The sequence below is a fragment of the Symplocastrum torsivum genome (assembly GCF_059505465.1).
On record NZ_JCACKQ010000042.1, the window covers coordinates 1 to 56,095 of the forward strand.

Annotated in this window: 40 protein-coding genes and 2 pseudogenes; 19 read left to right on the forward strand and 23 right to left on the reverse strand. The window is 45.9% G+C overall.

Annotated features, from left to right (window positions below; translation table 11 throughout):
- Positions 1-47: 47 nt before the first annotated feature.
- Positions 48-276 (reverse strand): annotated as a pseudogene (locus AC5JL3_RS13070) (2-C-methyl-D-erythritol 2,4-cyclodiphosphate synthase); the annotation flags it as partial.
- Positions 262-635 (reverse strand): annotated as a pseudogene (locus tag AC5JL3_RS13075) (SAM hydrolase/SAM-dependent halogenase family protein); the annotation flags it as partial. The pseudogenes AC5JL3_RS13075 and AC5JL3_RS13070, both read right to left, overlap by 15 nt.
- A gap of 540 nt (positions 636-1,175) precedes the next feature.
- Between AC5JL3_RS13075 and AC5JL3_RS13080 the strand changes: the two are divergent.
- Together AC5JL3_RS13080 and AC5JL3_RS13085 are read left to right on the forward strand one after the other, a co-directional pair.
- Positions 1,176-4,238, forward strand: coding sequence for a two-partner secretion domain-containing protein (locus AC5JL3_RS13080; RefSeq protein ID WP_496074908.1), 3,063 nt, complete (start codon positions 1,176-1,178; stop codon positions 4,236-4,238).
- Positions 4,239-4,281: 43 nt separating this feature from the next.
- Positions 4,282-7,005: a CHAT domain-containing protein gene (locus AC5JL3_RS13085; RefSeq protein WP_496074909.1), complete on the forward strand. Its 2,724-nt coding sequence runs from the start codon at positions 4,282-4,284 to the stop codon at positions 7,003-7,005.
- Between the two features lie 289 nt (positions 7,006-7,294).
- Here AC5JL3_RS13085 and AC5JL3_RS13090 read toward each other — a convergent pair whose 3' ends face one another.
- From AC5JL3_RS13090 to AC5JL3_RS13105, 4 genes are all read right to left on the reverse strand, one after another.
- Positions 7,295-8,059, reverse strand: a complete 765-nt coding sequence (locus tag AC5JL3_RS13090) for a DUF928 domain-containing protein (protein WP_496074910.1) — start codon at positions 8,057-8,059, stop codon at positions 7,295-7,297.
- Positions 8,060-8,063: 4 nt separating this feature from the next.
- Entirely contained in the window at positions 8,064-10,424 is a 2,361-nt protein-coding gene (locus AC5JL3_RS13095) for a CHASE2 domain-containing protein (protein ID WP_496074911.1), read from the reverse strand.
- 31 nt (positions 10,425-10,455) lie between these two features.
- Positions 10,456-11,355: a DUF1822 family protein gene (locus tag AC5JL3_RS13100; protein ID WP_496074912.1), complete on the reverse strand. Its 900-nt coding sequence runs from the start codon at positions 11,353-11,355 to the stop codon at positions 10,456-10,458.
- 228 nt (positions 11,356-11,583) lie between these two features.
- Positions 11,584-12,492 carry a hypothetical protein gene (locus tag AC5JL3_RS13105; RefSeq protein ID WP_496074913.1) on the reverse strand — a complete coding sequence of 303 codons (909 nt, stop codon included), beginning with the start codon at positions 12,490-12,492 and terminating at the stop codon, positions 11,584-11,586.
- Between the two features lie 363 nt (positions 12,493-12,855).
- Between AC5JL3_RS13105 and AC5JL3_RS13110 the strand changes: the two genes are divergently transcribed.
- The gene (locus tag AC5JL3_RS13110; protein ID WP_496074914.1) at positions 12,856-13,713 is read left to right on the forward strand and encodes a calcium-binding protein; all 858 of its coding nucleotides are present in this window, start codon (positions 12,856-12,858) and stop codon (positions 13,711-13,713) included.
- Between the two features lie 106 nt (positions 13,714-13,819).
- Here the strand turns inward: AC5JL3_RS13110 and ispF are convergent, their stop codons facing one another.
- From ispF to AC5JL3_RS13130, 4 genes are all read right to left on the reverse strand, one after another.
- On the reverse strand, positions 13,820-14,299 hold the full coding sequence (gene ispF / locus AC5JL3_RS13115; protein WP_496074915.1) for a 2-C-methyl-D-erythritol 2,4-cyclodiphosphate synthase: 480 nt from the start codon (positions 14,297-14,299) through the stop codon (positions 13,820-13,822).
- Between the two features lie 101 nt (positions 14,300-14,400).
- The gene (locus AC5JL3_RS13120) at positions 14,401-14,523 is read right to left on the reverse strand and encodes a hypothetical protein (RefSeq protein ID WP_496074916.1); all 123 of its coding nucleotides are present in this window, start codon (positions 14,521-14,523) and stop codon (positions 14,401-14,403) included.
- 73 nt (positions 14,524-14,596) lie between these two features.
- The gene (locus tag AC5JL3_RS13125) at positions 14,597-16,933 is read right to left on the reverse strand and encodes a GumC family protein (RefSeq protein WP_496074917.1); all 2,337 of its coding nucleotides are present in this window, start codon (positions 16,931-16,933) and stop codon (positions 14,597-14,599) included.
- Positions 16,934-17,224: 291 nt separating this feature from the next.
- On the reverse strand, positions 17,225-18,775 hold the full coding sequence (locus tag AC5JL3_RS13130; protein WP_496074918.1) for a polysaccharide biosynthesis/export family protein: 1,551 nt from the start codon (positions 18,773-18,775) through the stop codon (positions 17,225-17,227).
- A 154-nt stretch (positions 18,776-18,929) separates the two neighbouring features.
- On the opposite strand from AC5JL3_RS13130, the gene AC5JL3_RS13135 reads away from it, so the two are divergent.
- From AC5JL3_RS13135 to AC5JL3_RS13150, 4 genes are all read left to right on the forward strand, one after another.
- Positions 18,930-20,591 (forward strand): S-layer homology domain-containing protein, encoded by a 1,662-nt coding sequence (locus tag AC5JL3_RS13135; RefSeq protein WP_496074919.1) that lies wholly within the window; start codon positions 18,930-18,932, stop codon positions 20,589-20,591.
- Between the two features lie 23 nt (positions 20,592-20,614).
- A complete protein-coding gene (locus AC5JL3_RS13140; protein ID WP_496074920.1) occupies positions 20,615-21,235 on the forward strand; it encodes a hypothetical protein in 621 nt (206 codons plus the stop codon).
- Positions 21,236-21,701: 466 nt separating this feature from the next.
- Positions 21,702-22,337 carry a hypothetical protein gene (locus tag AC5JL3_RS13145; protein ID WP_192220963.1) on the forward strand — a complete coding sequence of 212 codons (636 nt, stop codon included), beginning with the start codon at positions 21,702-21,704 and terminating at the stop codon, positions 22,335-22,337.
- A 344-nt stretch (positions 22,338-22,681) separates the two neighbouring features.
- A complete protein-coding gene (locus tag AC5JL3_RS13150) occupies positions 22,682-22,876 on the forward strand; it encodes a hypothetical protein (protein WP_192220975.1) in 195 nt (64 codons plus the stop codon).
- A 215-nt stretch (positions 22,877-23,091) separates the two neighbouring features.
- Here the strand turns inward: AC5JL3_RS13150 and AC5JL3_RS13155 are convergent, their stop codons facing one another.
- The 4 genes from AC5JL3_RS13155 to AC5JL3_RS13170 all read right to left on the reverse strand — a co-directional run bounded on the left by AC5JL3_RS13155 (position 23,092) and on the right by AC5JL3_RS13170 (position 29,177).
- Positions 23,092-25,734 carry a chloride channel protein gene (locus AC5JL3_RS13155; RefSeq protein WP_496074921.1) on the reverse strand — a complete coding sequence of 881 codons (2,643 nt, stop codon included), beginning with the start codon at positions 25,732-25,734 and terminating at the stop codon, positions 23,092-23,094.
- A 174-nt stretch (positions 25,735-25,908) separates the two neighbouring features.
- A complete protein-coding gene (locus tag AC5JL3_RS13160) occupies positions 25,909-26,610 on the reverse strand; it encodes a haloacid dehalogenase type II (RefSeq protein WP_496074922.1) in 702 nt (233 codons plus the stop codon).
- 230 nt (positions 26,611-26,840) lie between these two features.
- Positions 26,841-28,190, reverse strand: a complete 1,350-nt coding sequence (locus AC5JL3_RS13165; protein ID WP_496074923.1) for a TldD/PmbA family protein — start codon at positions 28,188-28,190, stop codon at positions 26,841-26,843.
- 123 nt (positions 28,191-28,313) lie between these two features.
- Positions 28,314-29,177, reverse strand: a complete 864-nt coding sequence (locus AC5JL3_RS13170) for a Tab2/Atab2 family RNA-binding protein (protein ID WP_496074924.1) — start codon at positions 29,175-29,177, stop codon at positions 28,314-28,316.
- 152 nt (positions 29,178-29,329) lie between these two features.
- On the opposite strand from AC5JL3_RS13170, the gene AC5JL3_RS13175 reads away from it, so the two are divergent.
- Entirely contained in the window at positions 29,330-29,719 is a 390-nt protein-coding gene (locus tag AC5JL3_RS13175) for a nuclear transport factor 2 family protein (protein WP_496074925.1), read from the forward strand.
- Positions 29,720-29,870: 151 nt separating this feature from the next.
- On the opposite strand, the gene AC5JL3_RS13180 is transcribed toward AC5JL3_RS13175, so the two are convergent.
- Together AC5JL3_RS13180 and AC5JL3_RS13185 are read right to left on the reverse strand one after the other, a co-directional pair.
- The gene (locus tag AC5JL3_RS13180) at positions 29,871-30,836 is read right to left on the reverse strand and encodes a YegS/Rv2252/BmrU family lipid kinase (RefSeq protein WP_496074926.1); all 966 of its coding nucleotides are present in this window, start codon (positions 30,834-30,836) and stop codon (positions 29,871-29,873) included.
- A gap of 237 nt (positions 30,837-31,073) precedes the next feature.
- Positions 31,074-33,317, reverse strand: coding sequence for a RelA/SpoT family protein (locus tag AC5JL3_RS13185; protein ID WP_496074927.1), 2,244 nt, complete (start codon positions 33,315-33,317; stop codon positions 31,074-31,076).
- A gap of 392 nt (positions 33,318-33,709) precedes the next feature.
- Between AC5JL3_RS13185 and patD the strand changes: the two genes are divergently transcribed.
- From patD to AC5JL3_RS13200, 3 genes are all read left to right on the forward strand, one after another.
- The gene (patD, locus tag AC5JL3_RS13190; protein WP_496074928.1) at positions 33,710-34,069 is read left to right on the forward strand and encodes a heterocyst frequency control protein PatD; all 360 of its coding nucleotides are present in this window, start codon (positions 33,710-33,712) and stop codon (positions 34,067-34,069) included.
- 151 nt (positions 34,070-34,220) lie between these two features.
- The gene (locus AC5JL3_RS13195) at positions 34,221-34,814 is read left to right on the forward strand and encodes a TFIIB-type zinc ribbon-containing protein (RefSeq protein WP_496074929.1); all 594 of its coding nucleotides are present in this window, start codon (positions 34,221-34,223) and stop codon (positions 34,812-34,814) included.
- A 95-nt stretch (positions 34,815-34,909) separates the two neighbouring features.
- Positions 34,910-36,574 (forward strand): dipeptide ABC transporter ATP-binding protein, encoded by a 1,665-nt coding sequence (locus AC5JL3_RS13200; protein WP_496074930.1) that lies wholly within the window; start codon positions 34,910-34,912, stop codon positions 36,572-36,574.
- 57 nt (positions 36,575-36,631) lie between these two features.
- Here the strand turns inward: AC5JL3_RS13200 and AC5JL3_RS13205 are convergent, their stop codons facing one another.
- The 5 genes from AC5JL3_RS13205 to AC5JL3_RS13225 form a co-directional block, all read right to left on the reverse strand.
- Positions 36,632-37,651 carry a hypothetical protein gene (locus tag AC5JL3_RS13205; RefSeq protein ID WP_496074931.1) on the reverse strand — a complete coding sequence of 340 codons (1,020 nt, stop codon included), beginning with the start codon at positions 37,649-37,651 and terminating at the stop codon, positions 36,632-36,634.
- Between the two features lie 2 nt (positions 37,652-37,653).
- A complete protein-coding gene (locus AC5JL3_RS13210; RefSeq protein ID WP_496074932.1) occupies positions 37,654-39,234 on the reverse strand; it encodes an MBOAT family O-acyltransferase in 1,581 nt (526 codons plus the stop codon).
- Positions 39,235-39,600: 366 nt separating this feature from the next.
- Positions 39,601-39,726, reverse strand: coding sequence for a hypothetical protein (locus AC5JL3_RS13215; RefSeq protein WP_277927607.1), 126 nt, complete (start codon positions 39,724-39,726; stop codon positions 39,601-39,603).
- 100 nt (positions 39,727-39,826) lie between these two features.
- The gene (locus tag AC5JL3_RS13220) at positions 39,827-40,744 is read right to left on the reverse strand and encodes a response regulator (RefSeq protein WP_496074933.1); all 918 of its coding nucleotides are present in this window, start codon (positions 40,742-40,744) and stop codon (positions 39,827-39,829) included.
- Positions 40,745-40,764: 20 nt separating this feature from the next.
- Positions 40,765-42,381 carry a sensor histidine kinase gene (locus AC5JL3_RS13225; RefSeq protein ID WP_496074934.1) on the reverse strand — a complete coding sequence of 539 codons (1,617 nt, stop codon included), beginning with the start codon at positions 42,379-42,381 and terminating at the stop codon, positions 40,765-40,767.
- Between the two features lie 266 nt (positions 42,382-42,647).
- Between AC5JL3_RS13225 and AC5JL3_RS13230 the strand changes: the two genes are divergently transcribed.
- From AC5JL3_RS13230 to rpsN, 5 genes are all read left to right on the forward strand, one after another.
- Entirely contained in the window at positions 42,648-44,822 is a 2,175-nt protein-coding gene (locus AC5JL3_RS13230; protein ID WP_496074935.1) for an FdhF/YdeP family oxidoreductase, read from the forward strand.
- Positions 44,823-45,065: 243 nt separating this feature from the next.
- On the forward strand, positions 45,066-46,349 hold the full coding sequence (serS, locus tag AC5JL3_RS13235) for a serine--tRNA ligase (RefSeq protein ID WP_496074936.1): 1,284 nt from the start codon (positions 45,066-45,068) through the stop codon (positions 46,347-46,349).
- A gap of 134 nt (positions 46,350-46,483) precedes the next feature.
- A complete protein-coding gene (gene rseP, locus AC5JL3_RS13240; protein ID WP_496074937.1) occupies positions 46,484-47,581 on the forward strand; it encodes an RIP metalloprotease RseP in 1,098 nt (365 codons plus the stop codon).
- A 27-nt stretch (positions 47,582-47,608) separates the two neighbouring features.
- The gene (gene nth / locus AC5JL3_RS13245; RefSeq protein WP_496074938.1) at positions 47,609-48,325 is read left to right on the forward strand and encodes an endonuclease III; all 717 of its coding nucleotides are present in this window, start codon (positions 47,609-47,611) and stop codon (positions 48,323-48,325) included.
- Between the two features lie 51 nt (positions 48,326-48,376).
- Positions 48,377-48,679 carry a 30S ribosomal protein S14 gene (gene rpsN / locus AC5JL3_RS13250; protein ID WP_192220945.1) on the forward strand — a complete coding sequence of 101 codons (303 nt, stop codon included), beginning with the start codon at positions 48,377-48,379 and terminating at the stop codon, positions 48,677-48,679.
- A gap of 45 nt (positions 48,680-48,724) precedes the next feature.
- On the opposite strand, the gene AC5JL3_RS13255 is transcribed toward rpsN, so the two are convergent.
- Complete coding sequence (locus tag AC5JL3_RS13255; RefSeq protein WP_496074939.1) at positions 48,725-49,054, reverse strand: DUF8822 family protein; 330 nt, start codon at positions 49,052-49,054, stop codon at positions 48,725-48,727.
- Positions 49,055-49,188: 134 nt separating this feature from the next.
- Between AC5JL3_RS13255 and aat the strand changes: the two genes are divergently transcribed.
- On the forward strand, positions 49,189-49,764 hold the full coding sequence (gene aat / locus AC5JL3_RS13260; RefSeq protein ID WP_496074940.1) for a leucyl/phenylalanyl-tRNA--protein transferase: 576 nt from the start codon (positions 49,189-49,191) through the stop codon (positions 49,762-49,764).
- A 28-nt stretch (positions 49,765-49,792) separates the two neighbouring features.
- Here aat and AC5JL3_RS13265 read toward each other — a convergent pair whose 3' ends face one another.
- Positions 49,793-50,902: an alpha/beta fold hydrolase gene (locus AC5JL3_RS13265; RefSeq protein WP_496074941.1), complete on the reverse strand. Its 1,110-nt coding sequence runs from the start codon at positions 50,900-50,902 to the stop codon at positions 49,793-49,795.
- Between the two features lie 125 nt (positions 50,903-51,027).
- Here AC5JL3_RS13265 and AC5JL3_RS13270 point away from each other — a divergent pair, with 125 nt between their 5' ends.
- A complete protein-coding gene (locus AC5JL3_RS13270; RefSeq protein WP_496074942.1) occupies positions 51,028-55,881 on the forward strand; it encodes a non-ribosomal peptide synthetase in 4,854 nt (1,617 codons plus the stop codon).
- 14 nt (positions 55,882-55,895) lie between these two features.
- Positions 55,896-56,095, forward strand: a 200-nt coding sequence (locus tag AC5JL3_RS13275) for a DUF4926 domain-containing protein (protein WP_496074943.1), incomplete at its 3' end; no start/stop codon positions are given.

A 56,095-nucleotide genomic window follows, 5' to 3' on the forward strand; every position in this document is an offset into this window, starting at 1 on the left:
TACGTTAGATTGGCTCTATTAATAGTAGCCTAACTTCCGCCGAAGTCTACTAGTTGATTAACTTGACTCAATAAAACCAGACTATCTGCTCCTGCCCACTGCGGGTCTGTGGGGGGAAAGTAATGACCAATATCCCCCAAACTCAAAGCACCCAGCATTGCATCCATAATCGCGTGAGTTAGGACATCGGCATCACTGTGACCTAGTAGCCCCAACTTGTGAGGAATCTCCACACCACCAATAATTAAAGCCCGCCGCCTCTCCCAAGAGTTCTATCTGAACACCATTGGCAAGATGCGCTCCTACAGCAGCAAAGATATCTCGTCCGTGAAAGGTCGTGCTGGGGGATGGTGTCCGCCAGTAGTAAGGATTTGTGAGTTCAACTGCTGCAACTACCGGATTTTCGCTCAAAACACCACTGAATAACCCGTTGTCTAGCCCGACTAAGAGAAGCCAGCATCAAGTTGGATAGCTACTCCTCTGCGGCAACTGCCTACCCCCGGATCGACTACAGCAATATGTACTGTTCCACCTGGAAAGTAGGGGTAAGCATTCATTAAGCTAAACCGACCAGCCGCAATGTTTTGGGGTGGAATCTCGTGCGTTAAATCCACAACCGTCAAAGCCGGATTGATCTACACTATAGACTATATGTTGCTTCATGAAGCTGGTTTAAACCTGTACCTCGAAATATGTTGTTTTAATGAAGCTGATTTAAACCTGCGCCTCAGAATATGTTGTTTTCATGAAAGAACTGGAGAAAAAACATAATCTCTACTGTTTTTGTTTTAATTAAGTGCAGCAAAAATTGTTGAGGCTGGTTAGCCTTACCAGCCAGAAATAACTCATCCGTGAGGAAAGGATAAAAGCCTTTCTGAAGGAATAAGAAACTCCTGCTTGTTGTATCAGTGCAGTTTCAATAAAGCGAAATGCTGATCTGTAAGGGAATTTTACAGATTTTAAGGTAATAGCTGTGAGGGAACCACACTTCACTATATAAGTCAGGCATAAAGCCGATCACTTATACTTATCTGCTCAATAGGCTTAACTTCTATCCAGTACAGGATTTTAAGGTCGTTGTCACCAACTTATTTGTCTGTAAATCTTTGATTTCAAAGCAAGGCTTTAACAGATAGGTGCAAATATGACAATCCCCAAAAGAAGCCGACTAGTTTATGAATATTTTAAGTAAATTACAGAGATACTGGAAGCTTAGTGTACTTAGTTCCTTCGTGTTAGGTGAGGCGATAACCCTAACACTACACTTCGATAGCAATTTCGCTTGGGGTCAAGTCACCAGTGATAATTCTTTAGGAAGTGAAAGTTCTTTAATCACATCCCCTACACCAGGAACATTTCAAATTGAGGGTGGAGCAACTAGAGGTACAAATCTCTTCCACAGTTTTAGCGAGTTTTCTGTACCTACTTTAGGTATTGCCTACTTTAACAATACAAGCGAGATTCAGAACATCTTTAGCCGTGTAACAGGTGGTTCTGTCTCTAACATTAATGGTTTGATAAGAGCCAACGGCGTTAACCTGTTTTTACTCAATCCTAACGGCATTATTTTTGGCTCTAATGCCTCGCTAGACATTGGGGGTTCCTTCATGGGGAGTACGGCTAGTAGCTTAAGCTTTGCTGATGGTAGTCAATTTAGTGCTACGGCTCCCAAAACTACACCCTTGCTGAGTGTCAACGTTCCCTTTGGTTTGCAATACGGAGGTAATGCCGGAAGTATTCAGGTGCAAAGTTCTACGCTCCAAGTACCTGATGGTGAAACATTAGCCCTTGTGGGTGGCGATGTGCTGCTCAATGGCACTTCTTTGCAAGCGGCAGGAGGTCGAGTTGAGTTAGGTGGAGTAGCAGGAACGGGAGTAGTTGGGCTTTCTATCAGTGCTAATGACCTGCGTCTGAGTTTTCCTGATGCATTAGTACTTTCTAATGTATCCCTGAGCAATGAGGCTGGTGTGTTTGTACTCGCTGGCGGAGGCGGCAGTATTGCCATCAATGCCCAGAACTTAAATATGGCGGAAGGAAGCGAACTCCTGGCAGGTATAGCTGCTGGGTTGGGTTCTAGTGACTCAATAGCAGGCGATATTGAAATTAATACGACAGGGGCAATCAACCTTACAGATGAGAGCTATATCTACAATTTGGTGTTAGTAGGAGCCGTTGGCAAGGGTGGCGACATCAACATCACAACGGGGCAGTTGCTTATCTCTGATGGGACACAGGTCGCAGTTGGAACATCGGGTTCAGGAGATGGGGGGAATTTAATTGTCAACGCCTCCGATTCCGTGCAAGTGATTGGTACCACCCTTGATGGTCAGTTTCCCAGTGCCTTAGGTGCTTTAACTCTTGGCACAGGTAGGGCAGGAAACGCAGAGATTAGGACGAGGCAGTTGCTCATCTCTGGTGGGGCACAGGTAGGAGCTGGTACCTTTGGTTCAGGGAACGGGGGAAATTTAATTGTTAATGCCTCCGACTCCGTGCAGGTGATTGGCACCTCTACTGATGGTCGGGCTTCCAGCGGCTTGTATACTCAAACTGAACCTGGAAGTACGGGCATGGCAGGAAACCTAGAGATTACGACAGGGCAGTTGCTGCTCTTGGATGGAGCACAGGTCTCAGCTAGTACCCTTGGTTCAGGGAACGGAGGAAATTTGATTGTCAATGCGTCCGATTCTGTGCAGGTGATTGGTACCTCCGCTAATGGAATTCCCAGCGGTTTGTTTAATGATACTCCAGGTAAAGGTAATGCGGGGAACGTGGAGATTACAACAAGGCAGTTGCTCGTCTTTGATGGGGCATATGTCGATACTAAAACCTTGCGTTCAGGCAACGGAGGGGATTTAATTATCAATGCCTCGGATTCCGTGCAAGTGATTGGCACCTCTGCCAATGGGTTTCCTAGCCTCTTGATTACTTCAACTTATGGCACAGGGGCGGCAGGAAACCTAGTGATTACAACAGGGAGATTGCTCGTCTTGGAGGGAACACAAATTTCAGCTAGCACCTTTGGCTCAGGCGATGGGGGGAGTTTAATTGTCAATGCCTGGGATTTAGTAAAACTGGCTGGCATCTCCTCCGATGGTCAGGCTTCAAGCAGCTTGAATGCTGGCACTACAGGCACAGGTACAGGGGGGAACCTAGAGATTATAACGGGACAGTTGCTTGTTTTGGATGGCTCACAGGTCGATGTTAGTACCTTAGGCAAGGGGAACGGAGGGAACTTAATTATCAATGCCTCTGAAGGAGTGCAAGTGATTGGTACTACCCCCGATGGTCAGTTTCCCAGTGGCTTATTTGCTTTAACTACCCCTAGATCAACAGGCAATGGCGGCAATATCAACATTAGTACAAACAACCTGGACTTAAGCAATGGTGCTGTAATTTCTTCCCAGAGTGAGGGCAGTGGCAAGGCAGGCGGTATTACCATTCATGCTCTTCATGCATTGAATCTCAATAACGGGGAGATTTCAGCCACTGCAAACCTTTCAGATGCAGGCAACATCAATGTTGAAGCTCCCTCCATCCGTCTGGACAACGGGGCATCCATCAACGCTAATACTTTTGGAGGGCAGGGGAATATTAACCTGAATTCTGCTGATTTGGTGTTGCGTCATGGCAGCAACATCACCACCAACGCACAGGGCAGCTCTGTTATCGGTGGTAACATCACCATCGATACTGGTGTATTAGCTGCCCTGGAAAATAGTGACATTAGTGCGAATTCAGCTAACTTCCGTGGCGGAAATGTCACCGTTACAGCTCAAGGTATCTTTGGCACAGAGTTTCGGGAGCAACTGACACCATTGAGTGACATCACTGCCACTGGGGCAAATTCTTCGTTAAATGGCACCGTGACAATCAACACGCCTGATGTTGACCCTAGCCAGGGATTGGTAAACTTGCCAGACGAGCCAGCTAATGTGGAAGTTGCTGAGGGTTGCCAGTCGGCGGAAGAGCAAGTAGCTATTGAGTTTTTCAATACGGGTAGGGGTGGCTTAGCACCCAGTCCTTACGAACCACTTAGCAGTACTGAGATCTGGGAAGATGTGCCACGCTCAACGCAGGAAGCTGAGAACTTGGCGGCTCCTACTAGTGCCTCGGTACCAGCAACCCGGACTGACAAAATTGTGGAAGCTCAAGGCTGGCTGATAAACGAAACAGGGAAAGTTGTTCTCGTGGCTGAAGTACCTGCTACCCGATCGCAACATCGTTGTCGCCTACATTAGCTACCTGTGACTGTTTCATTTCACAGCGTTCGAGAACGAGCCTATGAGCAGAAAAGCATCTGGATTTTGGTATCACATCCGGCTTCTGGTGAAGTCCGTGCCACTCAAGGCTTACCACCGGATACTTGGACTAATCCTTTTAGCCTTGTTGACACTAATTACAACCTTATGTATTCCAACGTTGGCAACTCAAAGAGTTGAAGGAAGTTCTGAGGCACTAACTCAAACTTCCAATGCTCACTCGCTACTGCAACAGGGCATAGAACTGTATGAGGCTGAACAGTTTTCAGAAGCAATAGAGGTTTGGCAGCAGGCGACTTCTGCATTTTTAAGCCAGGGAGATACCCTGAACCAAGCACTGGTGCTGCGCTATCTTTCCTTGGCTCATCAGCATTTAGGACAGTGGGAGGAAGCCCAAAGAGCGATCGCATCCAGTCTTGAATTACTAGATAATCAGAGGAACACAGCGAATACCCAGAATTACTTAGACGTTTTTGCCAAAGCCTTGAACACTCAAGGTCGTCTACAAGCGACAAAGGGACAGTGGTCAGACGCTCTCTCAACCTGGAAGAAAGCAGCCGTTACTTATAAAAAAGCTGGCAATGAGACAGGTGTTATTGGTAGCTTAATTAACCAAGCCCAAGCCCTTCAAGCATTAGGGCTGAGCAGTCAGGCTGAAGCCGAATTACTTCATGTTGAGCAAATCCTACTACAGCAACCAGACCCTGAGCTGGCAACTATTGGGTTGCAAAACCTTGGTGAGGCTTTGAGACGAGTTGGCAATCTTAGTAAGTCTCAAGAAGTCTTGCAGAAAAGTTTGGCAGTGGCTAAAGAATTTCAACTCTCTAGAGCACAGAGTTCTGCTTTGCTTGAGTTAGGTAATACTGAACGTGCTTTAGCGAATAGAGCGATCGCAATTGGCAAGCAAGACGACGAAAAGCAGCATATTCAAGCAGCGATCGCATCTTATCAACAAGCCGCCGACTCTCCGACTCTCCGAGTCCAAGCTCAGCTCAATCTCCTGAGTCTCCTGGTAGAGTCGGGGAAACCATCAGAGGCAGAAAAATTAGTATCGGTAATCCAGCCTTCACTGCTTAACCTGCCTCCAAGTCGAACTAATATTTATGCCCAACTTAACTTTGCCCAGAGCCTAACGAAATTAGGGATTGGGAAAAAGTTAGAGGTTGAACAGTCTTCTCTAACACGCCAGTATCCAGCCTCCTCTATTGCTCAGATTTTAGCCACGGCTGTCCAGCAGGCTCGAAGCTTGAAAGATCGGGTAGCCGAATCCTACGCCATTGGACAATTAGGTGGGCTGTATGAGCTAACTGAGCAATTGAGTGCAGCCTATGACTTGACTCAGCAAGCTCTTCTCCTCGCTGAAGAAATGCAAGCTCCCGAAATTCGCTATCGTTGGGAATGGCAAATGGGACATTTATGGGAAAAACAGGGAGATATAAAAAAAGCGATCGCTGCCTATGAGGAAGCCGTTGCAACTCTCAAGTCCGTTCGCAGTGATTTGCTCACTATCATTTCAGAGGTACAGTTCTCTTTCCGGGACAATGTGGAGCCTGTTCACCGCAAGCTAGTTGATTTGCTATTAAGAACTGAAACCGATACTGAACCTAATCAAGAAAATCTTAGGCGAGCCATTGAGGTCATTGACTCTCTTCAGTTGGCTGAACTAGAAAATTTTCTGAGTTGTAACCTTTCTCAGACCGTACAACTGAACCAGGAAATTGACAAGATAGACCCAGAATCCGCATTAATTTATCCAATTATTCTGGAAGACCGATTAGAAGTTATTTTCAAATTTCCAGGGCAACCCTTAAAGCACTATGTCACTTTGGTAAAACAAACCGAAGTCGAAAAAACGGCGATAGAACTGCGAAGGAACATATTAAAACGCAACTACCCAGAAGTTGTTATAGAAAAAGCTACACAACTCTATGACTGGCTGATTAAGCCCCTAGAGAAAGACTTAGAAAAAAGCTACGAAGTCAAAACTTTAGTGTTTGTACTCGATGGGGTTCTGCGAAATATTCCCATGTCAGTTCTCTATGACTACAAAAGTCAAGAGTATCTGATGCAGAAGCCCTACGCACTTGCCTTGGTTCCCGGTTTGCAGCTTTTTGACCTCCGACCTAGAGAGCAAGAACGGTTAGAAGTATTGACAGCGGGAGTAAGTGAGCAGCGAGAAGTTGAACAGCGAAGGTTTGACGAACTTCCCAACGTGGTCGAGGAATTGCAGCAAATTGGAAGTGTCGTACCTTCAGAGTCCCTACTGAATCCAGAATTTACTGAAGCTAATCTTCAAGAGCAAATTAATTCAGGAGCGTTTTCTACCGTTCACATTGCAACGCATGGCAAGTTTAGTTCCGACCCTGAAGAAACATTTATTCTGGCTTACGATCAGCTCCTCAATAGCAACGACTTGAATAACTTACTTCGGAGTAACAACCAAAAGTCCTCTAGCATCGTTGAATTACTTGTCCTTAGTGCTTGTGAAACAGCTCAGGGAGATAACCGAGCAACATTGGGGCTAGCCGGAATTGCTGTACGGGCAGGAGCACGCAGTACGCTAGCAACGCTTTGGCAAGTAAGCGATCGCTCAACGGCTGAACTAATGGAGCAGTTCTATAAAAAGTTAACTAACCCTGAATTAACAAAATCTCAAGCACTTCATCAGGCTCAATTAGAACTCTTTAAACAATACAAAGCTCCCTACTATTGGGCACCTTTCGTTCTAGTTGGAAATTGGCTTTAGTCTTTCCTAAAGTGCTGAGTATTTTCGTTTAGCAATTCCGAAAATCACCCCTCTTTTGTTATTTCCATGCAAGAATCACGAGTTTTGTATGGGCTTAGCGTAGCGGTAGCGACGTAAGGATCGTCAGCATTCTTGCGTCAAACTTACTGTGAAGTGTAGAAACCTTATTCAAGAATACTTCGTCCAGACTCTTAGCCCTAAAGTAACAAACAAAAGAGGGATTATTTACTGCCGCCAGCCAAGGCACTCTGTGTGACAGTTGAGGGTGTGGAATGTATGTTCAAAGATACTAATTTTCGGTTTTGGGGGAAAGATGAACTGAACCAACCAGAGGTGCTTGAGCAAGTTCTTCCAAATCAACAGATTGCAATAGTTCTGCCCAAGCATTCTTCATTTCAATATTTTGTGGCTCTAAGAGGTAGCGTTTAGCTCGATTTGTCAGTTCATCATACCAAATGACACCAACAAGCTCAGGGCTAGGCTGAACTCGTGTTACCCAACCATCCAGAACAATCTCCTTTTCCGGCTGTTCTTGAGGGTCACAATTAATCTTCAAGTACCAATGGTAGCTCCCATTTAGTTTTAGAGCATACTCTGGAGTTGAAGGTAAGGAGATACCAATTACTCCTGGTGTTTTAGTGAGTTGGAGGGAAGTTCGGTAGAAGGTCGCTGTATCCTCTTTTTCCCGCTCGTGTATCGAAAACTCGATAAAGTGTATAGCCTCAGGAGCATAGGGAATGTAAAACCACAAAACCGGATGCTCAGCAGTAGTTAAACCCTGATTACCTTTTTCTGGTACTAAGGCAGTAAGCCCTTTATTCGTCTGCTTGCAGGCTCCAACTTGCTCAGGACTGCGGGTTCCTCCTGGTGTTTGCCCAGAATCAGGTGTGCCAGTACCGGGTGCTGGTGGCAGAGTAGCAATGTTTGGCGAACTCGGTTGTGTCCATCCCGGTGCCTGGTTGCTAGTGAAACTAAGGGTTGCCTCTAACACTGTCCAAAAAGCGATCGCCACAACAGTCACAAAAGCAAGTTTCATTTTCGGTCGGTAAACCATCGCTTTAATCCACCATCAAATGATGAGTATTGAGGAGTTCCTGCTGCCTCTGCTGTATTGGCAATGGAATGTAAGCAATCACACCACCTGTGACAACTAATGCTAATGCGGTTGGAACAAGCGGCAGCCAGCCGCCTTGTAGTAAGACAACCCAGCACAGTCCATACAAAACAATGACACAGATGCTAAGCGTCAGAACTAGGTAGAGTGACGATTGTGCCTTGTATGTGCTTTGCGATCGCACCTGCCAAACAAGCATTCCTCCTATCAGCGACCAAGCCCACACCCAGAGAGCATCGCCCCACTGAGGCAGCCACCAGAGTTGAGGGCGTCCATCCATAACGGAACTAAGGAGCTGGCTGACTAAGTGTGCATGAACTTCTAGCCCTCGTCTTCTGCCGTAAGGGGTATCATGATAGTCTTGAATACTTGGAGCGGTGACCCCGATCAAAACAACCCGATTCCTCACCCAACTAGGATCGAATTGCCCAGTTAAGACCTCCTCAAACGTAACTGACTGAGCAATCTGAGGGGTAGCACGGTAATTAATCAACACTTGATTTCCCCGCGCATCTAGGTTTTGGTAGCCTCCGCTACGAAGCTCTAAACGTTTAAATACGACGCTACCAAACTGCCAGTTTTTCAGTGATGTCGTTTTGACTGGGATGCCTTGAGCTTGCAGATATCGGTAGGCTAATTGCAGGCTGAAGGAATAAGGTGTCTTACATGGTGAAAGAGGAGATATTGGATTTGGGGTACGGGATTGGAGATGGCGACGAACGATATAGTCGTTGTCATTTTCTAAGTCGTTAAAGCCTAGTTGGTTGGCTGGGCTATTCGGTGGAGGGGCAACAGCATTTCCTTGGTTGCTGCCGAAGCATACGGTAACGAGACGTTGATTCTCCTGTAGCTGGGTGACTAATAACTCGTGACCTGGTGATACAGGCTGGTCGCGAAAGATATCAAGACCGATCGCGACAGGTTGAGACTGCTCCAATTTCTCAATCAGTTGAGCAAGAATGGCATCGGGTAGAGGATGCTTGTATGTATGGAGATCTTCTTCATCCGCGCCAACAAGCAAAATACGAGAATCAGGTAGTTCAGCAGGGCGTTGGCGAAGGAGCTGATCGTAGCTTTCTAACTCCCACGTTTGCAGTAAACCTAGCGATCGCACTCCCATCACGAGGCTGGTTACAACCAAACTTGTTAGGAAGAGGAGTTGCAAGCGATTCCACGGCAATCTTGGGCGATTGTTTTTCTTTTTGGGGATTTCTGTAGTCGGTTCGGGTAGTTTTGACCAAGTTAGAGGGACAGCCGCCAGATTCTGGCAAATTACTGGTAACCAGCTAGCACAGGGAAATTCATCTTCTAGACCTTGCAGTCGCTGCCGTGCTTCCTGGACGGCTGGATAGAGAGCCTTACCACTTGCAAAGCTGTCAAGAAAATACTTCAAAAAGGCTTGTGCTACCCGATCAGGTACTGGCTCCCGCATGACAATCAGTTGTGGGATGTGCAGCTTTTCTAACTCCCGTGCTAATCCCAATCCATCACAAGAGTTGAAAATTGCCAGCCGTAATCCACCTTCAACTGCTTTTTTCAGGGCATACCTGAGTTCGTCAAGCGTTAAGCTATCAGTCGAGTTGAGATAAATTCGCCCACTTTCACCTTTAGTTTGACTATGACCTGCAAAAAATAGAATATCCCAGCATTGCTCCCAAAGTTGGTCATTTAACTCTTGGCGTTGCGGTTCTACTAGAAAAGTTGTGGTTGCACCAGGCAAATTCTCCAGCCGTTGTCGATCGTCCTCAACATGAATACCTTCACTATTGCCCAAAATTGCGAGGATTCTGAGCTGGTTTTGAGGAGGAAGAGCCTCTACTATTGGTGATTGTTCGTACTCCAAGGTACTCAGCCCAATTTCAGCTTGCCTATAGCGCTCCAATAAATCCCATTGGTGCCAGGGAAGCTGCCATACTTGATGGTTTTCGGCACGAATAATTACTCTAACCTCGTCAGCGGTGCTGACTTTTTCTAGCCACTTCTCTCGGAGCGAGAAAAACGATTCAGCTTTTAGCCAAGTGTTGAGGCGATCGCATAATTCCTTTGCTAAGGTGCGACACTGTTCCCTATCCTTTTTAAGGGAACCATCAACCCTGGCTTTTTTAGCTTTTATAGTGCGATTACTCTTCCCCAAGTGACGGTAGGTTGACTGCCAACTGCTATACCCTATAGCCAGTTCAGGTGCAGGAGGTAATTTGCCATGAATCTCTATTTCAGGGCGCTTACCTTCTGAGCCAATCTCTAGCGTTACCCGAAAACCTTGCTTGAAATCACCATCCAGTTTGAGGACGATTAGCTTTCCCATTGTCAACGTTCAGCCATTGCTGCCTCTAAAATCAAATGACAAAATCCTCTGTCACGCTGACATCACCTAGAGCCACCTTGACACTAAATCGGTCTCCTGCTTCTCCATCAAACTCCAATTGAATCGTCTTGTTGGCGCTTCTGGCATAGGCATCAATGACAGTCTCTCCGTCTTCATCCAGCACCATTAGCTGTAAATTTGCAGGTAAATAGGTTTGATCTTTTGGGGGCTGAACCTCGACAGTGATATCCATTTCCTGGCTAGTTTCTTCGGTAATTTCCACAATCACAGCCACCGATTGACTTAACGCTCCCAACTCAAACAGCTTGCATCGTTTAACGCTCGGACTTCTAAAGCTAAATGCTAGCTCAGTTGGTTCTGCGCTCAACAGGGACTCTACAGCTTGCCAACCCGCTTCAAAGATATTTTCAAACCATTGGCTCAGGTTTACTCTTGGTTTGATGCTGTTGAGATATCCTGGTAATTCTTCGAGCGATCGCAATTGGCTCAAAGGTAATTCTGAACTTTCCACCTTTTCAACAAATCCCAGCACTGTTGCTTCTCTTAACGATTCATTCAACTGCACAGCAACGTAGCCAATCCGTTCCACCCAAACCTCAGCGGGAATGTAGACAAACTCTGCACCGGGTAACACTGGTCTACACTCCAACTTACCGCGATTTCCCACCACCAAATCCGCAACATCCATCAAGATTTGCATCACTGAGTCCAAACTTGAACTCATCTCTAAGTTCGTCTCAAATCCTCGGCATCCCAGATAAAAATTTACGGCATACACTGCCAGAGTATTCAGATAAACCTGTTTAGATTTTTGAGGGTTAGGTTGACAACGTTGAAATTGCTCTGCTTGTGAGTGAGCTTCCAAAGCTATCGGAACTGTAAAAGTCCAAGGCTCGATTTCGGAATTCATTATTACTTGATTGCTGCTCATCAGGTTATCTATATTTTATATATTGAGATTCGTCTTAAATGAGAAGTTAATAGTTTTAGCCTAAAAAATATTATTTTTAAATCAACATATGTGGAATAGCATGATATTATCTAATAGTGTTAGTTTCTATTTCGCCATCCAATTTCAAAAATGAGTTTTGTCGGTATTATTTAGAGAAGTTCTACTGATTTGTTAAGCGTGGAAATACTAGTTATACAAGTATTGTTGCAACTTGGGACGAAACTTTTCGCAGCAACGCTGGAAAAAACTACTTAGTGTCGGTAAGGAGATTCCGAAGTCTACTGAAATCTCTTCCCAACTTTTCCCAGAAAACCTTGCTAAGGCGATTGCTGAGAAATTAGCATCAGGTCGATTTCTTATATGCGTCTGCTTAAAAACATCTCCAGCATCTTCTTCTAAACATTCGCGAACTCTCTCAACTAATGAAGGTGGTTCTTCTGGCTGTACTATCTCCTCTAGGTCAGTAATTGAAGGTAATTCCTTGAAGTTTGGGTTTCTAAATTCACGGCAGGTTTCTATAAATATCCTATCGAGCCTGAAATTAACCCAGTTCATAAATTTTTTGTCACCTCGCTCAGGGTCATACTTATCAATTTTCCGACAGACATAGGTCAAAGTTTTATTAACGGCTTCGTCATAAAGTAGGTCATAAAACTGGACAGAAAAATTTGCTCGGTGTGGACGGCAAAGTTTGCCAGATAGTCGAATTGCCTCAATCAATTCCCCTAAAGCATATTGTCGTAGCTCAGTATGAGGTGGGTGGTGTTGGGCTTCTAGGGCTAGCTTTTTGAGTTGAGCATCATCCAAGATTGTTCTAAAAGCCTGGGTTTGTAAAGTATTGCTCCATATCCTTAGTGTTGTCTGTTTTGGTTTGTACTGGTTGATTTTTTCGCCAACATCACACAAAAGCTGCTGTCGGACTTGCTTGTACAGTTTCTGATAAACGCCAAATAGCGGTTGACTGCCAAGGGGACGACAGATTTTGCGCGATCGCAGAATTTCATCAACCAACTTAGTAATAGCCAACTGCCACTCCTGTGTCTGGGGAGTGTGTTGTTGTACCTCTTTTACTAATTGTTCGAGTCGCTCATCCATAGTCTTGAACGTATCACTGGAAGTGCAACTCCTGAATAGATCGTTCACTATTTGTTGAAAGTTTCTCAGAATAATCCAGATGAAGCACCAAGCTGTTATGCCCTATAAACCAAGAGGTTTCGCACTTTAGCAGCAGGAGCTTCTGATTGTTACTCTTCCTCGACACTCAGTAATTATGTATTTTGTTACACAAATTAATATTTAAAATTTTGCATAAAACTCTGGCTTTTAAGAGGAGTTATGGACAGAACGAGGGAAAGGAAGCTAAACCTCAGTTCAAGCATCAACCCCATTAACTAACAACGGGATTCATAAGCTAGCACTTGTGCTGAACATCAATTAGGAAAACAAGGAGAAATTAAAATGGCAAGTTATCCTACCAACGGCAACGACTACATCGTTAAGGACTCGAACAATGATTATATCGACGCTCTTGGTGGTGACGATATCGTGTTTGGTAACGACGGCAATGACATTCTACAGGGTGGGAGTGGTAATGATCTCGTATTTGGCAACAGCGGTAACGACGAGCTGTATGGTAACGACGGTGACGACTTCCTTGGTGCCGTCGCCCATTGGGATGATAGTGGCGATGACAATATGTATGGTGGGACTGGCAACGACCAAATGTATGGTGGGACTGGCAACGATTATCTCGATGGTTGGGAGGGTAATGACATACTCTATGGCGGAACGGATTATGATGCAAATAAATTCGTTGGAACGGGTAATGACGTTTTAGTTGCTTGGACAGGTGATGACGTGATCTATGGAGGGGATGGTAATGACTGGCTAGATGGCTCCTATGACAACGATATTCTGTATGGCGGCGACGGCGACGATATCCTCGGCAACAGCGTAGTTCCGGAACCTGGCAACGATGTAATGTATGGTGAAGGCGGCAATGATCTACTGTATGGTGGCGATGGCATCGACAGCTTAGTCGGAGGTTTTGGCAACGATAGCCTTACCGGTGGTGCAGGTGCTGATACCTTTGTCTTTAACTATGTATCGGAAGGAATTGATACCATCACGGACTTCGCCTACTGGGACGAGGATAAGATTCAGATTTCAGCAAGTGGATTTGGCGTTGGGATAGGTGATTACAGTAGGTTCTTTTTTAATAGCGACACAGGCGCACTGTTCTTTGACGGAACACAATTTGCATCGATACAGCTAAACTCTGGTTTTGTCCCTAGCCTTGACATCAACATTGTCTAGAAACTATGTGGATTTGAGTATTCCTCAAACTTGAAGTAACGAAAAAAGAGAAGGTATCAAGGTCATCGAAACTATTTCGCAGTATTGGTGGGTGATTTGAGTTAATCTAGTTGCCCACCAATAAGGCTACAGCGTAGGCAGCGATTCCCTCTTCTCGCCCTACTGGACCTAACTTCTCATTAGTGGTTGCCTTGATGCCGATTTGGTCAGGTTTTAATTCTAAAGTTGTGCTGAGGCGATCGCGCATTGCTTTAATATGAGGCTTAAGCTTAGGACGCTCTGCCACAATAACAGAGTCAATATTACCAATTGCAAAACCGTGCGCTCGCACTAGTTGATTAACTTGACTCAATAAAACCAGACTATCTGCTCCTGCCCACTGCGGGTCTGTGGGGGGAAAGTAATGACCAATATCCCCCAAACTCAAAGCACCCAGCATTGCATCCATAATCGCGTGAGTTAGGACATCGGCATCACTGTGACCTAGTAGCCCCAACTCGTGAGGAATCTCCACACCACCAATAATTAAAGCCCGCCCCTTGCAAAGTTGATGGATATCGTAACCGTTACCAATGCGAATATTCATTGTTTAGCAATAAGATTAGTAATGTTTTTCTAAAATAATTAATTATCAACTATTTTCATAAACTTAATCTTCTCGTTTTAAAATTGCTAAATTCAGAAAAACTATTCATTCAGTTTAATTGATTCAACCCATCGCTTTGGCAATTCTTCTTGCCAAGGCTCAATTGATTGTGCGTCTAACATAGATACGTCAGTGATGCCGGATACTTCCAAGCTAATCAGCATTTTAGTTGCCTGCTTGAGGTAATTCCTTCTTTGTCATCAACAAAAAGCGATCGCGTTACTTTTGTACAATTTCTTAATCTATTTTTTTCTGCAAAAGCTGCTTTGCTCTCAGGACTTCTGAGTCAGTTACATAGTATTGCTGATAGTTGTAGTAGGAGCTAGTTGTATAACCCTTCACACCGTTAGCGACTACGCCTAAGACCGTCGCATTGGAAACTTTCATCCCATCCAAGGCTTGCATTAGCACTGAGCGGTCAGTTCTCCCTAGTCCTGCAACCATAACCACACCATCAGTGTGGGCTGCTAAAAGTCTTCCATCAGCAAGCCCCAGTGTTGGTGGAGTGTCATAGATAACCAGGTCAAAAACAGCATGAAATTGTTCCATCAAATACTGCATTTTCCTGGAACATAAAAGTCGAGTTGGATCAGGTGGTAGCTGACCAGCGGTCAATACATACAGGTGATCCCACATTGGCAATCGCTGAATTGCCTGTTTAGCAGTAATTCCAGTCGCAATAACGTTACTTAGCCCCACCTTATTTTCTAAGCCCAAAATCTTATGCACCTGGGGACGGCGTAGGTCAGCATCGACCAAAAGTACCCGTTGACCCATTGCGGCGGCGGCTTGAGCTAGGTGAACGGCGATAGTCGATTTGCCGTCTGCGGGAGTGGCTGAGCTAATGACAATCGAGTGGATTGGTGTATCACTTCCGAGAAAGCGAATATTGGTGTGCAGGGAGCGGAACGACTCTAAGAAGGGAGAAGCTGTGTACCACTGTGGCTTACGGCGATTTTTCTTCTCAGTTGTGGAGTCTTCAGCAGGAACCATTTCTGCTACGGTAGCAACTGGTGTTATCACTTTGAGTTGCTTGTTGTAGGGGATAACACCCAGTAGTGGCAGTTTGCTGCGGTCTTTCAGTTCATCGGGTGAGTGGAATACATTATCGAGGCGTTCAACTAATAAAGCGGCTCCTATCCCCAACAACAACCCCGCAACCGCGCCCAACAGGATGTTCCGTTGAGTATTAGGAGACACTGGAAATTGGGGTTCTTGGGGTTTGAGAATGATTTGCCAGGGGAGTGCTTTTTGAGCAACTTCAATCTGAAGACCTTCCCGAAATCCCAAAAAGCGGTTTAAGCTTTCTGTAGCAACGTTGAGTTCTCGTTGTAAATCGGTGTATTGACGCGCAATCACCGGCATCTGTTTTACTTGGAGGTTGAGGCTACGTTCTGCCTGGGCGATCGCATTTTGTCGCACTTGCAAAACTTGTATTTGGTTGGTTGCATCAACCAGTTGCTGAGTCAGTTCTAAGCGAATCGAATTGGGAGAATCATTCGAGACATTAACTTGTGAAAGATTTGCCCCCAGCACCCGTTGGGATTCTTGCTCTAGCAGTGGCAAGAGATTTCGCTGTTCGTTGCGTAGTGCCTGGACAGTTGGGCTTTCTTCGGTAAAGCGTGATAACTCAGTCGCGATCTTAGCTTCAACTTCTTGTAACTTATTGAGTAACTCTTGGTAGCGAGGGGCTTCACTGAGAGCCGCTGTTGCCAGGGCTTCGTTTGGTGATAGACCAAGTTGGGAAGAGATTGTTGTATAGAGGGAGCGAGCTTCTCTCAAACCAACCTGAGTTTGCAATTGCTCCTGCTCAATGGCACTCACGCGAGTTGATAGCTGTTGCGCTTGAGTTTCGGGGTCGAGGAGATTGTTCTGCTGCCGGAATGCTTGTAGTTGTCCCTGAAGTTTGTCTACGCGATCGCGAAGTTGTGGCAACTGACCTTCAACAAACTGAATCCCTTTTTTTAGATTAATTTGCCGCTCTTGAAGCGAGTACCGCAGATAGCCTCTAGCAACCTGATGTAAGACAAATCGAACTTTCTTCGGGTCTGTATCGCGGTAGCGGACTTCCAAAATCTTGGTTTCTGCTAAGCGCTCAATGTTCAGTTCACTACTCCCAATCAAAGAGTCGTAGCTGACATCTTTGTAGTCCTTTTCAATCTCCTCAAGGATAGGAGCCATTAAATTCGGGCTGCGTAAGACTTCAATTTGCGTGTCGTAATCTAGGATAGAACCAGGACTTTCGCTGACACCGGGTACTTGTGTCAGCTTGTCCAAGTTTCCTTCCTCTGTAACCGGCTCTACTAAGAGCTGAAACTTCCCTTCATACTTGGGTGTCTGGCTGAACGTCCAAAAACTGATCGCCGAGGTAACTGCGATCGCCACACCAGCAATTACAACAGCACGACGCCGTACCACACTTACGAGATGGCGCAGATTTAGCTCATCCTGCTCTTTGTCCACAGGTTGAGTCAGGGGGATTGGTGACGGTAAATATAAATGTTTCCCATTCCCATTCCCATTCCCATTCCCATTATTAGATGATAACGGCTGTTGAATATTGCCCCTCTCCATCGTGCCCCTCGTCCTCGTGTGTTTGATTGAGAGCTATCAGAAAAATCCGTTTGCTGTTGAATTTTGTATCTGGTATGTACAGGATAGTATACAGAAACTAGATCGATTGGAAACTCCTTTTAATAGGACTGTACCAATAGAGTCTCCAACCCTGCTGATGAATGCGATCGGGAACTTGACTATTAACGACATCTTTCAAAAAGACAAGGGGAAAGGAAGTGTCTCATTCCCTCTCCCCTTTTACCTTTCCCCTGTTTCCTTCAAGGAGGAAATGCTTAAGATGACACTGCCCTAATCACCAGTAATGGTTCTAAATATGCCAAGTATGTTTAAAAAGCTGCCAACGGGATTTAGGGCGTTCCCTAGAGTATCCCCAACGCTGGCAAGGGTATTGCGTCTGATCACAACGACATCATTATTTCGGAGAGTAGGATTGCCTTCCTCATTAATTCCCTGAGCTAAATCCACTGAAATCCGGCGCTTGGAAACAGTTCCATTGTCGTTAAGACGAATCAGATCAACGGAACTCCTACGGGAACGAGGATTGAATCCACCAGCCGCTAGTACAGCTTGATTTAAAGGGGTGTTGGGTGGCACCGTGATTGCTCCTGGAGCTTCAACTTCCCCAATTACGTTCACGACAATTTCATTAGGAGCAAAGCTTGCCTCTGCCAGTTGGCTTGCCTCTGCTGGGTCGAGTGCTGTTGCTGTCGGAATAATGATTGTGTCTCCATCTTGCAAGAGAAAATCTTCATTAAGGTCACCTGAACGTAAGAGTGCCCATAAGTTGATTGGAATCACACGGGTTCCACCTGTGCGGGTAGCGCGGGTGATCGTGATTTCGCGAATATTAGCAAGGGCTGTAATACCACCAGCAACTTGAATTGCCTTAGTCACAGTAGGGGGACCAGCGTCGCCTCCACCAGCACCGACTGCGCCTGTTTCAGAACCTGTGATTGCCCCCGTCGCACCACCAGTACCTACGCCGCCTCCCGACACGGAATAAGGGCCTGGGCGGGCGACTTCGCCAATTATGGCAATATTAACTGGCTCAATTTGTTGTGGAGCGAAACTAGAATCCACCAGTTGACGAGTTTCAGCGGCATTGTAGCTGCCGACGGATGGGATAAAAATTGAGTCACCATCTCTCAACGCAACGTCTTGAGCCAAGTTGCCTTGTAGTAATTCCCAAAGGTTGACGTTGTAGACTTGCTCTGTTGTCGGGGAGGTGCGACGCCGAATTTGCACATCACGAACGGCAGCAGATTGAGTAATGCCCCCAGCTAGGGTAATTGCCTGTGTCACTGTCGGAAACTGTCCTCCAGTTGCCCCAGCGCCACCTCCTCCTACGGCGACGGAATAAGTTCCAGGGCGTTGAACTTCGCCTGCCACCGCGATAACAACGGGGCGGGGTGCTATTAGACTAATTGTGATCAGGGGGCGTCTCACAAAGCGGGCATATTGAGAGGAAATCACGTCCGTCGCTTGTTGGAGCGTTAATCCCCGAACAGATATGCTACCGATGACAGGTAAATTGAGGGTGCCATCGGCTAAGATCACATACTCACCGCTATATTCTGGAACATCAAAGACCGCTACTTGAACGCGATCGCCTGCTCCTAGGGTATAGGGTGTTGCAGGAGGTGGACTACCCACTCCAGTTGCGCCAGGTGTTGCCCCAGGAGACAAACCAGGGATTTGTGCCTGGATCGGGGTAGCAACCGTAACGGCGAAAAACGCGAGTAAAGTTAAACTTGCGATCGGTCGATTCATACGTCTTCTTAAACCACTACTCGTCACACCAACTCGACCAACTATCTCAGAACGTCTTTTTGCGCTCACTTTAAACAGTATCCCTTACAGAAATGTTGACTCTCTCTACTCAAAGTCAGGCTAACTTTGGAGAAAGTTCCGGTAGAAGTGTAATGATATAAAGTCCACTAAACTCGTGTAACCTTTGAATAATCAACTCAACTTCGGAAGAGTAGGAAAGGTGATGAGGATAGCGAGATGCACGGGTCATTTCTATCAATTCAACAAGCATATCCGCTACTGGGGATATATTTTAATCGGTTCAATCTTGAGTAGTACTATGCTATCCGCTGCTGCAGGTCTTGCCAATCCTGTCGCCGCGAAGCCAACTAGCACGACTGCCAATGCTAATTATGGGGGTTCACTAGGTCAATCGCTCTTAGATACGATGCTAGGTGCGGAGGATCTTCGTCCCCAAAAAGCCTCTCCAGGAGGGCAAAAACCTGCAACGGGTACAGCCGCGCAACTGGCTCAACGCAGAAGTTTTCCTGATGTTCAAAATAACTGGGCACGGAGTTTTATTGAAGTCCTAGCTGCACGAGGGGTGATTCTGGGTTTTCCGGATGGTACGTTCCGCCCCGATGAACCAGTAACTCGCGCTCAGTTTGCCGCAATGATTCGTAAGGCGTTTGGACGAGCGCCTGAACGTGCAGGAATCAATTTTGTTGATGTTCCCCCAACTTACTGGGGTATTGAGGCGATTCAGGCAGCTTATCGCACAGGATTTCTGGAAGGATACCCGAATAACATCTTTCAGCCTGAGCAAAATATACCTCGTGTTCAAGTGTTGGTTTCGTTGGTGAGTGGGCTTGATCTGTCTCCACCCGACGATCCCGCAACCGTTTTAAGTACAAACTTTCAAGACGCTCCCGAAATTCCTACCTTTGCCCGCAATAGCGTCGCCGCCGCAGCTCTCAATCAGCTAGTAGTCAACTATCCGGATGTTGCTTTCTTAAATCCAAACCAGGTTGCCACTCGCGCTGATGTAGCGGCGTTTATCTATCAGGCTTTAGTGAACGAGGGAACCCTCCCACAACTTAGTGCTAATGATGTTGCTGCCCAGTACATTGTTGGCTACGAACCCGTTGCGACACCGCCTACCACATCCCCTGATCAAGTTGCGGATACGCGCCAAGCACTTCTTTTCCCACAACCACCAGTAGAAGAACGGATTAGGCGATTTATTAGAGGAGGGTCAAGTATTGGTACACCAACAGCATTTGGCGCTGAAAGCGGCAACATTTTCTTTGGAGCAACTTATCAGGAGAGAGCGCGCTTTACTGACATAGATGATGGTGCAGCTGTGGTAGGTTTTGGTCTAGGTGATGCAAGACGACTGGTTGCTCTAGAAACAGCAGTGTCGATTTATGACCTAGAGGGCGATACGTTTGAGGATGGCGGCGTTAGCTTCAAGGTGCATCGCTTGTTTCCCGGTGACTTTGCGGTAGCAGTTGGCGTAGAGAATCTAATTGAGTGGGGCAATACCGATGGTGGCAGCAGCGTTTACGGTGTTGCAAGTAAAGTTTTCCGCTTACGCCGGGATGGCTCTCAACCCCTGAGTCGAGTCACAGCTTCGATAGGTATCGGCGGCGGTCGTTTCCGCTCAGAAGATAATATTGAAGAGGGAGACGAAGACCCTAATGTGTTTGGTAGTGTTGGGGTACAAGTTGCTGAACCGATCTCGGTGATTGCCGAGTGGACGGGTCAAGATTTGAACTTGGGAGCCTCAATTGTTCCAATCCGTGGGGTACCGCTAGTCATCACCCCAGCAGCAGCTGATGTTACGGGTACAGCGGGTGATGGTACCCGGTTTATTCTGGGTGTTGGTTATGGGATATCGTTTTAAGTCATCAATTCCGAAGGAAAGTTATGAACATTAAGCATTTTCCTTTACACCTTGGACTAGGTTTTGCCCTAGCCATTGTAGGTGTTGTGTCTCACGCTCCAACAGCACAAGCTCAGTCGGGCAACCAGTCAGATACAACGGGTGCGATTATTACAACCAGTGATATTGTTAACGGGGCACTCGTCTCCAGTGAGGGGGGTGAGCTAGTCATCGTTTACATCACTCGACCCATTGAAGATGCGGTTAACGGTGCAGCAAGTTTAGTGAATCAACAGTTGGCGGCGGGAAATTTACCCGTACTCTCTACTGATACTCCGACTGCAATTCCACTCACGATACAGCAAAATCTAGAAGTCCTCGTGACGGCTAACGGCAATGTGAGTGCTAGTGCGGCTCAGATTGAAAGTGCTTTAGTGAGTGCTGGGGCAGATGCAACTCTTGCGGCAAACTTGGTAGCTAGTTTGCGAGGACTAAATTCTGGTGGGACGGTCGATGCTGCCCAATTTCAAGCGGCAATTGAGGCTTACAATGCCTTGATTAATGGCAGTCCTGATAGTTTTGTGATTGAGATTCCAGAGGAACTCAGAGCCATTCGTTCTGTGTTAGGTATATTGCTTAATGCTGGTTTGGCACTCAATCAATAACTGGCTCAATTATGAGTTTGATAAACATCGGTTAGTCTCAAGCAAACTCATCGTCATTAGTCACTAACTTTTTACGAAAGTAATGACGAGCAAATAGGTGAAACCTTTGTGCCACTAAAATAAACCTATAGTTGTGCTAAGAGATCTCTGAGACTGTATTTCTGTATTTAAAAAGGGTGCGATCGCTTTTCTTGTGGTATCGATTTCGCTTTCATCAAAGCCTACCGATACCCCGCAACGATTCAACTTTACTTGACCAAAATTCTCTAGTTCACTCTATGCCCAACTAAAGTCATATAAGCTACATCATCTCTTAACACAGCCTTGATAAACTCTTCCTCTTGAGGGAAAATCCAACTCTTTCTAGTGATAGAGAAATTATTTGCACTCCCGCTCTAGACTGAAAACGAAGAAGGAATTAATCCAAAGAGCTTCTAGCACACAAGGAGCAAGGGAGGGCAAACTTATGTCATATGTCAATCGTCCAGGGGATAGTATACTCACTGAACCCCCAATCGTTAATCAAGTAGTCGAATATCACGATCGCGTTAGGTGGGGTCCAATTATTTCAGGTCTTGTAGTTGCCTTAGCAACTCAACTGATTTTGAGTGCCTTGGGTGCTGCGATCGGCTCAAGCTTCCTTTCAGGTTCAGGTGCCCCTAGATCAAATGCCCCTGGCGTTGGCACAGGTGTAGGGATTTGGTCAATCATCAGTTTGTTAATTTCGCTATTCGTTGGCAGTTGGGTTGCCGCCCGCGCTTGTGGACCGATGAACCGTAGCACAGCGCTTTTAAACGGAGCAGTTCTTTGGGCAACAACCCTGGCACTGAGTTCTTGGCTATTGGCAAGTGGCGTAACGGGTGCTTTTGGAATTGCTGCCTCCAATGCTGGAGAAGTTATCGGCCAAGTTCAACAGCAGGGCGGTGTTAATCTACCAAACAACGCGCCCAACGCACCTTCAGCTGACCAAACTCGTGATATTGCTGGCAATGCAGCTAAAGGATTATGGTCATTTGTGATTGGTTCCTTGCTAGGTTTAGCTGCGTCACTGGCAGGAGCCTCAGCTGGTGCTCGCAAACCTCACGCTCACAGGGTTAGCTAAAAATAGTACATAGGCTGGAGGCTGGTTTTTGCCACCTCTCTTGGCACCTTCTTCAAGGTGCTTTTTTGTTATAGCTATCGCCATCAGGGTTAGGAAAAATTTAATGGCTAAAACAACCACCTACTAGTAGTAAACATAAAACCCCTCTGCCTTCTGCCCTCTGCCTTTTGCTATAGTGTTTGCCTTAGTTCAGAAATTCAACAGCAGAGTACTTTTTATAATTCTTAAAAATCGTTTGTTAAGCTTTTCTGGCACATTAATTCTTCCCGATTTTTTTCCGATTTCTTACCCAAATTTTTAACTTATAACCTGTACTCTCATAGGTGTTGGGTTCCAGGAATACCATGAACGATTGTCCATGTTGCTCTACTCGGTTGCTCCGTCATGCTCGTCACAACAGCATTTATTGGTATTGTTCTCGCTGTAGACAGGAAATGCCAGTTCTCGGTGTAGCAAGCAGCAACCTTCACAAAGAGTTTCAGGTTAGAAGAACTTTACATCAGTTCTTGGCTCAAGAAGTCGCAGTGATTGCTGAGTAAAAAGCGATCGCCTTTTACGGTAATCTGTTTTATCAAGCGCTATTTCCTAAGTTAGACTCCCATGCTCAAGGGACACGACGAGCAGGATGAAAACTAGCAACAAACAATAAACCTTTTTTAAATTCAGAAAATCGGGAAGTCAGGGACATCGTATTGGCTAGAGTACCTAATCATTATGTAGCGAGAGGCAAAAGAAGCGAACTAACAACTAACAACTACTCCAATGCCCCCCGTACCAAAATCACCGTGCTGTTAACGCCCCGTGCGATCGCTTCTGGAATATTTCCATGTATCACCTTTTGTAATAGCCCTTCACGACTCGCGCCTAAAACAACAACATCACACTGATCGGCGTGAGCCAGATGAATCACTGCATCAGGGACAGAATAAGAACGCACAGGAATTGTTACAACGCTGGTGTTGAGTTTGCCACTGAGGAAGTATGCCGCTTTTTCTAGTCCAGTAGTGTCCGGTAAAAGCATAGAAGGAGTAAAAACCTGAGTCACTTTAATCGTTGTCATCGAGTTGTGAGACGCGAGAGCGGGTAAAAGTTGCAAGGCGTAGCTTGAATTTGGCCCCCCAGCAATCGGTACTAACCAGCGATTCCAGGCAATTGGTAAGGGACAAGCCGCAGCAGATGTCCCATCATCATGTTGTTCTTCCCGATGCCCTAGCTTGACCAACACTAAATCACAGGAAGCTTGCCGAATCAGAGTATCCACAACATTGCCAAAGATACGACCCGTGCTAGTCGGTGGCTCCGCCTTCCATCCCATTAAAATTAGACCAATATGTCGCTCTTTAATTGTTTCTAGAATCGCTTGAGCCGTATCGTGGGCGACCCGAATTTGAGTGTGAACGGGAATTTCCCAATCTCGCCCTAGTTTTTCTGCCATACGCAGTAAGCGACGGCTTTTAGTTGTTTTTACAGGTGTCTGAGCGGGATTATTGCTGCGAGGAATAGCGATAACCTGGAGACATTCAATTTCGTAATCGCGATCGCGGGCAATTGAGAAAGCAAGTTGTAATAGTATCGGTGCCGTTTGCGGATTAGCCAGAGGAACCAACAAACGCCCTCGTCCTACTGCTGGAGCATGAGTTTGATACACCACGTAGGACGGTTCAGGACGAGACTCGATTTGGTCATCACCACTCAGTTGGTCAGCTTCAGCACGAATAATATCGGCACGAGTGATAATTCCTACTAGTTTCCGACCTTCTATAACGGGTAATCGGCTCAGTTTGTAACGGTTGAGCAAATAGAGAACCTGACTCAATGGGTCAACGGGGATAACCGTTATTGGCTGAGGGGTCATGATTTGTGAAATCGTTGTATCCCCAGGCAACTGGCGCTGGCTTGCATTCGCCAAATCTGTTTGAGTAATAATCCCAACCAATTCACCGTTATCGAGTACCGGAAAACCGCGATGATGGGAGCGGGAAAACGCCCGTACAGCTTCATCCAACGTCATCTGACTCGCCAGAGTTTCAACTTTGGGCTGCATTAAGTCCGAGGCTTTCAATCCCGATAAAGAACCCTTCTCTAATTGTTGAGTAGGCAATGTGTAGCCTTTCAATTCCAAGAGACGCTGATATAGTGAACCTTTGGCTAACTTATCGGCAATCAGGTAGGAGGTTACACAGCTAATCATCAATGGCAGCACGAGATTGAAGTCTGTTGTCATCTCAAACACGATGACAATCGCTGTAATCGGGACTTTCGAGACAGCGCTAAAAAATGAACCCATGCCTGCCAAGGCGTAACTTGTCGGCAAACCTACTCCCAACAGATGAGACTGAGCAACTCCTACTAAGTAACCCAGCGCCGCACCTAGCACAAGAGAGGGGTGAAACAAACCGCCAGGTGCGCCGGAACCATAGGAAACTAACGTGAGAATAAAGTAGGCAACAAAGGCAACACTTGTGAATTGCCAACTCGCTTCACCCGTGAGTAACAACTCCCGTAAACCGTTGTTGTCTCGGAAGGAAATCGGCAGCAGTGCCACAACACAGCCACAAATCATCCCCGCTAAGCCAATTCGTAGGGGTAATCTGAGGTTCAGGCGTTCGTAGAGGGTAAGGCTGGCAAGCAGTCCCTGATTAAACAATGCCCCTAGCAATCCAGCTAAGACACCCAACAACACATAAAAGGGAATTTCTGGCGCACTGAAGCCGCTTGAAAGGTCGGTGAGTTGCAGGTTGAGATCTAAACTCCGTCCACCCAATAGCCGCGAGACAACAGCACCAATGAAGGAGGCAAGAATTGCTGTACCTAGCGTTAGGTTCGAGAGGTCACGTAGTAGTTCTTCAACGACAAACAGAATTCCCGCAAGGGGAGCATTAAAACCTGCTGCTAAACCAGCACCCGCCCCGGCTGCAATCATCTGACGTCGGTGATCGGGAGACGTCGGCACCCAATGACTCATTTGTCCTGCGATCGCTGCACCAATATGAACCGTTGGCCCTTGTCGCCCCAATGTTAGCCCCGCCGACAGGGATAAAATGCTGCTGACTAACTTGACGAGTGCGACTCGTAAATTGAGAGTAATGGGAAACTGAGCGAGTGCGCCTTTAATTTGTGGAATACCACTACCTGTTGCTTCGGATGACAAACGCTCAATGATAAACCCGCAAAGTAGCCCTAAAGAAAGTCCGATCGCGGGTAAGGCTATGCTAGCGGGTAGCAAGAGAGAAGCCTGAACACGCCATGAACCAAAAAGACCAACACTTTGCTTGAGTAAGACAGCAGAGAGTCCAGATACTAAACCAATCAAACAGGCTTCTGCGATCGCAAGGCGGCGTCTCGGTAACAGCCATTGACGAAAGCGCTTGGGAAGGGAGACGGGCAAGGTTGTCATTTGTCGCTAGCAACAAATAGTAGATGCTGGACAACAGAAATTAGTTGTTAGTTGGTAGTTGTTGGTTGTTAGTGAAAAGAAAATTCTAGCGAGACAACTCCCTAAGCGGCTAAGTTTATTTTTGCCCATTTACTTAGCACCTGAGACAAGTCTCAGGTAACCTTATATGTTTTTTCATGAGTCTAAATCCATGAGAGACACCAGGGTTTTTAAATCTGGTACTTCCAAATCTGGTTTTCCACTTGCTGAGTCTATCACCTGATTGTCTTGTTTCTCACCTCTGCGGTTAACCCATATAGCTGATAATCCCATGCTTCTTGTCGGAATTATGTCATGATAAACACTTTGAGCAACGTGTAAAAGCGTACCTGGAGTGATGCCCATGCGTTGAAGGGCAAACTCAAAATTTTGTCGAGAGGGTTTATAAGATTTGACTTGTTCCGCTGTGATTATCCAGTCAAACTCTACATCTAGTTTTTTAGCAGTAGCGGCAAATAAATCATCATCAATATTGGAAATAATTGTAAGTTTATATCTTTTTTTGAGTATTTTTAGAGCTTCAACGGTATCGGGGAAAGGTTCCCAGCCTTTAATTGATTCAGCCAGAGACTCGGCTTCAGCCTCGGTTGCTGTAAAGTTCAATCTTTCCCCAAAGGCTTGGACTAATTTTTTAAGAACTTCTCTGTATTTTAAGTAGTCTCCGGATTGGTGAGCCGCTTCAACTTGAGCATAGGCTTCAAGAATTTGCTCATCGCTGAGGCTTACATTATGGTTTGAGAGGATAGGTTTTAATGCCCCTAGAATCCCACTATCCCAATCAATGAGTGTCCCGTAGCAATCAAAACTCAAAACTTCAAATTGCTTAAAGTCTATCATCGGTTTGTTGTATGGCAAAAGGCAGAGGATTATTACTAGTAAGTGGTTGTTTGGCTGTTAAATCTGTCCTAATCTTATGGCGACAGCCATATTTTTTTTGTTATTTGTTACTTGAATTACAGAACTGTTTGGTTGTCAGTTGTTATAAAGATAGTGATTTGTTTTGAGTTTTTTTAGGTTAACATTTCTTTCTCAATGATTTCTCCTACCTAACAACTAACAACCAACAACTAACTTCTACCCGTAGTGGAGATTCCTTCTACAATTAGCGATGGCGTGTAGCAAGGACCATTCCAATCGGCATCGCCACCTAGAGCTACCAATTGCTTCAGGACAGTGTAGACATTTCCGGAGATCATCGTGTCTTTCACTCGACCGATGATTTCTCCTTTTTGCACTCGGTAGCCCAGCTCAACGTTGACTGAAAACTCTCCGCTAAGTCCAGCACCACCCCCTAACAACTGATCTACAACGAGTCCCTCATCGAGTTGCCCAATCAAGTCGCAGAGAGAACCCTTTCCCGGTTGAACCAGCATATTAACTAAGCCGGGACTCGGATAGCTACCCATACCAGGACGAAAACCATTACCAGTCGTGCTAGTGCCTAGCAGTCGTCCTGTTGTGCGATCGCAATAAAACTGCTGCAATCGCCCTTCTCGAATCAACAAAAGTGGTTGGGTAGGAGTGCCTTCATCATCAAAGGGGCAGCTATAGGGGCCAATATCTGGTTGCTGAGTGATCGTGAGGGTGTCGGACGTGACAAGCGGTATCAAGTCTGTCAGTAAAACAACACCTTGGGATCTAGCGCGTAACATCTCGCTCCAAGGGGAAGCTCCTTCTAACACCTGTTTTCCATTTAATGCCGACTGAACTGTATCCCAGAGCAAATCAGCAGCTTTGGCAGTTAGTAAAACGGGTACACGAGTACTGGGAGGAGAGACATTTTCTTTTGCCCAACTCAAACGTTGTAGAATTTGCTGAACAACTTTCTCACTGGTTAGCGTCCCTCGCTCAGTCTCACCATCATAGACGCTCAAAAAGTCCTCACCCCGTACCCATTCTGCTCCAATAAAGCAACTCAGGGTTGTGTCGGTGTAATGGCAATCTAAGCCTTGAGAGTTAACCAGACGTGTTGTTTCCTCCTCACACTCCCACTGTCCTGTACAGAGGACTTCCGGGTAAGCGTCACGAATCTGAGCGATCGCAACTTTACCCATTTCAACCAAGGTTTCCACTGGCACTGTCTCTCCCAGATCGGGATAGTGATCAGTTCGTGCCCCAGCAAGTTCCACGGGTTCCGGTTCATTGAGGTACGTCATGGCGATCGCGCGATCGACCAAATCTTGGGGTTCCACTGGCCCATAAGCAACAGCCAGTCCTGGACAGCCCTCTCGCCACAGCCTGAGGGCTACTCCTTCCGATTGGCTGCTTTCAAGCTGCTTCAGTCGGTTGGCTTCAAAAAACACTGGTCGAGAAAGCGATCGCGACTGATAAACCTCTGCTTGCTTCACCCCTGCTTGAGCCGCTAACTCTAACAGTTGTTCGGCGTGTAGGGCTTCTGGTAAATCGTTAGAACCCATAACTAAAACCTTTTTATCAGTTGTCTGTTCTTAATTGTCCGTTGTCAGGTGTTCTTCTCTCTTAAGTTGAAGGGTAGAGGCTTGTCACTGATTCTAAACGTCTAATTACTGACCGTTGAAGCGCTACTTTAACTCTTGCAGCAGCCAAAATCCTGCAAAGGCTTCTGAGGTTGGGCTAGATTGCACGGCAAGAAAATGTACCCCTTGTGCCTTCTCCTTCGCTAACTCAAACCCTCTAGCCTCATTTAACGTTTGGGCGTCTTTAATATTAGCCAGAATCCAGCTATCACTTTCACCTGTTTCGAGTAACAATCTAGCAACTGGCTCGCTCTCAAATCTCACAAACGCAAGCTCTAAGCCTGACATCCAGGCTGCCACGGGTGTTGCTCTGGAGGAAAAAATAATGATGCCGGGAATTCGAGTGTCGGGCGCAAGTTCCATCAGCGAGAGAGGAAACACTTCTCCAAAGGCAATGTCCCACTCTTCCATTTCCTCAAAAGCCACTGCTTCCAAGCTCACAAACGCCCACTTCTGTCCCTCCAAAGCATCCGGTAATGCTTGCGGGGTTTCGGGTTCATAACGGACAAACGAAGATACCTCCGCTGAGGCTTGATATCCAGGCTGGCTGGGGTAAAAATCCTTTGCCCGTTGTTGCAGCCAACGATCTATGGTGTAGGTGCGGCGCGACGCTTGAGCGGGGATGCCCAAATCTTCACAAGCTTTGACGATCATGTTGCTCATCTGCCGCCGAAAGAAGCGAATTTTTTCGGGGGGTTGTTTACTTTGAGTAATCGCCTCTGCGATCGCACTTTGCAGCCAAATCGAATTCACTTGCTGATTGGGACACCAACTGGCATAGCGAAATAACTCCTCAGTGGACTGGCGCGTATCTAAAGGACTCTCACACAGTAAGACTTCCCATACCTTTTTCTGGTTTTCGTCCAAAATCGGACGCGAGTAAAAATCTAGTTCCCAAACGATACCCATGCCACAAAGTTATGCTCTAACCCTTTCCTTCATCATACGGGTCAGTGAGACATGACTTAGATAAGGTAGCAGAGCATCTAAGGTTGGATAATATTGTGCTAACTTCTGCTTTTTAACAATCAAGTAGTAGAATCTGACCCTAAGGTATACCAATGAACAACGGACGAAGTGAAGTCTTAGCAGCAAACGAAGCCTTTTATCGAGCCTTTGAGAAAAAGGATGTTGAAGCAATGAGTACTATTTGGTCGAAAGGAAGTGGCACTCTTTGTATTCATCCCGGACGCAGGGCACTACGAGGCTGGAAGGAAATTGAATCATCCTGGATGCAGATATTTAGAAATACGAAATATATTGAGGTTGAGACAGACATTATTTCTGTGGAAATTTGCGAGACTATCGCCTATGTCATTTTGATTGAGAAAGTCCTCCAAGCCAGTGGTGGTAGAAGCATTCAGGCAGAGTCGATGGCAACAAATATTTTTCAGTGCTTGGCATCTTCGTGGTACCTCGTTCATCACCACGGTAGCCCGCTGATGCGTTAGGCAAGCAATTATACAGCTCAAATTGTTAGATTTGATACTAACAAAAAGGATGTTTTAGTAAGATGAAATCGCTTATTTACAGAAAATAATCAGCCATCAGCTTTATCTAAAGAAGGATTCTTCCAAGCTGATAGCTGAGTACCGATAGCTTTTATATTGGATATCTCGACTCAACGCTCAATTCTGGCAGTCCCTCAAGTTTTTCACCGGGTTGAACTTCTTCTTCCTGTGGCACACAAATGGTCAAGCCACCCGGAATACACTCGACTTCAACAGGCATTGTGCCAATAATCTCCCCATCCAGAACAACTTTCTGAGGTGGCTGTGTGGTCACTTTAATACGTCTTGCTCGAAGATAGCCAATATCATCTCGTTCTGCCGCATCGCCGCGAAGTGCTGATTGTAAGAGGTGATAAGCTGATGCGATCGCACCAGTCCGATTTAGAGGTGCTACTACAGTTAAATCGAGCAAACCATCATCATAAATAATACCTGCTGGTCCCTGAGCAAGAATTGATGTTGGTGGGGCGGCATTCGCTATCGTTACAGCCGCCGCTGAAACCGTAATTACTCTATCCTCTGTCTCAATCTCGACTTCAAAGTTTTCAAAATCCCGCAGTTGCTGGACTCCCGCTAGGACGTAAGCTAGCATCCCTAAACGGTTCTTTGCTTCTCGATCTGCTTTTTCCACCATTTCTGCCTCGAAGCCAATGCCAACCAGCAAAACCATTGGTTTTCCGTTACACTGTGCGGCATCAACAACCTTTGTTACTCCCCCCAAAATTGTCTGACAAGCCGCTTCAATTGTGTCTGGAATGTTCAACGCAGAAGCAAAGGCATTGGCAGTACCCCGTGAAATGATACCGAAAGGAATATTAGTTCCCACTAAGGCTTCAGCCGCTGCCGAGAGGGTACCATCACCGCCAGAGGCAATAACCATGTGAACACCACGGGCTACGGCATCATACGCCAGTTGAGATGCATCAACCTCTGGCGTTGTCAAGCGAATATCTAGGTCGAATTCAGGATCTAAAAGCGCCTGAATTTGTGACAAATCTTGGTCAGGGTCGCTTTGACCAGCAACTGGATTAAAGATAAGGCAGGCAGAACGCTTCATGGTTGGTAGTCAGTTGTTAGTTGTTAGTTGTTAGTTGCAACAAACAAAAAGCGACAACTTATATACGAACTGCTCAAATGCACTCGATATAAGTTTGATTGAATGCTAGTTCATCAATGACTAGCTTTCCTTCGCGGGATACTCTGCCATTCTCACTAAACCCTCCCAACTTTGTCCTACCCATTAGGAAGGGTTTCTCCCGAAGCCCCTGCGGTATCAATAACAACCAACAACTAACTACTCCTCAACCTGACTGATGCGACGCATATTCAAAATATCACTCATTTTTCTGATTTGGCAGAAGCTACTTTCTAGTTGCTTGTGGTCACGAATGTCAATGCACAGGTCGATAATGGCTGGTTTACCTTCTTGAGTTCTGACTTGGGCGTTGCGAACATTAATATTTTGGTCACTTAAGCGTGACAGGATATCTTTAAAGACACCCACTCGATCAATCACTTCCATTTGAATGTTGACAGGATAAGTTTGAGGACGCCCATTATCTGCATCTGTCGGATTCCAGCTAACAGGAACTAACCGCTCTCCGGGTACACTTTCAACATTGGGGCATCCCTGTCGGTGAATTGAAATGCCACGGATGCGAGTGACGGCACCAATAATCGGTTCACCAGGAACGGGATTGCAACAACCTGCAAGGTGATGGAGTAGCCCTTCGACACCAGCAATCGGTTCACCTTTACTACCACCCGTAGAGGGGATTTTAACAACAGGGGTCTGAGTTACTGCCTCTTGTGAATCCGTTTCAATTGGTTGCTTGGCTTTTACAGCTTCTCGCAGGCGATTGACTACGATATTCAGCGTTAGTTCGCCATAACCTAAGGCTGCCAGTAAGTCTTCAACTGTATGGTAGTTACATCGCTCTGCTACAGCCTGCATCGGATCGGATTTTAGCAACGATTCAAAGCCTTTTTTGCCGAGTTCCTTTTCCAGTAGTTCTCGACCACGAGCAACATTTTCTTCTCGATGCGATCGCTTATACCATTGCCGAATCCGGTTCCGGGCGCTGGGTGTCACCACAAAATTTAGCCAATCTAAACTGGGGTGACTGTTTTTCTGGGTAATAATTTCAACGATGTCGCCGTTGTGCAATGGACTATCTAACACGCGCCACTGCCCATTCACGCGCACACCTGCACAGTGGTTGCCGACTTCCGTGTGAATCCGATAGGCAAAGTCTACTGGTGTTGCACCCCGACTCAAGGACACAACATCCCCACTTGGCGTAAATACATAAACATCGTCATCAAATAAATTATCTTTGACGCTGTCCATGTACTCCTGAGCATCCTTCAGGTCATTCTGCCATTCCAGCAACTGCCGTAGCCAAGTCAGCTTTTCATCCTCTGCTGTGAAGCGAGTATTGCTAGAACCGCCACTTTCCTTGTACTTCCAATGCGCCGCAATTCCTAACTCCGCAACGTGATGCATTTCCAGGGTGCGAATTTGCACTTCAATCGGACGACCACTTAGACCAATCACACCTGTATGTAACGACTGGTAACGGTTTGGCTTCGGTAAACCAATGTAGTCTTTGAACCGCCCCGGAATCGGTCGAAAGGCATCATGAACGATTGCCAAGGCGCGATAGCACTCTTCCTTGGTTTGCACAATCAGCCGCATCGCCGCAATATCGTAGATTTCATGAAACCCTTTCTGCTGCCGCTGCATCTTCTGATAAATGCCATACAAGTGCTTCGGACGTCCATTGATATCTATGCACTTGACACCTACTCCCTCCAAGCGATCGCGCAAAATTTCTGTTACCTTAACTAAGCGGTCTTCTCGATCTTGGCGACGCTCGACAACGAGTGCTTGCATTTCTCGGAAAGCCTCTGGTTCCAGATACTTAAACGCTAAATCCTCCAATTCCCACTTAAAGCGACCAATTCCTAAGCGATTGGCGAGGGGTGCAAAAATTTCCCTTGTTTCCAAGGCAATTCGCCGCTGTTTCTCTGGATTCAGGTGTTCTAGCGTCCGCATATTGTGCAGTCTATCTGCCAACTTGACGACAATAACCCGAACATCTGCCGCCATCGCGAGGAACATCCGGCGAAAGTTCTCGGCTTGACGCTCGGTTTTACTAGAGAAGTTAAACTTAGAGAGTTTTGTAACTCCTTCAACAAGTCGCCGCACCTCTACTCCGAACCGGGATTCGATTTCTTCTACCGTGATGTCTGTATCTTCCACAACATCATGCAGAAACCCAGCCGCTATCATCACACTGCTGCCACCCAAATCCCTCAACAACCCAGCAACGGCTACTGGATGAGCAATGTAATGTTCTCCTGAGGCTCGGTATTGACCTTCATGCAGTTGGTAAGCAAATTCAAAGGCTCGACAAATCAAACTGGTATCATCTGGCACTGGTTTCTCAGTAGCAGGTGAGGCGGCGATTAAGCAGTCTTGCAGCCAGCCTGGAACATCAAGGTCAAGAGTGGAGGTTGTGGCTGTAGCATTCATATTTTTTTTGCTTAGTGAGTAAAAAATAGATCTGAGAGTTTAGCAGAAGTACTGTGAGAACAGTAGCCTTGCAGAACCATTGGTTGTTCCTTACCTCTTTTGAAGTGTGAAATTTAGTCAGGATGACTGGAGAGGATTTTTGGGTAAGGTCGTACAAGGTACCTAAGCAAAAGCTAGGAGCTTTAGCTGAGGCAAGAGTGAGCGCTCCCTACGATAAGCGCTTATTAAATTGCGAAGGAGCAGGTGCGAGAATGCTAGAAAAGCTCATCTCTTCTTGGTAAAGAAAGCTTACTGCAAGGATTAATCCTTAAAGGCTTGCTTTGCTATTAACCAATCTCCTTTATTAAAAAGACAAAATTCTTTACATTAATTCTAGATCAATGAGAGCCAGAATGTTACAACCATCACATCATCAACGCTATCAGGAATTTAAACAGGTCTTAGAAGAATTACACAAAACCGTTATTGCCAAGGATTCAGAGAGCTTAGCACTCCATGAACAGTTCCAGCAGATAAGACAACTATTTCTTTCGGAAGTTGCGAGCTTAAGTGCTGATGACGTTGCCGTGGATATTATGTCCCGATGGCAGTCGATTCAGACAGAAATCTACAAGCAGATGCGATTGTTGGAGACGGATTTGATGCTTTTGCAAGCAGCGCGAAGTGCTGCAACGACTCAGACTCGGACAGGGAGTGTGTGCGATCGCATCTCGACTCTAATTCGCTACTGTGAAGCATTACTGGAACAGTAGAGCTAGCTAGAGTGGATGATATTTATTGTCGGTTACTGGCTTCCATTGAACTATTGATATAAAACCAAACCATTAGCCTGTAAACTCACTAAGGCTGCCCTCTCGGAGTAGATTAGATAGAAAAATTGGACACTTTGAGGAAGGAAAATCTGTGCATTGCCCGAAATGTAGAAAAGTAACACTCTTGGACGGCATTTTCGATAACAAGTTTGCCGTGAAGTATTGCGATGAGTGCAAAGGAACCTGGATTCCTGCCAGTGAGTATGAAGCTTGGCAGACCCGTCAATCTTACAATCCAGTAGTACCCACGGTACTCTCCAAAACGATTAATGTAGATTTTGTCCAATCGCCCTTCGATGCCAAAGCGGCTTTGTGTCCAGAGTGCCAGCGCTATCTATCACGAGCGAAGGTCAACCTGAAGACACCGTTTTATGTAGAGCGGTGTCTGCAATGCCGTGGAATCTGGTGCGACTATGGAGAATGGGATATTCTGGAACGTCTGGGACTGCACACCACTATTGAGCAGTTGTTTACTAATGAATGGCAGACAAAGGTACGAGAACACAAATTTTCTCAACAAGAGCGTCAAGCAACCGTTGAAAAGTTGGGGAGCGAATTAGCAGCGCGTGTATTTGAACTCGCTGAGTTGCTGGAAAAGCATCCGAATGGAGATTTTGGAGTTGCCTACTTGATGCGGCGAGTGTCAGTGAACGCTCAAAGCCCAGATACGAGAATTGAACAGTAAGTGGTTGTCACTAGGTTAGATCACGTTGAGCAATTTGTGCATTAAGTTGTTGCTTGTTGTCCATTGTCGTTGGCTATTGCAACTAAGGACGAAAAATGAGTGAAGCCCTGTTTCATGTAGAAAATTTACGGGTTGCTTATCCCCAAAGCCGTTCAGCGCCAATGCTCCAATGGGCAGTTGATGATGTCTCGTTCACGCTGGATGCTGGAGAGCGATTGGGGTTGGTGGGAGAGTCAGGTTGCGGCAAGTCAACGCTGGGACGAGCGGCGATGCGCCTGTTACCCGAATCAACACGAATTGAAGGACGAGTAAACTTTTCAGGGCAATCGGTTTTTGATTTGGCCCCTGCTCAGATGCGTCAGTTTCGTGGGGAAGCCGTGGCGTTGGTGTTTCAAGACCCCATGACTCGGCTTGACCCGTTGATGACGATTGGGGAACATTGCATTGAAACCTTACAAGCGCATCAGCCCCAGCTATCAAGAAGTCAGAGTAAAGAAAGAGCGCTTGAGACGCTGGATGCGGTGAAGATTGATGCTAATCGGTGGTCACAGTATCCCCATGAGTTTAGCGGAGGGATGCGGCAACGAGTTGCGATCGCACTTGCTTTATTACTTAACCCGAAGCTGATTGTTGCTGATGAACCAACGACTAGCCTTGATGTCACGGTTGCGGCGCAGATTTTAAAGGAGTTGACACGACTGTGCCGTGAACGAGACATGGGGCTGTTGCTAATTTCTCACGACCTAGCAATGGTAGGAGAATATTGCGACACCATAGCAGTGATGTATGGGGGGAAGATTGTAGAAAAGGGTGCGGTGGGAACGATTCTCCGGCGACCCCAGCATGAGTATACGCGATCGCTTTTAGAAGCGGCTTTGCATATCCAAGCTGTAGACGAGCAGCCTTTAAAAGCAAATACCTCTACCTTAACGACTAACGCCTCACCACTATTGCGAGTTAAAGATTTAAAGCAGTACTACACTTTAGAACGTAATATTATTGAGCAACTGGTTTTCAGAAAAGAGGCGACCTACATCAAAGCCGTAGACAATGTAAGCTTTGAACTCAATTCGGGTGAAATTCTCGGACTGGTAGGGGAATCGGGTTGTGGCAAGAGTACGTTATCCCGTACCATTTTGCAGTTAATTCGCCCGACTTCTGGAACTGTTGAGTTTTTAGGGAAAGATTTAACTCAGTTATCACGGCAGTCTCTGCGGCAGTCACGGCGTCAAATCCAAATGGTCTTTCAAGACCCCCATGCTTGTCTGAACCCATTGATGACAGTCGGTCAAAGTATTGCTGACCCCTTATTTATTCATCAACTGGCGACTCCTGATGAAGCCAAACGCCAAGTGGTGCAGATGTTAGAACGAGTCGGTCTTACACCAACAGAGGACTACTATCATCGCTATCCAAGTGACTTATCAGGAGGACAGCAGCAACGAGTTGCGATCGCACGGGCTTTAATTACGCGCCCCAGTCTGCTAATCTGCGATGAACCTGTGAGTATGCTGGATGCTAGCGTCCAGTCGCAGGTGCTGGATTTGATGCTGGAGTTGAAGGCGGAATTTAACCTTACCTATTTGTTCATTACTCACGACTTGTGGCTGGCGAGATTTTTATGCGATCGCATCGCTGTAATGAATAGTGGTCAGATTGTTGAAATCGGCCCCACTCACGAGCTATTTACTAATCCCCAACATCCCTACACCAAGACACTACTACAAGCCGCTCCCCTACTGGCGACACAGCAGCCATAAGGTTTTTTGAGGTAGATAACGGATTGATTATCGAGATACCACCTTCAGGCGTCCTATTTATAGACGGTTGAGTTCTTGACTTATATATTTAGTTAAAATCTGAGAACCTTTTTTGTTTAGATGAAACGCATCTACAAAATATTCATCTGAAAGCTGTAAGTCAGTGTGGGCATCTATTAGTGAATAGTTGGATTTGCCCAAAATTAATTGTAAGCGTTCTCTATGAGAACTCATATTCTTTTGATTTGAGTCAAACTCACTTAAGTACTCCTGCCGGATTGGGGATAAGACAAACACTAAATTCATACCACTTTGTTTGGTATAGTTGGCAAGATTTTCTAAAGAATCATAGCAGGGATCTTGCTGACTTAGCTGGCTCATGACCTTAGACCATTGTTTTCCTTCCCATCGATCAGGTGGAATATTTTCTTTTGGCACTTCTAGTAAAACCGAGCCACTGGAGTCAAATTTTAGTGAGTCAAGTGTATTATTCGTTGTTCTTTGTCTCCTGACCTCTAGCATCAAGCCAGGGTCTAGCATTCTCGACAGAGTTTGGTATTTAGCATGGTAGTACACAGCAGGAATACCTGACTGAATATAGTTAACAGCATCCTCCCGATGAAGATTCTTTAAGGATACATAGTGAGCATCCATCTTTTTATTAGGTGAGCAGGACTGAAAGTCAACAGGAGCTGATAAAACTAGCACTGTCTTAGGCTTGCCACTCAAGTTTACAGAGAAGTCAACTAAGTCTTTCAGGTCAACCATCTGCAAACCATAAGAAGCAAAGTTTGTGAACGGTATTTGATTACCCTTGGCATCCTTTAAAAGAGATGAATCTATATGATTAACGGCTATAGATGAACCGACCGCAATTAATGAAGAGTTTTTCGGTTTTACATCCTTAAGAAATCTCGCTTTTTCGTCAAAGCTGATGCTGGCAAGAAACTGAGGTGCAGTTAATAATTTACGCTGCTCTAGAATCAATGACAGCAAGATGATAACAACAGAGAAAACAGCAAAATTGATAGCGATGAGTCTGTTGTATGCTTTAAAATTTTTCGCTGGTTTTTTCATGGTTAGAAATCGAAGTACAAAAATTCACTATGGGTTACAGACAAAACCTTGAGAAGCGTAAAAAAGGTAACGAGGCTGATCAAAAAGCTAGTCAAAGAAGTGGGGTGCCATTGTAACTTCTGCCATAAGCGATCGCCCCAACCTGAAGATGTACCACCTGTCGGTTGATTGAGAACTGGCTTGTACTGGGACAACCATTGCTGAGTATTGGGCGTGAACCAGGTAATTAATAGTAGAGAACCAATCCAGAGAATTACTTCTGTAGAGCTTGCTTTGAGATTTAGCATTAAGCCATCAAACTGAACACCCCAACTTTGTAGAAAGGCTAGCTTCGTTGATAGGGAGGATGGCAATGAAATACTGTTGGCACCGCTCATTGCCTTCAAAATTGCGATCGCAGGTGCCATGCTCTCTGCCCTAAAGAAAACCCATGCAACTACGACAAAAATAAATGTCACCAAGCAACTTAACCCCCGACTCCACCAGTGACTCTTTTTCAAATCATGTCCCAGCGATTTCCGGAACGAACGCCATTGATGATTGACGACTAAGCCGAACCCATGTAATCCACCCCAAAAGACAAAATTCCAACCTGCACCATGCCACAAACCACCCAGCAGCATCGTAATCATCAAGTTAGTATTGCGTTGTAGTTCTCCCTTACGATTACCACCCAGAGGAATGTAGAGATAATCTCGCAAGAAGTTAGAAAGAGTGATATGCCACCGCCGCCAAAAATCGCTAATGTTCACCGCTTTATAGGGCGAGTTAAAGTTGACAGGTAGCTTAATCCCAAACATTCGGGCAGCACCAATTGCCATATCAGAGTATCCAGAAAAGTCGAAGTAGAGCTGCAATGAGTAAGCTAGTGCCCCAACCCACGCTTCAAAGAATGTAATAGGTAAACCCTGAGTTGCAGCATTAAACACAGGAGTAGCATAGACAGCAACACTGTCAGCAAACATGACTTTCTTAAATAGCCCCATTGAGAAAATCATGATGCCTACTGCCATATCTTCCTGGTTAAACTGATAAATTGCTCGCTGGGTAAACTGAGGCAACACCTCTTTGTGATGGACAATTGGACCAGCAATCAGTTGGGGGAAAAAGGTAACGAATAGGCAGTAGTTCAGAAAGTTGTATTCTTTAGTTTCTCCTCGATAAGCATCCACCAAATAGGCAACTTGCTGAAAGGTAAAAAATGAGATACCTAGAGGCAGAATAATCGTCTTCAGATTAAAAGCTGTGCCGCTTAGGTCGTTAACCGTATCAACGAAAAAATTAGCGTACTTATAGTAAGCAATCAAAGCTATATTTACTGCAATGCCTAAAGTCAGTAGCAACTTTTGGTTAATAGGTATTGTGAAGCGCTGGCTTAGGGCAGAACCCACAGCATAGTTGAACAGCAGTGAGAAAATTAGTAATCCTAGATAAACTGGGTTCCACCAACTATAGAAAAATAAAGAAGCGGCAACTAACCATAATATTGCTAACTGGAAATAACCTCGTCTACCAATCTGGAAAAAGACAAAAAGAGTGACTGGTAAAAATAAAAAAATGAATTGAGGAGAATTAAATAGCATGACAGATAGCTGTGTTCGGGTTGAATAACGCTGTACTCGGTAGTTTTACAGCACGAACTTTTACAGGGCAAGCCTACAACGTCAGATGGCGCAACAATGCCAAAAATACTAATGAATGCTAAATAGTCACACTCGGATTTTGGCTGATCAAGAGATACAACGCGACTTCAGGATTGCTCTTTCATTCCCATCTACCTAAGGCAGACTAGAGAACCCTAAATCTCAGTTTAAAAACAGTTAACTACGCTACTGTTTTTAAACTCTCTCATCAGACAAACCTGTTTCAAAAGGAAATGCCCTTTATTCCCTTTCAGCTCAGTGTGATTATTTAATAGTTTGCAAATATTTAAGTAATGACGGCTAAGCTTAGGGTGGAGTCTCTCCCACATCAGCCAATTCATTGAAGTTCACCATCGGGGCAAACAACTTAGCACTTCCCCGATTCTTGTGACGGCTTTCCTGTGTCCAGTTCCTTTCTTCTATCGTGTCCACACTTCTAGAGACTGCACCTACAGTTTCGGCTACTGATTAACAATAGTTTTATCACAAGTTTAATTGAAGTCAAGTTTCTTCAGTCAAGCTTCATCGAATCTTAATTTTCTCTTTCTAAGCCTTGCCGCTGAGCCATCTCTATTCGTAACTGTTCCTCCATTTGTCTTAATTGGGCATTTGCCTGACTTAACTGTTCAGACAGCTTTGCAACTTCAGCTTCTAGCCGCTCATTATTCTTTTGTAAACGTGCTTCTGATTGCTGTTTCTCAATATTGTCATGGAAGACGAGAACTGCTCCCAAGATTTTGCCAACCTCATCTTTAATCGGTGCCGCACTGTCATCAATTGGAATTTCAGCACCATCCTTGGTTACAAGTAAAGTATGGTTATCTAAACCAACAGTAATACCTTGTTGGAGGGCCAACAGTACCGGATTCTGTACAACCGCTCGTGTTTTTTCGTTGATTGTTTGGAAAACCTGAGTTAAATCATTACCAATAACTTCTTCTAGGCTCCAACGGGTAAGCGCTTCAGCTACCGGATTCATAAAGGTTACTAAGCCTTCTGTATCCGTTGTAATTACAGCATCACCAATACTTTTGAGCGTTGTTGCTAACCACTGCTCTCTTTCCCGTAACTGCTGCTCCATTTGATACTTATATAGAGCTACTTCAATCGTCGTGCATAAATCCCTTGCCTCAAAAGGTTTAAGGATATATCCATAGGGTTCTGTAAGTTTGGCACGATTGAGAGTTTCGTCGTTGGTATAAGCAGTTAGATATACAACTGGGAGATGAAAAAGACGATTAATTTCTGCTGCTGCTTCGATTCCATCAACGTTTCCGTCTAGTTTGATATCCATTAGGATTAGGTCAGGTCTAGTTTCTCCTGCCACTTGGATTGCTTCTTCTCCAGAAGAAACAGTTGCGACAACACTGTATCCAAGTCCTTGCAATCGGTTTTGAATATTTAAGGCAACAATGCCTTCATCTTCAACAATTAACAGTCTCGCTCTCACAATGATGAATCTACTTTGTTCTAATCTTTAATGACAGGAAAGCTCACACAGAATCGGCTTCCTAGGCTGTTGTTAAGTTCAACTTTACCCTTGATTTGTTTCGTTAAAACATGGACTAACTGAATACCTAGTGACTGTGACTGCTTTAGATTCCAATCCGGAGGAAACCCAACCCCATTATCTTCAACAATGAGGTTAAACTGCTGTGTTTCATCAGCAAACATACTAATGCGAATTGTGCCTGATTGATTATTGGGAAAGGCATGTTTGAGAGAGTTCGATACTAACTCATTAACAATTAAACCGCAAGGAATAGCCGTGTCAATATTTAACGTTACTTCATCAAGGGTTAATTCTAAGGTAATCTTGTCTCGATTGAATTGATAAGCTTTAAACAAGTAACTTGTCAAGCTTTCAGTATATTCAGCAAAATTAATTTTAGCAAAATCTTGAGATTTATACAATTTCTCGTGAACAAGAGCCATTGACTTGACGCGGTTCTGGCTTTCCCGAAATATTTCTAGCGTCGCTTGCTCCTCAATTTGTTGCGACTGCAAATCGAGCAAACTAGAAATGACTTGTAAGTTATTTTTGACTCGATGATGAACTTCCTGAAGTAAGACTTCTTTTTCTTGCAGTGATGCTTGAATCTGTGCCTCTGCTTCCTTGTGCTTTGTAATATCAATTCCAACGATCACAGCAAGAGAATTTTGACAGTACTTCTGAGCAGCGACTAAATAGTTTCGGGTTGAACCATTGATTTGTGCTTCAACAACTTGATTACTTGTTTGAATTGATTCTGCGATAAAATGAGTCATAAATTCAGCTAGATTAGGGCTATTTTTGAGGAATCCTAATTCTTGTCCAATAAATATATCAGGTGATAAATTGAAGGCATCAGCCATATACTGATTGACCCCAAGATATTTTCCTTCAGAATTAATCCAAGCAACAAACCCAGGCATAGCATCCAAAACAGCTCGCAGTTGTTCCTTGGCTTGTTGCAGTTCTGATTCCATTGACTGAAGCGTATTTGCATCAGTCACTACGGCAAAGCTACCTCTGGCAAAAATTGTATTGGGGTAGAGATTAAATAACGTTTGCAAAAATTCTTGTTGAGCTTGGAGTGATTCCTGTACCTTCTGCCGCTCAGCTATTTCTTGCTTAAGTAGCTGATTCATCTGTGTAAGTTCAGCCGTTTGCTCAAGTACCTGTTTTTCCAGCCGAGCCTGAGCATCCTGTAAACTTGAGTGTGCCTGTTTATGCCCACAAGTATCTTGAATCATTATGAGTACATACCGAGGCAAGTCATTAGCATCACAGACAAGAGTAGCTGATATATTAGCCCAGATAAGACGACCATCTTTTCGGCAGTATTGCTTTTCCCAGTTGCAGTGAGTACGGTTTCCTACCAGTATTTCCTGGAATATTTTAGAAGTCTCGCCTCGGTCGTCTGGATAAGTCAGTTCAATAAACGAAAAGTTTTTAAGTTCTTCTGCTGTGTAACCAAACAGTTCTTGAAAACTCTGGTTCGTTTGGCTAAGCATTCCTAGTGGACTAATAAGTGCTATGCCAGTTGAAGCAAATTTAAATAGAGTTTGAAATTGCTGTTCGATTTCCCATAAGGTCTCTGTCATCTACTTAATGATTGATAAACTAATTGAACTTATTGTGTATTTCGCTACTTAAAAACTTTTTTTAACCTTAATTCTTCGGAATTTAGACCAAAACTCTAAGGGATTTATTTATAGGTAGCCGTGTAAAATAAAATAAAATTTAGCATGTTTATCAGGCTTGGCACTTGCCAGCCTATCGTAGCTTGATCTAGCCGCAAGATTTGGAGTATCCCCTCATTATGTTGCGTTAACCCAATAAGGGCTGGAATCCTTCGCACTGGGCGAGTTTGAAACCTTTCGGTATTGGCGAACAATACCCCAATAATTACTGGGAAGTCTTTAGAGCGGCTTGGATGAGCCGAGACCAATTGCCTTATGCTTGGGAAATCCTTAATAAAGGTGTCTGTGACGGTTGCGCCTTAGGGACAACTGGGATGAAAGATTGGACAGTTGATGGCATTCATGTCTGTAATGTTCGGCTACGGCTGTTGCGGATGAATACCATGCCAGCTTTTGATGCCCAATTGTTGGAGGATGTTTCTCAACTCAGGGGGCAAAAAAGCGCCGAACTCCGTGATTTAGGGCGACTTCCCTACCCAATGATGCGGCAACGGGGGGAGAAAGGCTTCCGTCGAGTTAGCTGGGATGAGGCTTTAGATGTCATAGCATCCCGTATCCGTGCGTCCTTACCTAATCGACTCAGTTTCTACATCACTAGCCGAGGCACTGTCAACGAAACCTACTACGCTACCCAGAAAGCCGTCCGGGCAATGGGAAGCAATAACATTGACAACGCTGCCCGCATTTGCTACTCTCCGAGTACGGCTGGACTGAAAGCGGCATTAGGTGCAGCCGCTACTACTTGCTCTTATAAAGACTGGATTGGTACAGATTTATTAGTTTTCATTGGTTCCAATGTCGCTAACAACCAGCCCGTTACGGTCAAGTATCTACATTGGGCAAAAAAAGCGGGTACTCGAATTGTCGTCATCAACACCTACCGGGAACCAGGAATGGAACGCTACTGGGTGCCTTCGATTCCTGAAAGCGCTCTTTTTGGCACCAAATTTGCAGAAGACTTCTTCCTTGTGAATATGGGCGGGGATATTGCCTTCCTGAATGGCACCGTCAAACATATGATTGATAATGGCTGGGTAAATCAATCGTTTATCGATCGCTACACTACAGACTTTGATGAACTACAAGCCTCACTTGCTGCCCAGTCTTGGGAAGAATTAGAGCGTATCTCTGGGGCAACCCGCGAGGAGATGTATGCCTTTGCCAAAATGGTCGGTGAAGCTGACAAAGCTGTGTTTGTTTGGAGCATGGGCATTACCCAGCATGAGTGCGGCGAAGACAACGTGCTATCAATTATCAACCTTGCCTTGACGAAAGGATTCGTGGGCAGAGAAGGGTGCGGCTTGATGCCGATTCGGGGACACTCTGGCGTACAAGGAGGGGCTGAGATGGGCTGCTACGCCACTGTCTTACCCGGTGGTAAGCCGATTACTCCAGAGAATGCGGCAAAACTGAGTGAACAATGGGGCTTTGAAGTACCCACCACTCAGGGTTTAATTGCTTCGGAAATGATTGATGCTGCCTATGAGGGACAACTAGATGTGTTGTTTTCGGTAGGAGGCAACTTCTTAGAGGTTTTGCCTGAACCTGATTATGTGGAGGAGGCACTAAAGCGTGTACCCCTGCGGGTTCACATGGATATTGTTCTTTCAACGCAGATGCTCGTGGAGCCAGAGGATACAGTGGTACTGCTACCTGCAACAACGCGCTACGAAGTGCCAGGAGGCGTTACCGAAACTAGCACCGAACGACGGGTAATTTTCAGCCCGGAAATTCCTAGACCTCGAATTGGAGAGGCGCGTCCAGAGTGGGACGTGTTTATGGAACTGGCTGAGCGCGTGCGACCGGATTTAGCAAATAAGCTTGGGTTCGATAGTACGTCTGCAATTCGCCAAGAGATTGCTCAGCTTATTCCTCAGTATGCCGGAATCCAGCACTTAAAGGAAGCAGGCGACCAGTTTCAGTATGGAGGAGCGCATCTATGCTTTGGCTGGAACTTCCCAACACCGGATGGGAAAGCGCATTTTGCAGCCTTGTCTTTGTCCCAACGAGAATTACCAGAGGGCTGTTTCCTGGTAGCAACGCGCCGAGGCAAGCAGTTCAACAGCATGGTGCAAGAGCGCAAGGATGCGATTACAGGAGCGGTGCGAGAGGCAGTGCTGATGAGTCAGGTTGATGCAGAACAGTTGGGATTAAAGGATGGCGATGCGGTAATTCTTAGGAATGACTTGGGAGAGTTAAAAGGGCGAGTATACATTGCACCCATTAAACCAGGAAACTTGCAAGTGCATTGGCCGGAAGGGAATGTGTTGCTGGATAAGAGTAAGCGTTCTAAGGAAGGAGTTCCAGACTACAATGCATTGGTGCGTCTAGAAATAAGCTAATCAGCCTCCTCGGCAAGATTACTCAAGAGTGCGATCGCATTTTTTCCCTTTTCCTCTCGAAGTCATGATTCAGGCGTCTCCAAGCACTTTTGCGATCGCTAAATTGTACTTTGAGAACGAACTGTGTCACATTGGGAAAACTCAGTTGATTGCACTCCTCTTGTATCCTGGAAATTGGCACTCTTCACACAACAAGCCTTGCGCGTGCCGTCGGCAACCCTTGCCCAGTAGTAGAGAAAATCTGTGCTTGACCTAAAGCAAATTCGGGAAAATCCACAAAGCGTCCAAGAACGATTAGATAAACGCGGTGTTGGTCAATATGACCTTCAGCCAATTCTGGCTCTCAACCAACGTCAACGGGAACTAGAGACACAACGCACTCAACTGCAAGCCCGTAGTAACGAAATTGGTAAGCTGATTGGTCAAAAAATCAAAGCAGGTAGCGCTCCTGATGCGCCAGAACTGCAAGCGCTTCGGGATGAAGGCAACCAAATCAAAGCAACTCTCAGTAATTTAGAGCCGCAGGAAAAAGACCTAAAAGCCGAGATAGAAGCCCTCCTATTACCCCTGCCTAACTTACCCAGCGATTCAACGCCAGTTGGTAAGAGTGAAGAAGAAAATGTAGAAGTGCGGCGTTGGGGTGACGAATACATTCCCCAAAATGACAAGATTCTCCCCCATTGGGAAATTGGGGAAAAGCTTGGCATTCTCAACTTTGAACGGGCAGTAAAGATTGCTCAAAGTCGGTTTGTCACGTTAATTGGTGCAGGGGCTGCATTAGAACGAGCCTTAATCAGCTTCATGCTCGACAAGCAAACTGCTGCTGGTTACGTCGAAGTAATGCCACCACTTCTTATCAACAGCCAATCCCTGACAGCTACAGGGCAGTTACCTAAGTTTGCTGAAGAAAGCTTTAAGTGCGAACCTGATGATTTATGGCTCACACCTACCGCTGAAGTCCCGCTCGTCAACCTCTACCGAGATGAAGTTTTAGAGGCATCTGAGTTACCTATCTATCACTGTGCCTATACACCTTGCTTTCGCCGGGAAGCGGGTAGCTACGGACGAGACACACGAGGACTGATTCGACTCCATCAGTTTAATAAAGTTGAACTCGTAAAAATTGTCCATCCCTCTACCTCCGAAGAGGAGCATCAAAAACTGGTTCAGGATGCGGCGGCAATCTTGGAAGCCTTGAAACTACCCTACCGGATTATGGAACTGTGTACGGGGGACTTGGGCTTTGCTGCTGCCAAAACCTATGACTTGGAAGTTTGGCTACCCTCGGCTGGAAAATATCGTGAAATTTCTAGCTGCTCAAATTGCTTTGATTTCCAATCAAGACGGGGCAACATTCGTTTCAAAGAAGCTGGCAAAAAGGGAACACAGTTGGTTCATGCCCTGAATGGTTCAGGATTAGCAGTTGGGCGAACAATGTCAGCAATTCTAGAAAACTATCAACAACCTGATGGCACAGTAAAAATACCAGAAGTGCTGCAACCCTACCTAGGACGCGAAGTCTTGTAAAAGCTGACTGCTGACTGCTGAACGCTGAACGCTGACCGCTGAAAGCTAGTTGCTATACCAAGGAGGCAAGCCGCTAGCTGGCGACAAACCGTACAATGAAAAAACGCAAGCTATCGTTACATTAAAAAACACTTATGTCAATTTTGGCAGCGATCGCAGTTTTGGCGATTTTGATTGTAGTCCATGAGCTGGGTCATTTCATGGCAGCTCGTCTTCAGGGAATCTACGCCAATCGCTTTTCCCTGGGATTTGGTCCAATCCTATGGAAGTACCAAGGACCAGAAACTGAGTATGCTATCCGTGCCTTTCCTTTAGGCGGTTTCGTTGGTTTTCCAGATGATGACCCCGATAGCGATATTCCTCCTGATGACCCGAATTTGCTACGCAACCGCCCGGTTTTAGACCGAGCGATTGTTATTAGTGCTGGTGTCATTGCCAACCTGATTTTTGCTTACTTCCTCCTTGTCACACAAGCAGGAACAGTTGGTATTCCTGGCTTCAACGAAGCGGGTGTTCTGATTCCTCAAGTTGCCGCAGAAAGTAGTGCTATCGCCCAAAAAGCAGGTATTAAACCCGGCGATGTTGTTTTAGCCATAGATGGTCAAGATTTGGGGACAGGTTTAGAAGCGACGGAGGCACTGAAAAAGACGATTCAGAAATCTCCGAACCAACCCCTAGAGTTGACAGTTCAGCGAAATCAACAAAGCCTGTCAATTACGGTAAAGCCAGAACCAGGACAAGACGGTAAAGGTCGGATTGGTGTGCAGCTTGCTCCCAATGGCACGATTGTGCGTAAGCGAGCCAGTAATATTTTGGAGGCTTTCAGCACCGCTGCCGAAGAATTTGAGCGCGTTGCCATTCTTATCGTTCAAGGTTTTGGGCAACTGATTAGTAACTTTGGCGAAACGGCTGGACAGGTTTCTGGCCCTGTTGAGATTGTTCGGATTGGAGCGAATGTTGCTCGTTCAAATCTTGCGGATCTTTTCCAATTTGCTGCCCTGATTAGCATCAACTTGGCAGTTATTAATATCTTGCCCTTACCTGCCCTTGATGGTGGTCAACTGGCGTTCTTGCTAATTGAAGGGGTTCGGGGTAAACCTTTACCGCTTGAAATCCAGCAGAACATTATGCAAACTGGACTTGTTCTATTACTGGGTTTAGGTATTTTCTTGATTGTTCGAGATACAGCTAACCTAATTCCTACAAGTTGGGTACAAAACTTATTGCAGTAGGAAAAAAGGACATCTACGCGATCGCAAATGAGTATCACCCGTAAATGGTCTGCTAAGCAACAACGGGCTTTGGAGATTCTAATTCGTCTGAAGCGACTTTATCCCGAAGCCCCTTGTACGTTGAACTACGAAACGCCGCTACAGTTATTGGTGGCAACAATCCTCTCAGCGCAATGTACTGATGAGCGGGTAAACCTAGTAACTCCAGCATTGTTCCGCCGCTTTCCCACTGCTGCTGCTTTCGCGGCTGCCGATGTGGAAGAAATTGAAACGTTGATACGGTCTACGGGGTTTTATCGCAACAAAGCGAAAAATATCCTAGGCGCTTGCCGCATGATTATGGCGGAATTTGGGGGGGAAGTGCCAAAACGGATGGAAGAACTCCTGAAGTTGCCTGGGGTTGCCCGTAAGACGGCGAATGTGGTGCTTGCTCATGCCTATGACATTCACGAGGGCGTTACCGTAGATACTCATGTCAAACGTCTCAGTCGGCTTTTGGGCTTAACTGAACAAACCGACCCAATTCGTATTGAGCGAGATTTGATGAGACTCTTGCCTCAACCGGAATGGGAAAATTGGTCAATTCGGCTGGTTTATCATGGTCGAGCGACTTGTAAAGCGCGAAAACCAGAGTGTTATGCTTGTGCCTTGGCGGATTTATGCCCTAGTGCTGGCTTAGCTAGCGCAACGCCTGTGGAGACAGTTCTTGTAGAATCTCCCACCGTTGTCCCTGCATCTGGGTGAAGCCATCAGATATCATAGAAAATGCTGTCTTTATTGAAGAATTAAGGATTCATGGCTAAAAAAAGTATGATTGAGCGCGAGAAAAAGCGCCAAAAGCTTGTTGAGAAGTACGCAGATAAGCGCGAAGCGCTCAAAGAAGAGTTTGAAAATGCGACAAATCAACGCGATAAGCTAGAAGCTCATCGTAAACTGCAACAACTGCCACGCAACAGTGCCCCCACGCGGGTGCGTAATCGTTGCTGGATGACAGGACGTCCTCGTGGTTACTACCGGGACTTCGGACTCTCTCGCCATGTGATGCGGGAATGGGCACACAAAGGTCTGTTGCCGGGGGTTGTCAAGTCTAGCTGGTAGTTCCTAGTCATTAGTCAAAAAGCCAATGTGACCCATGACTAATGACTAATTACCACAGCAACGGTCAATACCGAGGCTGTCTAAGAGTAAGTCACTCACAGCATTTGCGATCGCAAACTCGCTGTAAAAGCTTTCTCGAAAGTCAAACGCCTGCATCTCTGTGAGAATTGCAATCACCAGCGCTCCCACATCGTTTTCGCCTTCCATCCGCTGGCGGACAAAGATCTGAGCTGCCCGTTGGGCAATCTGTTGATTAACAGGTTCTGGAAGAAACTCTTGATTGAGCCAGTTGGCAAGAGCGACTCGCAACCATTCACCTTCCTGCTGAGGATTCTGGGCAGGTGGGAGCGTAATTGGTGGAATAGGTTCAGGCATAAGGACAATGTAACAACAAGAGAGGTCTTGGCATCATTCTAGGTGCCATAGGCATTGAGCAAAGGGCAGGGGAAGCAGGAGAAGTAAGCTAATTGGATAATATACAAAAGCGACTCCAGTGCTGAGTTCAGTTGATGATAATTGACATTCCTGCTCTAATCCAGGGGTACGCCCAAGGCTACTTCCTAATGGCAGATGATACGGGTGATTTAGGGTGGTACTCCAGTCGGACACGCACACTAATTCCCTTAGATGAGCGATTCCGTTACCCAAAATCACTGCGTCGAGTCCTGAACCAGGAACGCTTTAGCGTCACTATTAACCAAGACTTTAAAGGTGTCGTTGCTGGTTGTGCAGATCGAGATTCTACCTGGATTTCTGCTGAACTCCAAGAGATTTATTGGGCACTCTACAAAGCAGGCTGGGCTTATAGCTTTGAGACTTGGCAGGGGGATCAGCTTGCAGGAGGAATTTTAGGAATAGTGATTGGTGGAGCTTTCATTGGTGAATCAATGTTCTACCGAATTCCTGAAGGCTCAAAGGTAGCAATGGTCAAGTTGGTTGAGCAACTACGACGCAAGGAATTTATTCTCTTTGATGCTCAGATGATGAACCCGCACTTAGAGCGGTTTGGGGCGTGTGTGGTTGATGACGAGCAGTATCAATCCTTGCTACAGCAAGCTTTACAGCGGCAATGTTCTCTTGAGTAGGACTAGGCAATTCAAAATACTGACTGTTTTATGTGCAAGTCGTACAGAATGTGCCTACAGCCTCGGAAAACCGCTGATTCTGCTCCATCAATGCCATATGACCACCTGGCTTTATGGTCATTAGTTCAGCTTGAGGCAATTGGGCTTTCATCCGAATGCTGGCTGGGGGAGTAGTGGCTATGTCTGAAGCGCCGCAGACAACTAGCACCGGAACATTGATTGTCGAGAGTGTCCTTGTTTCCTCGTAATTGAACATTGCCAGTGTGCCACGAGCGAGAACTCCGGGCGATGCAAATGCTGATAACAAAGATGAGAAATCCAGTTGACCGCGTGTTTCCGTACCCTTAAATCCAGAAATCTCTACGCTGATGTGCAGCGAACCATTGAGATAGCTTAGCCAAGTCATTAGCCAAAAGATGGGTGACAGCAAAATAGTCAGATACAAGAGCGGTTCGAGTAACGGCTTCTGTAATGTGCGTAACAAACCGCTCAATATCGAGGTCTTTACCGGATTAGTGTAGGTAGTATCTACGAGGATTAAGCCAGCTACCTGATGCCCCAACTGCTCAGGAAACAGCCGACAGAATGTCAAGATAATCATGCCACCCATGCTGTGTCCGAGTAGGATAACAGGTTTGTCTCCCGCGATCGCAACAACGGCTTCTAAATCTCGCGCATATTTTTCGAGGGAGTAGTCTTTGTTTTTCGGCTTACTAGATTTTCCTAATCCTGGTAAGTCCCAAACAATCACGCGGAAGCGATCGCATAGTTGTCGCTTGGCATAATACCAAACAGTACTGTTCGGTCCCCAACCATGTGAGAGGATAATCGGTTGTCCATCTTCTGGCCCATAGAACTCCACCTGAAGCACACTACCATCTGGTCGTGGTATCCATTGCACAGTACCAGAGCGTATGCGCTTGGGTTCATCAACTCCTGGGCGACGCAGAAGTGGCAAGCTGATAAAACGACCCGCAAAAGACCACAGAACCATTACTAGTCCTGCGATTAAGTAGTGCCTCCCCACCAGTTCCCCTTCGTACCACTCATAGAGAATGTAAATCCCTCCACTAAGTATGCTGAGGGACAAGAGTCCCATCAGCCACATCATGAGGAAATTAAGGGGCATGAACTGCATGAGCCGAAACCTTTAGCGTAGGATATTTGCTGCGTTGTCTTCCAGTGTCATACCGAGGTTAGACCACAGCTAGCTCAATAGCAAGTAAACTCCTCTAGCGGGTTCTCCTTAAAGGGGTTTAATAAGTGAAAACAGTTGAGTTTTTATCTTACCTTCGTAGCTTAGATATTCAGGTTTTTGTTGAAGGCGATGGCTGCGCCGGTTTGCGAAGTGACCTTCGCAATCTGCCTCTGGAGGAGGTTCGCCTTCGTTGCAATGCTCCTGAAGGAACTCTGACACCAGAAGTGCGTGCAGAAATACAAGAGCGCAAAGCAGAGCTTATCTCCTTTCTTAGGGCAGCGAATCGTACTACTAGCCAAACGCCTACATCCCTTTTACCAATCCCGCGCGACACAACCCTTCCCCTTTCATACGCTCAACAGCGGCTGTGGTTCCTCGACCAGTTGGTTCCTAATAATGCCTTCTATAACACCCCAGCCGCACTACGTCTGGTTGGTTCACTCAACTTGGCGGCACTGGAACGGACTTTCAATGAAATTGTGCGCCGTCACGAAGCGTTGCGGACTACTTTTGTAACGGTAGATGGGCAACCTGTTCAAGTAATTGCCCCCACCTTAACCTTATCTCTACCAGTAGTTGACTTGCAGCACTTTCCAGAAGCCGAACGAGAGAATGAAGTACAACGGCTAACCAGCGAAGCAGCTCAGCGTCCTTTCGATTTGTCCAAAAGTCCATTGCTGCGAGTAACACTACTACGGCTGGATGAATCAGAATACGTGCTACTGCTGATTCTGCACCACATTGTCTCCGATGGCTGGTCTATGGGGGTACTGATTCGGGAGATAGCGACCCTCTACACGGCTATCAACAACGAGAAGCCCTCCCCTCTCCCCTCACTACCTATTCAGTATGCCGACTTTGCTCACTGGCAGCGTGAGTGGTTGCAAGGGGACGTGCTAGAAACGCAGCTAGCTTACTGGCGAAAGCAGTTGGATGGCATTAGCGTGCTGAATCTCCCAACTGACAAACCGAAACCAGCCGATCAAACCTATCGGGGTGCAACGCAATTTCTGCAACTACCGAAGCACCTGAGCGAGGGATTAGAAGCCTTGAGCCAAGGGGAAGGCGTAACCTTGTTCATGACGTTGCTGGCAGCGTTCCAAATCTTGCTACACCGTTACACGCAGCAAGAGGACATCGCGGTAGGTTCCCCGATCGCCAATCGTAACCGTAGTGAAATTGAAGGATTAATTGGCTTTTTTGTCAATAGCTTGGTGTTGCGTACCGATTTATCAGGAAACCCAACATTTCGGGACGTTTTGAGCCGAGTGCGAGAGGTAGCACTAGGAGCCTATGCTCACCAAGATTTACCCTTTGAGAAGTTGGTGGAGGAACTGCATCCGGAACGCAACTTGAACCAAAATCCTCTATTTCAGGTAGTGTTTGCGCTACAAAATGCGCCAATGGAGGCGCTAGAATTGCCAGGACTAACGCTAAGTCCACTGCAATTTGTTGATACGGGGACAACGCGGTTTGATTTGGAGTTCCATCTGTGGGAGAGAACGCAAAAGAATGGCTCAGGGGTAGATAGCGCAGATGGGATTAGCGGTTTCGTCGTGTACAGCACTGATTTATTCGATGCAACGACAATTACCCGGATGCTAGGGCATTTCCAAACGCTGCTAGAGGGGATTGTTGCAAACCCAGAACAACGGATTGCAGACTTATCAATATTAAGTGAAGCAGAGCGCCATCAACTGTTAGTTGAGTGGAACAACACTCAGGTAGATTATCCCAAAGCACAGTGCATCCATCAGTTGTTTGAGGCTCAGGTAGAGAAGAATCCTGATGCGATCGCATTAGTCTTTGAAGACAAACAACTAACTTATCAGGAGTTGAACAGACGCAGTAACAAACTTGCCCATTATTTACAGAAACAGGGTGTTTGTACGGAAGTTTTAGTCGGACTTTGTGTAGAGCGTTCTATAGAAATGATCGTGGGGATGTTGGGCATCCTTAAAGCAGGAGGAGCCTATTTACCCTTAGACCCTAGCTATCCCTCCGAACGCTTGAGCTTTATGCTTGAAGATGCTCAGGTAAAAGTTTTATTAACGCAGCAGCAGTGGGTGGAGCGATTGCGATCGCATAATTCTCACATACTCTGTTTAGATAAAGATTGGGAGACTCTTGCCCAAGAGAGCGAAGATAATCCTACCAGCAACCTTACAGCAAATAACCTAGCTTATGTTATCTATACCTCTGGCACTACAGGAAAGCCTAAAGGGGTTCAAGTTGAACATCGTGCCTTGTTAAATCTCATCTTTTGGCATCAACAAGCGTTTGCTGTTTCACCACTTGACCGTGCTACACAAGTTGCAGGAGTTGCATTTGACGCTTGTGGGTGGGAAATTTTGCCTTACCTGAGTGCAGGAGCTAGCCTTTATTTTCCGAATGATGAAATTAGGCGATCTCCTGAGCAAATTCGAGACTGGCTAGTATCAAAATCAATAACTATTAGCTTTTTACCAACACCTCTAGCAGAAAAAGTTTTGTTATTAGATTGGTCGAAGAACACAGCTTTACGGCTATTACTAACAGGAGGAGACAAACTACATCAGTATCCCTCAGCTTCCCATCCTTTTCAGGTAGTGAATAATTATGGACCAACTGAGAATACAGTTGTTACAGTATCCGGTCATGTTGCTGCTAAAGAGCAATCTAAGGTAGCACCTGCAATTGGTCGTCCCATTGCCAACATTCAAGTTTATGTTCTGGATAAGTATTTACAACCTGTACCGCTTGGCGTTGCAGGTGAGTTGTACATTGCTGGTGCTGGACTAGCACGAGGGTATCTAAACCGTCCGGAATTAACGGCTAAACAATTCATTCCTAATCCTTTTAGCAATAACCCAGAAGCACGTCTTTATAAAACAGGTGATTTAGTTCGTTATCGACCAGATGGGAATCTTGAATTTTTAGGTCGCCTTGATGAGCAAGTTAAGATTCGCGGCTACCGTATCGAGTTAGGAGAAATCGAATCAGTGCTGAGTCTGCATCCAGCAGTGCTGCAAACAGTAGTAATAACTCGTGAGGATGTACCGGGTGAAAAACGCTTAGTGGCTTATGTCACGCTGAATGCCCAAGAGAGCGACATTCAAGAGCCGATGCAAGAAACGCAATTGCAGGACGAACAAGTATTGCAATGGCAGATTCTTTACAACGAGACGTACAACCAACCTGCGGCTAATTCTGATCCAACCTTCAATATTGTGGGCTGGAATAGCAGCTACACTGATCAACCTATTCCAGTAGAGCAGATGCGAGAGTGGGTAAACAACCAAGTCTTGCAGATTCTTGCTTTGCAACCCAAGCGAGTGCTAGAAATCGGCTGTGGTACAGGTCTATTATTGTTCCGGATTGCGCCCCACTGCACTAAATACTGGGGAACGGACTTTTCGCAGACATCACTCAACTACATCCAGCAGCAGTTGGCACAATTACCTCCTGTAAAGTTGCTCCAAAGAATGGCGACTGACTTTGAGGGAGTGGAGACAGAAGCTTTTGATGCGGTTATTCTCAACTCTGTTGTGCAATATTTCCCCAGTATTGAGTATCTGGTGCGCGTGCTAGAGCGATCTGTAAAAGCATTAGCCCCTGGTGGCTTTATCTTCATTGGAGATGTGCGTAGCCTCCCCCTGTTGCAACCATTTCACGCCTTAGTGCAACTGCATCAAGCAGAACCCTCCCTGACTCGCGAACAGTTGCAGCAACGGGTACAACTACAAATGTTCCAGGAAACAGAGTTAGTTATTGACCCAGCTTTCTTCAGTGCATTAAAGCCGCGTTTTCCCCAAATTACCAACGTAGAGATTCAACTAATGCGGGGTCGTCATCACAATGAGTTAACTCAGTTTCGTTACAATGTGATTCTTCATATTGGAGCTGAAACTGACCCCCCCAGCCCCCTCACTAAAGCTCCGGCTTGCCAAGGGGAGAGTAATAGAGAGTTAAAATGGTTGGACTGGCGTGAAGATAATCTGACAGTAGCAAAGGTGCATGAGTTGTTGGCTGAGAACCAACCAGAGAGACTAAGTATTTCTTGTGTGCCTAATGCACGGGTGATGGTAGCAGTTAAAACGGCAGAATGGCTATCGGGTGCAGAAGAATTTAAAACAGTAGGTCAGTTTCAGAAAGCCTTGCAGGAACTCCAAGATTTGGGAGTGGAACCAGAGGATTGGTGGGCAATTGGTGAAGAACTACCGTATAGCGTTGAGATTAGCTGGTCAGATTCAGGTACTGATGGACGCTATGATGTGTCGTTTGTACGCTGCCAAGCTAATAACCAAGGAGTGGTGGAGAATTCTAAACTCATCGCCCCATCTCCCCATCGCCCCATCTCCCTATCTCCTTTAGTGCAGCAGGAGGAACGGGCGCGTCCGTGGCGTTCTTATGCCAATAACCCTTTGCAAGCGAAAGCCGCACGTAAGTTGGGGCACCAATTGCAGATTTATTTAGCCCAAAAGCTACCTGAGTACATGGTGCCCTTAGCTTTTGCTGTACTGGAGTCCCTACCTCTAACGCCTAATGGCAAAGTGGATCACAGGGCACTACCTATACCTGAACTAGTCAAGCTAGAGTTGACAGGGAGTTACGTTGCGCCTCGGACACCCGTTGAGGAAGTATTGGTGAAAATTTTTGCTGAGGTTTTGGGACTCAAGCGGGTGGGTATCCATGACAATTTCTTTGAATTAGGTGGTCATTCCTTACTGGCGACTCAGCTTGTATCCAGAGTGCGCGATGCATTTGGGGTAGAGTTGCCTTTGCGGAGTGTATTTGAGGCACCTGCGATCGCACAACTCTCTAAAGTGGTTGAAAGCTCGAAAGTTAGCTCAGCTCAAACTAAAGCCCCAGCGTTAGTACCAATTTCTCGTGAGGCTCGACGGATGAAGCTATCTTCGCTGAACAAAGAAAGCAAGTAGAATCAAAAGCAACAATGACTGAGCCAGAACTATTTGATGTAATTGAATTGCTTGTAGACTTGCCTGAGTATAACCTCCGCTCAGGAGTCCAGGGTGCGATCGTGGAATGTTATCCAGGTGGTACCTATGAGGTGGAGTTTAGCAATAAGGACGGGGAAACTCTAGTAGACTTCGGCGGAAGTCTACCTGCCATTATGCCGCCAAAGCCTTACCC

What these genes read in the sequence shown, in the direction of transcription:
- AC5JL3_RS13080 (WP_496074908.1), top strand. Translation starts at nt 1,176, where the DNA reads ATGAATATTTTAAGTAAATTACAGAGATACTGGAAGCTTAGTGTACTT.
- AC5JL3_RS13085 (WP_496074909.1), top strand. Translation starts at nt 4,282, where the DNA reads ATGAGCAGAAAAGCATCTGGATTTTGGTATCACATCCGGCTTCTGGTG.
- AC5JL3_RS13090 (WP_496074910.1), bottom strand. Translation starts at nt 8,059, where the DNA reads ATGGTTTACCGACCGAAAATGAAACTTGCTTTTGTGACTGTTGTGGCG.
- AC5JL3_RS13095 (WP_496074911.1), bottom strand. Translation starts at nt 10,424, where the DNA reads ATGGGAAAGCTAATCGTCCTCAAACTGGATGGTGATTTCAAGCAAGGT.
- AC5JL3_RS13100 (WP_496074912.1), bottom strand. Translation starts at nt 11,355, where the DNA reads ATGAATTCCGAAATCGAGCCTTGGACTTTTACAGTTCCGATAGCTTTG.
- AC5JL3_RS13105 (WP_496074913.1), bottom strand. Translation starts at nt 12,492, where the DNA reads ATGGATGAGCGACTCGAACAATTAGTAAAAGAGGTACAACAACACACT.
- AC5JL3_RS13110 (WP_496074914.1), top strand. Translation starts at nt 12,856, where the DNA reads ATGGCAAGTTATCCTACCAACGGCAACGACTACATCGTTAAGGACTCG.
- ispF (WP_496074915.1), bottom strand. Translation starts at nt 14,299, where the DNA reads ATGAATATTCGCATTGGTAACGGTTACGATATCCATCAACTTTGCAAG.
- AC5JL3_RS13120 (WP_496074916.1), bottom strand. Translation starts at nt 14,523, where the DNA reads ATGCTGATTAGCTTGGAAGTATCCGGCATCACTGACGTATCTATGTTA.
- AC5JL3_RS13125 (WP_496074917.1), bottom strand. Translation starts at nt 16,933, where the DNA reads ATGGAGAGGGGCAATATTCAACAGCCGTTATCATCTAATAATGGGAAT.
- AC5JL3_RS13135 (WP_496074919.1), top strand. Translation starts at nt 18,930, where the DNA reads ATGAGGATAGCGAGATGCACGGGTCATTTCTATCAATTCAACAAGCAT.
- AC5JL3_RS13140 (WP_496074920.1), top strand. Translation starts at nt 20,615, where the DNA reads ATGAACATTAAGCATTTTCCTTTACACCTTGGACTAGGTTTTGCCCTA.
- AC5JL3_RS13145 (WP_192220963.1), top strand. Translation starts at nt 21,702, where the DNA reads ATGTCATATGTCAATCGTCCAGGGGATAGTATACTCACTGAACCCCCA.
- AC5JL3_RS13150 (WP_192220975.1), top strand. Translation starts at nt 22,682, where the DNA reads ATGAACGATTGTCCATGTTGCTCTACTCGGTTGCTCCGTCATGCTCGT.
- AC5JL3_RS13155 (WP_496074921.1), bottom strand. Translation starts at nt 25,734, where the DNA reads ATGACAACCTTGCCCGTCTCCCTTCCCAAGCGCTTTCGTCAATGGCTG.
- AC5JL3_RS13160 (WP_496074922.1), bottom strand. Translation starts at nt 26,610, where the DNA reads ATGATAGACTTTAAGCAATTTGAAGTTTTGAGTTTTGATTGCTACGGG.
- AC5JL3_RS13165 (WP_496074923.1), bottom strand. Translation starts at nt 28,190, where the DNA reads ATGGGTTCTAACGATTTACCAGAAGCCCTACACGCCGAACAACTGTTA.
- AC5JL3_RS13170 (WP_496074924.1), bottom strand. Translation starts at nt 29,177, where the DNA reads ATGGGTATCGTTTGGGAACTAGATTTTTACTCGCGTCCGATTTTGGAC.
- AC5JL3_RS13175 (WP_496074925.1), top strand. Translation starts at nt 29,330, where the DNA reads ATGAACAACGGACGAAGTGAAGTCTTAGCAGCAAACGAAGCCTTTTAT.
- AC5JL3_RS13180 (WP_496074926.1), bottom strand. Translation starts at nt 30,836, where the DNA reads ATGAAGCGTTCTGCCTGCCTTATCTTTAATCCAGTTGCTGGTCAAAGC.
- AC5JL3_RS13185 (WP_496074927.1), bottom strand. Translation starts at nt 33,317, where the DNA reads ATGAATGCTACAGCCACAACCTCCACTCTTGACCTTGATGTTCCAGGC.
- patD (WP_496074928.1), top strand. Translation starts at nt 33,710, where the DNA reads ATGTTACAACCATCACATCATCAACGCTATCAGGAATTTAAACAGGTC.
- AC5JL3_RS13200 (WP_496074930.1), top strand. Translation starts at nt 34,910, where the DNA reads ATGAGTGAAGCCCTGTTTCATGTAGAAAATTTACGGGTTGCTTATCCC.
- AC5JL3_RS13205 (WP_496074931.1), bottom strand. Translation starts at nt 37,651, where the DNA reads ATGAAAAAACCAGCGAAAAATTTTAAAGCATACAACAGACTCATCGCT.
- AC5JL3_RS13210 (WP_496074932.1), bottom strand. Translation starts at nt 39,234, where the DNA reads ATGCTATTTAATTCTCCTCAATTCATTTTTTTATTTTTACCAGTCACT.
- AC5JL3_RS13225 (WP_496074934.1), bottom strand. Translation starts at nt 42,381, where the DNA reads ATGACAGAGACCTTATGGGAAATCGAACAGCAATTTCAAACTCTATTT.
- rseP (WP_496074937.1), top strand. Translation starts at nt 46,484, where the DNA reads ATGTCAATTTTGGCAGCGATCGCAGTTTTGGCGATTTTGATTGTAGTC.
- nth (WP_496074938.1), top strand. Translation starts at nt 47,609, where the DNA reads ATGAGTATCACCCGTAAATGGTCTGCTAAGCAACAACGGGCTTTGGAG.
- rpsN (WP_192220945.1), top strand. Translation starts at nt 48,377, where the DNA reads ATGGCTAAAAAAAGTATGATTGAGCGCGAGAAAAAGCGCCAAAAGCTT.
- AC5JL3_RS13255 (WP_496074939.1), bottom strand. Translation starts at nt 49,054, where the DNA reads ATGCCTGAACCTATTCCACCAATTACGCTCCCACCTGCCCAGAATCCT.
- aat (WP_496074940.1), top strand. Translation starts at nt 49,189, where the DNA reads ATGATAATTGACATTCCTGCTCTAATCCAGGGGTACGCCCAAGGCTAC.
- AC5JL3_RS13265 (WP_496074941.1), bottom strand. Translation starts at nt 50,902, where the DNA reads ATGCAGTTCATGCCCCTTAATTTCCTCATGATGTGGCTGATGGGACTC.